This window comes from Shewanella sp. T24-MNA-CIBAN-0130 (assembly GCF_040310185.1).
GTDB classification, from domain to species: Bacteria; Pseudomonadota; Gammaproteobacteria; order Enterobacterales; family Shewanellaceae; genus Shewanella; species Shewanella psychromarinicola.
Window position 1 is genome coordinate 1 of record NZ_JBEOPP010000010.1, and the last position, 57,671, is coordinate 57,671.

General features: G+C 42.3%; 39 protein-coding genes and 1 tRNA gene (1 of these 40 running past the window's edge). 23 read left to right on the plus strand and 17 right to left on the minus strand.

Features of this window, described 5'->3' with window-relative positions:
• Positions 1–216: 216 nt before the first annotated feature.
• From AAEZ02_RS06105 to AAEZ02_RS06115, 3 genes are all read left to right on the plus strand, one after another.
• Positions 217–2,796 carry a glycogen/starch/alpha-glucan phosphorylase gene (locus AAEZ02_RS06105; RefSeq protein WP_124013068.1) on the plus strand — a complete coding sequence of 860 codons (2,580 nt, stop codon included), beginning with the start codon at positions 217–219 and terminating at the stop codon, positions 2,794–2,796.
• Positions 2,797–2,891: 95 nt separating this feature from the next.
• The gene (gene glgC / locus AAEZ02_RS06110; RefSeq protein ID WP_124013069.1) at positions 2,892–4,148 is read left to right on the plus strand and encodes a glucose-1-phosphate adenylyltransferase; all 1,257 of its coding nucleotides are present in this window, start codon (positions 2,892–2,894) and stop codon (positions 4,146–4,148) included.
• A gap of 15 nt (positions 4,149–4,163) precedes the next feature.
• Entirely contained in the window at positions 4,164–5,867 is a 1,704-nt protein-coding gene (locus AAEZ02_RS06115) for a glycogen synthase (protein ID WP_351122297.1), read from the plus strand.
• A gap of 384 nt (positions 5,868–6,251) precedes the next feature.
• On the opposite strand, the gene AAEZ02_RS06120 is transcribed toward AAEZ02_RS06115, so the two are convergent.
• The 4 genes from AAEZ02_RS06120 to pabB all read right to left on the minus strand — a co-directional run bounded on the left by AAEZ02_RS06120 (position 6,252) and on the right by pabB (position 13,761).
• Complete coding sequence (locus AAEZ02_RS06120) at positions 6,252–8,645, minus strand: TonB-dependent receptor plug domain-containing protein (RefSeq protein ID WP_124013071.1); 2,394 nt, start codon at positions 8,643–8,645, stop codon at positions 6,252–6,254.
• Positions 8,646–8,894: 249 nt separating this feature from the next.
• Positions 8,895–10,616, minus strand: coding sequence for a phospho-sugar mutase (locus tag AAEZ02_RS06125; RefSeq protein ID WP_124013072.1), 1,722 nt, complete (start codon positions 10,614–10,616; stop codon positions 8,895–8,897).
• A gap of 297 nt (positions 10,617–10,913) precedes the next feature.
• Positions 10,914–11,597 carry a glutathione S-transferase family protein gene (locus tag AAEZ02_RS06130; RefSeq protein ID WP_101031157.1) on the minus strand — a complete coding sequence of 228 codons (684 nt, stop codon included), beginning with the start codon at positions 11,595–11,597 and terminating at the stop codon, positions 10,914–10,916.
• Between the two features lie 736 nt (positions 11,598–12,333).
• On the minus strand, positions 12,334–13,761 hold the full coding sequence (pabB, locus tag AAEZ02_RS06135) for an aminodeoxychorismate synthase component I (protein WP_124013073.1): 1,428 nt from the start codon (positions 13,759–13,761) through the stop codon (positions 12,334–12,336).
• A gap of 115 nt (positions 13,762–13,876) precedes the next feature.
• Here pabB and AAEZ02_RS06140 point away from each other — a divergent pair, with 115 nt between their 5' ends.
• The 10 genes from AAEZ02_RS06140 to AAEZ02_RS06185 all read left to right on the plus strand — a co-directional run bounded on the left by AAEZ02_RS06140 (position 13,877) and on the right by AAEZ02_RS06185 (position 25,724).
• On the plus strand, positions 13,877–15,448 hold the full coding sequence (locus AAEZ02_RS06140) for a fumarate hydratase (RefSeq protein ID WP_372491424.1): 1,572 nt from the start codon (positions 13,877–13,879) through the stop codon (positions 15,446–15,448).
• Between the two features lie 211 nt (positions 15,449–15,659).
• Entirely contained in the window at positions 15,660–17,711 is a 2,052-nt protein-coding gene (locus tag AAEZ02_RS06145) for a dipeptidyl-peptidase 5 (RefSeq protein ID WP_124013074.1), read from the plus strand.
• Positions 17,712–18,444: 733 nt separating this feature from the next.
• Positions 18,445–19,068: a YchE family NAAT transporter gene (locus AAEZ02_RS06150; RefSeq protein WP_283107320.1), complete on the plus strand. Its 624-nt coding sequence runs from the start codon at positions 18,445–18,447 to the stop codon at positions 19,066–19,068.
• Between the two features lie 258 nt (positions 19,069–19,326).
• Positions 19,327–19,416: transfer RNA gene (locus tag AAEZ02_RS06155), tRNA-Ser, on the plus strand.
• A gap of 199 nt (positions 19,417–19,615) precedes the next feature.
• Positions 19,616–20,935 carry a DEAD/DEAH box helicase gene (locus AAEZ02_RS06160; RefSeq protein ID WP_124013075.1) on the plus strand — a complete coding sequence of 440 codons (1,320 nt, stop codon included), beginning with the start codon at positions 19,616–19,618 and terminating at the stop codon, positions 20,933–20,935.
• A 295-nt stretch (positions 20,936–21,230) separates the two neighbouring features.
• Complete coding sequence (locus AAEZ02_RS06165; RefSeq protein ID WP_124013076.1) at positions 21,231–23,030, plus strand: DUF885 domain-containing protein; 1,800 nt, start codon at positions 21,231–21,233, stop codon at positions 23,028–23,030.
• A gap of 158 nt (positions 23,031–23,188) precedes the next feature.
• Positions 23,189–23,851 carry a response regulator transcription factor gene (locus tag AAEZ02_RS06170; RefSeq protein WP_124013077.1) on the plus strand — a complete coding sequence of 221 codons (663 nt, stop codon included), beginning with the start codon at positions 23,189–23,191 and terminating at the stop codon, positions 23,849–23,851.
• A 97-nt stretch (positions 23,852–23,948) separates the two neighbouring features.
• Complete coding sequence (locus AAEZ02_RS06175; RefSeq protein ID WP_101031172.1) at positions 23,949–25,073, plus strand: M14 family metallopeptidase; 1,125 nt, start codon at positions 23,949–23,951, stop codon at positions 25,071–25,073.
• Positions 25,074–25,128: 55 nt separating this feature from the next.
• Positions 25,129–25,446: a zinc ribbon domain-containing protein gene (locus AAEZ02_RS06180; RefSeq protein ID WP_124013078.1), complete on the plus strand. Its 318-nt coding sequence runs from the start codon at positions 25,129–25,131 to the stop codon at positions 25,444–25,446.
• Positions 25,443–25,724: a YeaC family protein gene (locus AAEZ02_RS06185; RefSeq protein WP_101031176.1), complete on the plus strand. Its 282-nt coding sequence runs from the start codon at positions 25,443–25,445 to the stop codon at positions 25,722–25,724. Before AAEZ02_RS06180 ends, AAEZ02_RS06185 begins: the two co-directional genes overlap by 4 nt.
• 130 nt (positions 25,725–25,854) lie before the next feature.
• Here AAEZ02_RS06185 and ansA read toward each other — a convergent pair whose 3' ends face one another.
• Both ansA and sppA read right to left on the minus strand, forming a co-directional pair.
• Positions 25,855–26,868: an asparaginase gene (gene ansA / locus AAEZ02_RS06190; RefSeq protein ID WP_101031178.1), complete on the minus strand. Its 1,014-nt coding sequence runs from the start codon at positions 26,866–26,868 to the stop codon at positions 25,855–25,857.
• A 154-nt stretch (positions 26,869–27,022) separates the two neighbouring features.
• Positions 27,023–28,867, minus strand: coding sequence for a signal peptide peptidase SppA (gene sppA / locus AAEZ02_RS06195; protein ID WP_351122300.1), 1,845 nt, complete (start codon positions 28,865–28,867; stop codon positions 27,023–27,025).
• A gap of 163 nt (positions 28,868–29,030) precedes the next feature.
• Here sppA and AAEZ02_RS06200 point away from each other — a divergent pair, with 163 nt between their 5' ends.
• Complete coding sequence (locus AAEZ02_RS06200) at positions 29,031–31,046, plus strand: oxidoreductase (protein WP_101031181.1); 2,016 nt, start codon at positions 29,031–29,033, stop codon at positions 31,044–31,046.
• A gap of 260 nt (positions 31,047–31,306) precedes the next feature.
• Here AAEZ02_RS06200 and yghU read toward each other — a convergent pair whose 3' ends face one another.
• Entirely contained in the window at positions 31,307–32,164 is an 858-nt protein-coding gene (gene yghU, locus AAEZ02_RS06205) for a glutathione-dependent disulfide-bond oxidoreductase (RefSeq protein WP_124013080.1), read from the minus strand.
• A gap of 144 nt (positions 32,165–32,308) precedes the next feature.
• On the minus strand, positions 32,309–32,989 hold the full coding sequence (locus tag AAEZ02_RS06210) for a haloacid dehalogenase type II (RefSeq protein ID WP_233768511.1): 681 nt from the start codon (positions 32,987–32,989) through the stop codon (positions 32,309–32,311).
• 292 nt (positions 32,990–33,281) lie between these two features.
• On the opposite strand from AAEZ02_RS06210, the gene AAEZ02_RS06215 reads away from it, so the two are divergent.
• The gene (locus tag AAEZ02_RS06215; RefSeq protein ID WP_101031187.1) at positions 33,282–33,575 is read left to right on the plus strand and encodes a hypothetical protein; all 294 of its coding nucleotides are present in this window, start codon (positions 33,282–33,284) and stop codon (positions 33,573–33,575) included.
• A 220-nt stretch (positions 33,576–33,795) separates the two neighbouring features.
• Here AAEZ02_RS06215 and AAEZ02_RS06220 read toward each other — a convergent pair whose 3' ends face one another.
• Entirely contained in the window at positions 33,796–34,659 is an 864-nt protein-coding gene (locus tag AAEZ02_RS06220) for a PA4780 family RIO1-like protein kinase (protein ID WP_124013082.1), read from the minus strand.
• A gap of 584 nt (positions 34,660–35,243) precedes the next feature.
• Here AAEZ02_RS06220 and AAEZ02_RS06225 point away from each other — a divergent pair.
• From AAEZ02_RS06225 to AAEZ02_RS06235, 3 genes are all read left to right on the plus strand, one after another.
• On the plus strand, positions 35,244–36,392 hold the full coding sequence (locus tag AAEZ02_RS06225) for a BamA/TamA family outer membrane protein (RefSeq protein ID WP_124013083.1): 1,149 nt from the start codon (positions 35,244–35,246) through the stop codon (positions 36,390–36,392).
• A gap of 126 nt (positions 36,393–36,518) precedes the next feature.
• Complete coding sequence (locus AAEZ02_RS06230; protein WP_233768512.1) at positions 36,519–37,250, plus strand: hypothetical protein; 732 nt, start codon at positions 36,519–36,521, stop codon at positions 37,248–37,250.
• A 459-nt stretch (positions 37,251–37,709) separates the two neighbouring features.
• Entirely contained in the window at positions 37,710–38,006 is a 297-nt protein-coding gene (locus AAEZ02_RS06235) for a hypothetical protein (RefSeq protein ID WP_101031192.1), read from the plus strand.
• Positions 38,007–38,028: 22 nt separating this feature from the next.
• Here AAEZ02_RS06235 and yfaE read toward each other — a convergent pair whose 3' ends face one another.
• The 5 genes from yfaE to ubiG all read right to left on the minus strand — a co-directional run bounded on the left by yfaE (position 38,029) and on the right by ubiG (position 43,998).
• Complete coding sequence (gene yfaE, locus AAEZ02_RS06240) at positions 38,029–38,427, minus strand: class I ribonucleotide reductase maintenance protein YfaE (protein WP_351122303.1); 399 nt, start codon at positions 38,425–38,427, stop codon at positions 38,029–38,031.
• On the minus strand, positions 38,417–39,547 hold the full coding sequence (gene nrdB / locus AAEZ02_RS06245; RefSeq protein ID WP_101031196.1) for a class Ia ribonucleoside-diphosphate reductase subunit beta: 1,131 nt from the start codon (positions 39,545–39,547) through the stop codon (positions 38,417–38,419). Before nrdB ends, yfaE begins: the two co-directional genes overlap by 11 nt.
• 73 nt (positions 39,548–39,620) lie before the next feature.
• A complete protein-coding gene (gene nrdA / locus AAEZ02_RS06250; RefSeq protein ID WP_101031198.1) occupies positions 39,621–41,909 on the minus strand; it encodes a class 1a ribonucleoside-diphosphate reductase subunit alpha in 2,289 nt (762 codons plus the stop codon).
• A gap of 578 nt (positions 41,910–42,487) precedes the next feature.
• Positions 42,488–43,150 carry an HAD family hydrolase gene (locus AAEZ02_RS06255; protein ID WP_101031200.1) on the minus strand — a complete coding sequence of 221 codons (663 nt, stop codon included), beginning with the start codon at positions 43,148–43,150 and terminating at the stop codon, positions 42,488–42,490.
• Between the two features lie 125 nt (positions 43,151–43,275).
• Positions 43,276–43,998: a bifunctional 2-polyprenyl-6-hydroxyphenol methylase/3-demethylubiquinol 3-O-methyltransferase UbiG gene (gene ubiG, locus AAEZ02_RS06260; protein WP_124013085.1), complete on the minus strand. Its 723-nt coding sequence runs from the start codon at positions 43,996–43,998 to the stop codon at positions 43,276–43,278.
• 388 nt (positions 43,999–44,386) lie between these two features.
• Between ubiG and gyrA the strand changes: the two genes are divergently transcribed.
• Positions 44,387–47,116 (plus strand): DNA gyrase subunit A, encoded by a 2,730-nt coding sequence (gene gyrA / locus AAEZ02_RS06265; RefSeq protein WP_124013086.1) that lies wholly within the window; start codon positions 44,387–44,389, stop codon positions 47,114–47,116.
• 179 nt (positions 47,117–47,295) lie between these two features.
• Positions 47,296–48,393 carry a 3-phosphoserine/phosphohydroxythreonine transaminase gene (gene serC / locus AAEZ02_RS06270; protein ID WP_124013087.1) on the plus strand — a complete coding sequence of 366 codons (1,098 nt, stop codon included), beginning with the start codon at positions 47,296–47,298 and terminating at the stop codon, positions 48,391–48,393.
• Positions 48,394–48,515: 122 nt separating this feature from the next.
• Here serC and AAEZ02_RS06275 read toward each other — a convergent pair whose 3' ends face one another.
• The 3 genes from AAEZ02_RS06275 to AAEZ02_RS06285 all read right to left on the minus strand — a co-directional run bounded on the left by AAEZ02_RS06275 (position 48,516) and on the right by AAEZ02_RS06285 (position 53,241).
• Entirely contained in the window at positions 48,516–49,598 is a 1,083-nt protein-coding gene (locus tag AAEZ02_RS06275; protein ID WP_351122308.1) for a methyltransferase, read from the minus strand.
• Positions 49,599–49,985: 387 nt separating this feature from the next.
• Entirely contained in the window at positions 49,986–51,347 is a 1,362-nt protein-coding gene (locus tag AAEZ02_RS06280) for an aromatic amino acid transport family protein (RefSeq protein ID WP_124013089.1), read from the minus strand.
• A gap of 703 nt (positions 51,348–52,050) precedes the next feature.
• Positions 52,051–53,241, minus strand: coding sequence for an amino acid aminotransferase (locus AAEZ02_RS06285; RefSeq protein ID WP_124013090.1), 1,191 nt, complete (start codon positions 53,239–53,241; stop codon positions 52,051–52,053).
• A gap of 775 nt (positions 53,242–54,016) precedes the next feature.
• Here AAEZ02_RS06285 and aroA point away from each other — a divergent pair.
• The 3 genes from aroA to rpsA form a co-directional block, all read left to right on the plus strand.
• Entirely contained in the window at positions 54,017–55,297 is a 1,281-nt protein-coding gene (gene aroA / locus AAEZ02_RS06290; protein ID WP_101031214.1) for a 3-phosphoshikimate 1-carboxyvinyltransferase, read from the plus strand.
• Positions 55,298–55,468: 171 nt separating this feature from the next.
• On the plus strand, positions 55,469–56,158 hold the full coding sequence (gene cmk / locus AAEZ02_RS06295; RefSeq protein ID WP_101031216.1) for a (d)CMP kinase: 690 nt from the start codon (positions 55,469–55,471) through the stop codon (positions 56,156–56,158).
• A 114-nt stretch (positions 56,159–56,272) separates the two neighbouring features.
• Positions 56,273–57,671 carry the 5' portion of a 30S ribosomal protein S1 gene (gene rpsA / locus AAEZ02_RS06300; RefSeq protein ID WP_101031218.1) on the plus strand. The gene runs 269 nt beyond the window's last position, so 1,399 of the gene's 1,668 nt are visible here — the first part of the coding sequence; it begins with the start codon at positions 56,273–56,275; its stop codon lies off the right edge, out of view.

Here is a 57,671-nt window from a genome sequence, read left to right on the forward strand (position 1 = left end):
CGAAAGACAGTGAGCCTGTGGTTGATGCCAGACAGCACGTTAGCTTAATGAGTCGCAGTTTAATGTTATTTCATACTAAATTTGAATTCCCCAGGAGCAATTGATGACTACAGCGAAAGACAGTGAGCCTGTGGTTGATGCCAGACAGCACGTTAGCTTAATGAGTCGCAGTTTAATGTTATTTCATACTGAATTTGAATTTTCCAGGAGCAATTGATGACTACAGCGAAAGATAGTGCCAGTGTTAATAAAGCGTCTGCCGGTGCGAGTAGAAGCAAAGCCAACAGCAAGGCCAGCAGTAAGGCCAAAGCTGACGCTGAGACCTTATCTACTAAATTATCTAACGCCGCTGACATAACGGCCAGCTCACACGCCGAGCCTTGTGAACCTTGCGACAGTTTATCGGCATCGTTAGCCAGACATATTCGCTATGGGTTATGCCGAGATGAGCATGAAAAACATGAACTCTTTAATGCCGTGGCGCACAGCGTTAAAGAGCAAATGCTCGATAGCTGGCGTCAAACGCGGATAAAAGACAATCAATATCAACAAAAACAAGTGGCTTACTTATCGCTTGAGTTTTTGATGGGTCGAGCCTTAGGTAATGCATTATTGAGTTTAGACATTACCGCTGATGCACAGCAAGTACTGTCCGATTATGCCACCAACTTAGAAGATCTTGAACAAGTTGAGCAAGATGCAGGATTAGGCAATGGCGGACTTGGACGACTAGCAGCTTGCTTTTTAGACAGCTGTGCCAGTTTAGACTTACCGGTGACCGGTTATGGTATTCGTTACCAATACGGTATGTTTGCGCAAAAAATTGTCGACGGCTATCAAGTTGAACGTCCAGATCGTTGGTTACGTCATGGTAATCCATGGGAAGTTCGGATCGCCAACCGTATCGTTAGCGTGCCGTTTTTTGGTCATACCGAAACCTATCTTGATAAGCGGGGACATCGACACCATGTTTGGGCCGAGACCCAAAATGTATTAGCCGTCCCTTATGACATGCCGATCCCAGGGTTTAAAAATGGTCGAATTAACACGTTGAGATTATGGAAAGCCGAAGCCAATGATGAGTTTGACTTAGATGAGTTTAACGAAGGCGATTACGCCGAAGCGGTAGCGACCAAAAATTTGGCTGAACAAATTACTATGGTGTTGTACCCCAATGATGCGAGTGTTAATGGCAAAGAATTACGGTTGAGGCAACAATACTTTTTATCGTCAGCCAGTTTGCAAGATTTACTGGCTCGTTACGTTAGTCAATTTGGTGAGGATTTCAGCCAGTTTAATGAGCATAACGTGTTACAGCTTAACGATACTCACCCGAGCATTGCGGTCCCTGAGTTAATGCGGCTTTTGCTTGATCAATATGGCTTGAGTTGGGACGCAGCATGGGCTATCACCAGCCAATCGATGGCGTATACTAATCATACTTTACTGCCCGAAGCATTAGAGCGTTGGTCAGTGCCAATGATGAAAAATATGTTGCCACGGATTGTTGAAATAATCTTCGAAATTAATGCGCGCTATTTAGAACAAGTCGCCCACCATTGGCCGGGAGATATTCAAAAGCTGGCCAATATGTCGATTATTGAAGAAGGCCCAGAGCAGCATATTCGTATGGCCTATTTAGCGATTGTCGCCTGTTTTTCGGTTAATGGGGTGGCGGGTTTGCATACACAATTACTCAAAGAGGGGCTGTTTAAGGATTTTTACCAATTGTGGCCTCATAAATTTAATAACAAAACCAATGGTGTTACTCCTAGGCGTTGGCTTGCGTATTGTAATCCTAAATTATCCTCATTAATTTGCCGTCGTTTAGGCGATGAATGGATCAACGATTTATCTCGTCTGACGGCACTTAATGCTTTTACCAGTGATAAGGCGTTTGTTAAAGAGTGGGCGCAAATAAAGTTCGAAAATAAACAAGCATTAACGGCATTCGTTAAACAACAATGCGGTGTCGAATTTGACCCACTGATGATGTTTGATGTGCAAGTTAAGCGTATCCATGAGTACAAACGCCAGCTACTGAATATTTTACATGTTATCCATTTATACCGCCGTATCCTCAATGGGGACACACAAGATATGGTGCCTCGTTGTGTGTTGATTGGTGGTAAGGCGGCGCCAGGTTATGCCATGGCAAAACAAATCATTAAGTTGGCCAATAATGTTGCCCATATGGTTAACTCCGATCCTCTGGTGTCGCCATTGTTACGGATGGCTTTCTTACCCAACTACAATGTTAGTGCCATGGAAAAAATATGTCCGGGTACCGATTTATCTGAGCAAATATCGACTGCGGGTAAAGAAGCCTCAGGCACTGGCAACATGAAGTTTATGATGAATGGCGCCTTAACTATTGGCACGTTAGATGGCGCCAATATTGAGATGCTCGAAGAAGTCGGCTATGAGAATTTCTTCCTATTCGGCTTAGATGCTAAGCAAGTGACACAAGCTCGAATTGATTATCAACCTCAACATATTATCGAACATTCAAAAGCCCTTAACCGAGTGATGAGCATGCTAAAAAGTGGTCATTTTAATTTGGTCGAACCCGGTATTTTCGATGACATTATTGCCTCGGTTCTTGACTCCAATGATCAATGGATGACCGCCGCTGATTTTGACAGCTATTGCTTGGCACAAGAGCAGGTGGCAAAGACCTATCTTGATCAAGATAGTTGGCAAAAAATCAGTATCCGAAATACCGCTGCTAGCGGACGTTTCTCAAGCGACAACACAATAGCGGGCTACCGCGATGAAATCTGGATGAAAAAGTAATACAAGGATGGCGGTGTAATGCCGAAAACAAGGTAGGTCGTTGATCAGTTAGTATTTGTTGATGGCTATGTTTGATAACCAAATGGAGTCTACTTATGAGTAATGTTCGTTATATTAGTAATTTAACTCGTGATACCTATGCGCTTATCTTGGCGGGGGGGCGAGGTTCACGGTTGCATGAATTAACCGACCGGCGCGCTAAACCGGCGTTATATTTTGGCGGTAATTATCGCATTATCGATTTCCCACTATCGAACTGTATCAACTCAGGAATACGTAGAGTAGGAGTGGTGACACAATATAAGTCACATTCATTAATTCGACATGTGACTCGTGGCTGGGGTCATTTTAAAAAGGAGCTCGGGGAGTCGGTTGAAATTTTACCGGCATCACAGCGAACATCAGGGAACTGGTATCAGGGTACTGCAGATGCTGTATTTCAAAATATCGACATTATTCGTCATGAAAAGCCTAAGTACGTGATGATCCTATCGGGCGATCACATATACCGCATGGATTATGCAGGCTTGTTAGCCGCCCATGTTGAATCAGGTGCCGATATGACGGTGTGTTGTTTAGAAACCCCGATAGCTGAAGCCGCTGGTGCTTTTGGGGTGATGGAGGTCGATAGCACGAATAGGGTAATTGGGTTTGAAGAAAAGCCGGCTCATCCGAAACCGACGCACAATGATCCGGAAAAGTGTTTAGCCTCGATGGGCAATTATGTGTTTAATACTCAGTTTTTGTTCGACCAATTGAAAAAAGATGCCAACAACGAAAAATCAGACCGTGATTTTGGTAAAGATATTATCCCGGCGATCATTGAAAAACACAATGTGTTTGCGTTCCCTTTTTCCAGTGCCGTCCCTGATGAGCCAGCTTATTGGCGCGATGTAGGAACCTTAGATTCATTTTTTCAAGCGAATATGGAATTATTGGCACCGACACCGCCATTGAATTTGTATGATGCTAAATGGCCTATTTGGACTTATCAGGAGCAACTTCCTCCGGCTAAATTTGTATTTGATGATAAAGATAGGCGCGGTATGGCGGTAGATTCTATCGTCGCTGGTGGCTGTATTATCTCGGGCGCGAAAGTGAAACGCTGTGTGTTATTTAACGAAGTGCGTGTATGTTCTTATTCGTTTGTGAAAGACTCTGTGCTATTGCCCGATGTGGTGGTATTAAAGCATTGTAAAATCCAAAATGCCATTCTTGATAGAGGTTGTATTATCCCTGAAGGCATGGTGATTGGATATAATCACGATCATGACCGAGCGAGGGGCTTTAGGGTATCAGAAAAAGGTATTACCTTAGTGACACGTAAAATGTTGGGTTTACCTGTTGGTTAAGAATAAGGATCGTTAATGAGTTCAGTGAGTATAAAACGAGTACTGCTCGTGGCAGCAGAAAATGATGCACTGCACGGCGCCAAGGTTGGTGGCATGGCGGATGTTATCCGCGATTTACCGCCAGCGTTAGCACAATGCAGCGTGATAGCCGATGTTGCTATGCCTAATTACGGCTTTTTAGCCCAACAATATTGTGCTGCATATTTGGCTGATATTGAGGTTGATTTTGCCGGTGAACGTCATTCCGTTACCGTGTATCGGTTGCCAAGACCGCAACACAAAGACGCCATAGTGACTGTGGACCAAGATAAGTTTGACGACTCAATAGCGCAAATTTATCTATTTGATCATCCGCTGTTTAATCATCAAGGCCAAGTATACTGTAACGGTTCGGTCGACAGACCTTTTGCCGAAGATGCGACCAAATTTGCCCTGTTTTCCCTCTGTGTCGCCACCAGTTTAGTGCGGGAAATATTGCCGCGCATGGATGTATTACATCTGCACGACTGGCACAGCGCTATGGTGGCAATGCTTCGAGGTTGCGTGGTTGATTTTGCTGGATTGAAATCTTTGGCTTGCGTGTTTACCATCCACAATTTGGCTTTACAAGGGATCCGCCCCTTTAGTGGTGATGAGTCGTCGTTTGGCCATTGGTTTCCACAATACATTGACAAATTAGACCCTATTGCCAAAGAAAGCTTATTCGATCCTCGCTACAGCAATTGTATTAATCCGATGCGAATGGGTATTGTGCTGAGCGATAAAGTGCATTTAGTGTCTCCCACTTATGCGCAAGAGGTGTTAAAGCCTTCAGATCATCACAAAGGTTTTTTCGGTGGCGAAGGATTGGAAAATGATCTAGCGACTAAAGATCAGCAAGGCAATTTAGTCGGGATTATTAATGGCTGCGTCTATGATGAGGCCATTTCTGCCTTTGATGCACATAAAGCCAGCTATAAAGATTTATTGCTCCAAGCTGAAAATACCGTTATTCAATGGCAAGCGAAAGCCATTAACCTCAGTGTTATCGACGCAATGGCATTAGCGCGTATTGGTCAGTATAAACATGCGCTGTTGAGCGACTCATTGGCGCTAAAACCGGCTCAGATTAAGGATGAGACAGAGCGGTTTTTACTGACCTCTGTCGGCCGGTTAACGGAACAAAAAGTGTTGATTTTATTGCAGCCATTTAGCGATCCTCAAGGTCTTTCCTCAGCAAAAACGGTGTTGGACGCGATATTGCTATCGCTTAAAAAGCTGCAACCGGATGGTGTCTTCCTGATGATAGGCAGCGGCGATTTGCATATCGCTAAAATGATGCAAGCAACTGCCGCGCGTTATGATAACTTTCTGTTTTTACATGGTTATGATGAAGCGTTAGCAGAACAGCTTTATCAATGTGGCAGTTTATTTTTAATGCCCAGTTCATTTGAACCTTGCGGGATCAGTCAAATGCTCGCAATGCGGGTAGGACAACCTTGTTTAGTTCATGGTGTGGGTGGGCTTTACGATACGGTTGAAGATAATGTCAGTGGTTGGGTGTTTAATGGCGAAACGTTGGCCTCACAGGGTCAGGCCTTGGTTGAACGATTTAACCAAGTGGTCCAATTATTGGGTAGCGATACTTGGCAACAGGTGAAGCACAATGCCGCCAAACAACGATTTACCTGGGATGAGGTCGCCAAGGAGTATATTGAAAAATTATATGTGACTAATTGAAATGATTAGTCACCATCTAGGCTAACGAACTGGGTAATGTTATACCTGCGAGCTAATAGCATTATCATCTTTAATGCTATCGGTTAGCATTATTATTGACCCTATTATTAGGAACTATTATTAGCGTTATGTTGAGCGTTATTGTTAGCACTATGATGGTCGCTGTTATTGGTACTCATGTTATTTCTATCGATAGTAAAAACAGCAACATTAAGCCATGAAAAAAGCCAATCAAACTCGATTGGCTTTTTTGTATTTCATCGGCAACTTCAGGTTATGAATGACTGAACGCTTTATGTCGATAATCTTTGCGCTAAGTCATCATGACTATTTTAATACCGTTGTTGCCTTTAGAGATACAGTCCGATGTTACTGACTATGAGTCTAGTAGGTGTAGCGTAGATCTAAGTAATAATAACCACCATTAAACCCAAATGGGGTATTGGTGAGCGGGTATACAAATATCCCGTTAAAGTTATTGTCTTCAGGACGTTTTTCTGGATAAGTATCAAACAGATTTTGGGCCCCTAAGGTGACAGCCAGATTATCCGTTGCTTGATAACGCGTGCTCAGATCGGTAGTCCATCTGGCATCATATTGCACTTCACTGGATGAATAACCCACAGTATAGTCACTGAAATAGCTGAAACGTAAATTGGTGCTGAAGTCATCATAATGATGAGTAAAGCCGATATTAGCGGTATTTTTTGGATTCGCTTCCGTCATGCGAATGACTTCAATACGATCAAATAACTGATCTTCTAAGCCATTGAGGATTGACGGTAACCTAATCGACTCAATTTCAGTTTCTTTATAAGAGTAAGCAAGGTTTGCTTTCAAATCGCCATATTCGCCAAGATTAATACCTTGAGTGACAACTAAGTCAACGCCTTGGGTTTGAGTGTCGACAGCATTCATAAAAAATCGCGCGGAGTCCGCATTGGTGCCCTCAAGGATAGAGGCAATTACCGCTGAACTTTCTTTGTCGATATCGCCAGATAAAATAATCCGGTCATCGACATTGATTTGATAAGCATCCAAGGTCACAACAAAACCATTCTCGCTGGTGTAAACAATACCGGCACTGTAGGAATGTGATATTTCTGCTTTAAGATCGGGAATGCCCAGCTCAGCTTTTACCGGCGATAACTGGTTAAAGGTGCCTGACTCTCTTGGGACAAACTCGCCAGTGATCGGATCTGGATCAAAGAAGGTTGATACATTGGTAAAATAAAGCTGTTGCACACTGGGTGCGCGGAAACCGGTGTCAGTGGTTAAACGTAACGCCAGATTATCGGTTAACTCATAACGACCGGATAATTTCCAACTGGTGTTGCTACCAAAATCGGCATAATCTTCATAGCGAACCGCTGCAGCCCAATAAAAATAATCACTGAGTTGGTTTTCAAGTTCAATATACAGACCGAGATTGGTGCGACTCTCGTCAACTTCCGACTCTTTGGTAAAGCCACCAAATCCCTGACTGCCGCCAGACTTATCTTGGTAATCACCTTGAATATAGGATTCTTCTTGGCCAGCTTCAATTTGGTAACCACTTTCGCGCCATGTGACGCCCATGGCCACTAATAAGTCAGAGTCATTGACAAAGTCGTAATAGTTGGAGGCATCTAGATTGAGGTTCAACTCACTGGTCGACAGGGTGCCAGCATCAAAGCTTGTTGGGCTATCAGGGCCAAGCGAAGCATTAATGGTGTTTTCAACATTGTATTCAAAGCTGTTACTGCCATAACCTGCAGAAGTATCGATTTCCCATTGACCCAGTTCAAACTCATAACCGGTCACTAAAGAATAATCGATAATCTCTGGACTAATTTGCGGTAAAAATCCGTCTGGATAGACTTCGGTTACGTTACGTGAATCAAGCGCGCGACGATAAAAAGCGCCTGAAGTCGAACTGCGCTTAGTGATCCCGCCAAAGGCATAAAGCTTACCTTGGGTATCCAATCCTTGTTGCGCATTAAAAAACAAGCCGTAGTTATCAACGTCACTGTCGCCGACGTGATGATTTTTTCGATCGAATGTCGCTTCACGTGGATCTGGACTGCCATCCGCTAGAGTAGGGTATTGCTGCCGTGGATCGAGACCAGCACGGTTAGTTGAATTTTTCTGATGCGCTTCTAAAGAGACGTTCACAAAGCCGTCATCACTGAAACTAAACCCTTGGTTAATCCCTAATCGAACTTGCTCACCATCACCTTCATAGGTTTGGCCAACGTGGGCGGCAATACTGCCACCCTCGGCGCTGTCTTTAAGGACCACATTAATCACGCCAGCAATGGCATCTGAACCATAAAGCGCAGAAGCACCATCACGTAAAATTTCAATTCGCTTAATCGAGGTCATCGGAATGGCATTTAAGTCAACGTTTGATGCACCTTTACCTAACGTACCGCCTAAGTGAACCAATGCAGAACCATGGCGACGTTTGCCGTTAACCAAGACTAAGGTGTGATCGGGTGACATGCCGCGTAAGCTTGCTGGGCGAACCGCATCACTGCCATCGGTAATGGACGAAAACGGAAAGCTATAACTTGGCGCCGCAAACTGTAATGCCTTAGCGGTTTCAGTAATACCAGTGGCTTCGAGTTGTTCTGAGGTAATGATATCGACGGGTGTTGCACTGTCAGTTGCTGTGCGTAATGCGATCCGAGAGCCAATCACCTGAATGCGCTCTAGGTTTTGACTTTCCTCTGCAGCGATGGCTGCTGGAGTTGAAATACTGGCAACAATGGCCAAAGAAACGAGACTTTTGTACATTAGCAATCCTGTCATAACGTTATAATAAATTTTTGTAACATTATAGAACATTTTCGCAGACGTTTAGATGGCTTTAACATAGGGGGAGTTAGTCCAATCAGTCATATCTCATGACACTCTGGTCTAGTAAAATTGTTTAATAGATTCATCATGTTTACAATTCACCACAAACAAAAACAAACGCCTGTCTATAGTAACAGGCGTATAACAAACGAGTTGTTAATTGAGCTTAATAGTCTAATGAGTCAGTTAACTTGGCAAACTAGCTTGATGGGTTTTTATAAAGGCACTCATGGCTTTTTCAGCACGATCTTTTGCTGACGCCCAAGTGTCTGTTGGTGTCATTGTTTCCACCACTTCGTAATAACATTTAATTTTTGGTTCAGTGCCAGATGGCCGAACAATCACTCGTGCTCCTCCTTCTAAGGCATAAATCAATACATCGCTGCTGGGTAAATCAATGGTTTGTTGGCTGCCGTCGGCACTAGTACGCTGAAGACTTTTTAAATCATCGGTCGATACCACTGAATATTCACCAATGTTTATCGGTGGGTGCTCACGCAAATACGCGCCAATATTGGGTGTATCCGCCTTAAGTGCAATACTGACTTGTGCATTAAGGTGAAATCCGTGTTGGCGATAAATCTGTTCTAGTTTGTCCCAGATGGTTTGGCCATTGATGGCTAGCTCAGCCGTTAGCTGTGCGAAGGCAACTAAAGCCGATAAGCCGTCTTTATCCCAGACTAAATTACCTATGGTGTAGCCGAGCGCCTCTTCATAAGCGAATAAAAACTGCTTGTCAGCTTGGTGCATGGCAATACCGACGTTCATCAGCCATTTAAAGCCTGTCAGCGTGGTATAGCTTTGGGTGCCAAATTCAACGGCGATTTTAGACAACAGACTTGATGACACAATAGTGGTGCCGGTGAGTTGTTGATTTTTAGGTGCATGGTTGAGTAAATAATGGCCAAAGAGCACACCGACTTGATCGCCCGTCAGCATTTGGTATTGGCCAGGCTCAGTGCGAACGGCGACAGCAAAGCGATCGGCATCTGGGTCATTAGCGCAAGCGAGCACCGCATTGTGTTTCTTCGCTTCGGCAATCACTAAATCCATGGCGCCTTTTTCTTCTGGATTAGGGAAATTGACCGTAGGGAAATCACCATCAGGTTCACGTTGAGCCGCTACCGAATACACTTGGGTAAACCCGGCATCGTTTAACACGGCTTCAGCCATGTCGGCACCGACACCGTGCATTGCGGTGTAAGCCAAACTGACTTTATCTTGGCCATTTCGATGTTGCAGCTCTTTGGCATCAAAAATCCCTTGGCGATAAGCCTGGTAGAAATTGTCTTGCAACCAAGTAAGTGTTTGTTGTTTGATGGCATCCGCTAGCGCTAAAAACGGGATCGCTTGGGTTGCTGCGCGGGTAATTTGGGCGGCAATCCCTGTATCATGGGGTGGAATAATCTGCGCGCCATTTTCCCAATAGACTTTATAGCCATTGTACTGTGGCGGGTTATGGCTGGCTGTTACGACAATGCCTGCTGCAGCATTAAAATGCTTTACCCCAAAGGCAACTAAAGGCGTGGCGGCAACCTTATGGGTTAAGCGCACTTTGATGCCCATGGCCGTTAATACACTGGCCGCATCATGGGCAAACGTTAACGAATCATGGCGACCGTCGTAACCTATCACCACACCGCGCTCGGCGGCATTACTTATCTGCTCGAGTAAATAAGCGCCAAGACCCGCCGTGGTTTGGCGAATAACCAAGCGATTCATGGCCATTGGGCCAACACCGACTTCACCGCGAAGCCCGGCAGTGCCAAAGGCTAAACGGCCGGCGAAGCGTGCCGTTAGCTCAGTTTCATTGCCCGCATCAATCAGCGTTTGCAGTTGTGAGCGAGTGTGAGGATCGGGATCGTTGTTAAGCCATTGGTTGATTTGATGTTGAAGATGGGTGTTCATGAGTAACCTCATTGATAATCATTTGCAATAACAGTAGGAAAATACTGCTGCAAGGACAAGTGATTTCGTCGCTAAATGGATAAAAATAACAAGTTGTATTCATGACTTATACGCTTAGTCTACATGCCTAGTGAGTATTATGCTTTTGTAAACAGAGCGTTGTAGCACAATACCATCGACCTGATCGCGGGCTGACAACATAGATTATAGATCAATGATGAGTGTTACTAACAAAACAAGGCGTGTGAACACAAGCGGTAATCCACAAGCCATGTTTTAATCTTAGGTTATGCAAGCCTATTTCGCATCAACAGCATAGTTCTGGGGGAAGAATGAGCGTTTGGCTTGTTCATCGAATTCAGTTTTGAACTCAATATCCTTGCCCATATTTCTGGCACGCGCTATCGCAGGGCGGCTGTTGATAAGGTTAAACCAGCGTTGAACATTAGGGTAACTAGCCAGTGCATCTTCACCTAATACAAAATCAATACGATCAACCCAGCCCCAGGCAGCAATATCGGCAATGCTTAATTCATCAGCAACGATAAAGTCACGGTTGTTAAGATGTGCATCGAGTACCTCGTAATGACGTTGCGTTTCACGTCTATAACGGTTTGCTGCGTAATCAATTTTTTCAGGAGCATGATGGGTAAAATGGACACATTGGCCAGAATAAGGCCCTAAACCTGTGGCAATAAACATTAACCAAGACAGCAGCTCACCACGGTTTTCAGGCGATCCAGCTAATAGACCTGTTTTATCGGCAAGGTATAACAGTATTGCATTCGAATCGAACACTCTTACGCCATTGTCTTCAATGGCTGGGGTTTTGCTGTTGGGGTTTATGGCGCGATATTGCTCAGAGTGTTGCTCACCTTTTAAGGTATCCACAGGCACGAGTTCAAACTCAAGTCCTGTTTCTTCGAGGAACAGAGCAATTTTTATTGGGTTAGGGCCAGGGTGAAAGTAAAATTTAATCATATGAACTCCTTATTCAGTAAGAAGCTTATTTAAACAGAAATTGAACGAATGCTCAATAATTTTTAAGGGTTCAATCAAATATTCACTCATGTACTATGCAATCAAATTAAGTCCGCCTCAAGATGGAAGTTATTCAACAGCTTAAGCTAGGTATAAGTTAGGCTCGGCTGTCAGTATTAGATAAATCCACAGGCGTACACTAATACCGGATTGGTCGAGAACATTATCCACTTTGGGGTAAACATCTGTTATTCACCCGTTGTTATAAGTGCTGGCGTACTGGGTATCGGTGTTGTTGATTATTAAACTTACAAGTGCAGATACCCGTCATCACAGTGTTTATGTTGGTCAACATAGGTTGATACTATGTTTATGTTGTGCGCTCGTTGGTAAGGCTGTAACTCGGTTTCATCCGCCCAAGTCATTGCTAGTGCGCACCACTGAGTAACGTTTATTTCGCTAATTGAATTATCGCTATTGCTAATATCGTTGCAGATTAGCAGTAAAATGAGTTTGCTCTATTTAATTAATACTTAACCTCAACTTGTACTTAACCTCAATAGGGAATTATACAAAGGTTATCAAACAACCTTTTGTCTTGCCTACGACCTTGTATTGACTTGCCATAGACTCGCTATTAACAGGTGAAAACATCTTTGTTAGCAAATAAATGGCAAATTTGTGTTAAATAATCTGATATTAACTTACTTACCCCATCGCTTAACTTGAGCTGAGATCACTTAAATTGGTTCAGACTGGTCAGTAAAGGCAATATTTTACTGACTTTATCAAAACTTTCTTGATACTCGGCATCGCCATTTGAATCGGCAACAATGCCACCACCGGCCCAACAATAAAGTCGGTTGTTTTCGGTAACTAATGTGCGGATGGTAATACTGGTATCCATATTACCGTTTTGACTGATATAGCCGATGCTACCGCAATATAGGTTTCGTCTTGATGGCTCTAGTTCTTCAATGATTTCCATAGCGCGTATTTTTGGGGCACCAGTAATTGAGCCACCAGGGAAGGCGGCTTGAAGCAAATCAAACGCAGTTTTATGCTTTGCAAGTGTGGCCGTCACCGTGCTCACCAAATGGTGCACCGCTGGAAAGCTTTCAATGGCAAATAATTTTGGCACCTTAACCGAGCCTGGCGCGGCCACTTTACCGATATCATTTCGCAATAGATCGACAATCATCACGTTTTCAGCGCGATCTTTTTCAGACGATAGTAACGCTTGAGCCGCTTGTTGGTCCAAAAGCGGATCATGATGGCGAGGAAAGGTGCCTTTTATCGGTTTAGTTTCAATATGCTGGCCGTTAAGTTTGATAAAACGCTCCGGCGAAATAGACAGTATGCAATGATGTTCAAGGCGCATAAATGCTGAAAAAGGCGCTTGATTAGCTCGGGATAGAGCGCAATAGGCTTGCCATTCATCACCGTGATATTGAGCCTCAAATCGTTGGGTTAAATTGATTTGATAGCAATCACCACTGAGTAAATACTGCTGAATTCGAGAAAACTTATGTTGATATTGTGTACTGGTAAGTTGGTTAACCCACGGCGTTGTCAAATGAAAATGATGTGGATTAATCGCCTCTTCGAGGTCAGCTTGTATTTTTGATTGAATTAAATTCAACTCATACTCAAGTGCGTCTAAGCCATCATAATGGTAGGCATACCAAGACTTATCGGCATAATCATAAATGAGGACGAAGTCATAAAAGCCAATATTCATATCATTAAGGTGAATATCTTTAGTCGCAATATAGGGCAATTTTTCAATACTACGGCCAAGATCATAACCAAAAGCGCCCATGGCACCCACACTAAAAGTATGCTGACTGGCTTGAGCGGATGGATATAGACGAGCATGCAGCTGTGCTAAGGTATCAAAAGGGCTAGTATCATGATCGATATCAATATTGAGCGCGTTGATTGCTGGATGTTTGGCGGTAAATTGACATATACCGTCATTGCTGGTTAAGGTCGCGATAGGATTAAACCCAATAATATCGACTTGTGCATCTTGGTGCGCAGCGTTGGCTGAGTCGAGTATTATCGCCCATGGCTGGTCGCGAAAGAGTGAAAATAGCTGCTTAGTGTCTATTTCCCAAGCCAGTTTTTTCATAAAGAGTGCGTTTCTTGCCCGCGCAGACATCGATAGCCCTTATCTAAAATGTGATCTAGCCCGTAAAGGATGAAAAGAGTATCATATTGGTCTTAAATAAAAATAATAAACATGTTAGGCCGCAATGGCTGCTGGAGCACACCATATGTCGACGAATACAACATCTCATTCTACAATGTCTAGTCAGACTATTGTTATTAAACAAGCTGACTTTATTGAAAGTATTGCAGATTCATTACAATATATTTCTTATTACCATCCCAAAGACTTCGTTGATGCGATGAACAAGGCGTATGAGCGTGAAGAAAGCACCGCAGCTAAGGATGCGATTGCTCAAATTCTGATTAACTCGCGTATGTCTGCCGAAGGTAAACGCCCTTTGTGTCAAGACACGGGAATTGTCACTAGCTTTGTTAAAATTGGTATGTCGGTTCAGTGGGATAAAACCGACATGACAGTACAAGAGATGGTCGATGAAGGTGTCCGTCGTGCTTACTCTAATCCAGATAATCCTTTACGTGCATCAATAGTGTCAGATCCTGCTGGCGCGCGTAAAAATACCAAAGATAATACCCCGTCTGTTGTGCATATCGATATGGTCGCCGGTAATCAAGTTGAAGTGATGATAGCCGCTAAGGGCGGGGGGTCTGAAAATAAATCAAAAATGGCCATGCTTAATCCGTCTGATGACATTGCCGCATGGGTAGAAAAAACCTTACCCACTATGGGTGCTGGTTGGTGTCCTCCTGGCATGTTGGGCATAGGTATTGGTGGCACCGCTGAAAAAGCGGCGGTTATGGCTAAAGAATCTTTAATGGATCCCGTTGATATTCATGAATTAATGGAACGAGGCGCGGTAACCACAGAAGAAAAACTGCGTTTAGATATTTTTGAACGAGCAAATAATTTAGGCATAGGCGCGCAAGGTTTAGGCGGGTTAACCACAGTACTTGATGTTAAAATCAAATCATCACCGACTCATGCAGCCTCTAAACCTGTGGTGATGATCCCCAATTGCGCTGCAACCCGCCATGTTCATTTCCATTTAGACGGCACCGGCCCGGTTGATTTAGTGCCTCCATCATTGTCTGATTGGCCTGAAATTACGCGTGAAGCGGGTCAGAACACTCACCGGGTCAACTTAGACACGGTTACCCAGGCAGAAATTGAAACATGGAACAGCGGTGATACCTTATTATTAAACGGTAAAATGCTTACTGGTCGTGATGCCGCCCATAAACGTATTCAACTGTTACTTGATTCTGGTGAAGGCTTACCAGAAGGTGTCGATTTTACCGGTAAGTTTATTTATTACGTCGGTCCGGTTGATCCTGTCGGCGATGAAGTTGTTGGCCCAGCAGGCCCAACTACGGCAACCCGTATGGATAAGTTCACCGACATGATGTTAGACCAAACAGGCCTAATGGGCATGATTGGCAAGTCTGAGCGTGGTCCTGAAACCGTTGCTTCAATTAAGAAACACAAAGCCGTGTACTTAATGGCCGTTGGCGGCGCAGCTTATCTTGTATCTAAAGCAATTAAGAAATCTCGAGTGGTCGCATTTGAAGATCTTGGTATGGAAGCCATTTACGAGTTTGACGTACAAGACATGCCGGTGACGGTGGCCGTTGATACCAATGGTGTCAATGCGCATGAAACCGGACCGGCGATTTGGAAAATTAATATTGCTAACGCAAAGCAACATAATAAGCCATAAGCAACACTGAGTGTATGTTGATGCTGATGTTATTAGTCAGTGTGTCAATGTGATCAAACGCTCGGGTTTACAGCTCTTTACAAAAGGTCTGTTGCCTGAGCGTTTTGCTTTGGTTAATCTGCTATACACATCTTATGATTACGCGAAATTTGGTTAGTAGCTGACTCAACGCGAACTCATGTTTTATTTAAACAACTGAGACAAGATAATAATGAAAAAGTCTTCTGTATTATTCGCACTGGTTGCGGCAGGCATGGCAACATCAGTTTATGCGGCTGAGCCCGCAGCCTTTAATGTTCAGCAACTGGTTAATTTAAATAAGCTGCACTCAGCGGCGGTATCAAATGATGGTAAGACCATGGTGTACGGCGTAAAAGTGGTCGACGATAAAGGCGAGGGCAATTCAGACCTATACCTACTCGATTTAAGCGATAAAAAGGCCACGCCAAAACAACTCACATCAGCAGCTGGAACTGAGCACGATGTGAGTTTTTCGCCTGATGGAAAATCAATTTATTTCCTCGCCAGTCGCACTGGAACCAGTCAATTGTATCAACTGGCCCTTAATGGCGGTGAAGCGATGCCTGTTACTGAGTTACCGTTAGACATTAACGGTTATAAATTGTCAAACGATGGCAAGCAAGTTGTTATGACCCTGCGGGTATTCCCAGAGTGTAAAGACTTAACATGCTCAAAAGACAAATTTACCGCCGAAGCTGAAAGCAAAACCTCTGGCCGTTTATACAAGCAGCTAATGGTGCGTCATTGGGACACGTGGGAAGACCATGCACGTAATCATTTATTTGTCGCCGCACTTGATGGCAATAAAATTACCACAGCCACTAATGTGACTGAAGGGCGCGATACTGAAACGCCACCTAAGCCCTTTTCAGGTATGGAAGAAGTCACTTTCACTGCAGACGGCAAATATGTTGTTTACAGTGCTAAAGCGCCGAGCAAAGACCAAGCTTGGACGACTAACTACGATTTATGGCAAGTACCTGTTGCCGGCGGTGAAACTGTTAATTTAACAGCAGACAATAAGGCATGGGATGCCCAGCCAACGTTTTCTGCTGATGGCCGTTATCTTGCCTATTTGGCCATGACCATACCAGGCTATGAAGCCGATCGTAACCGGATTATGTTACGTGACAATGTGACTGGCCAAGAAAAAGAAGTGGCACCATTGTGGGATCGTAGTGCGAGTTCACTCAATTTCAGCGCTGACGGTCGTACACTTTACGTAACAGCTCAAGATGTTGGTCAAGTGACTATTTTTGAGGTTAACACTCAGTTTGGTGATGTGCGTCCGATTTATAATCAAGGCAGCAATAGCTTGGTTGCGGCGGTAAATGACAAGTTATTCTTTCAAAAGTCATCTTTGGTTGAACCCGCTGATTTATACAGTGTGACACTGGAAGGCGAGCATCTTACTCAGCTGACCCATGTCAACAAAGACAAACTGGCGCAGATTAAATTTGGCGATTATCAACAGTTCAACTTTAAAGGTTGGAACGATGAAACCGTTCACGGTTACTGGATAAAACCGGTTAACTATGAAGAAGGTAAACAATACCCGATTGCTTACCTGGTACATGGTGGCCCACAAGGATCATTTGGTAACAGTTTCAGCAGCCGCTGGAATGCACAATTATGGGCTGGTGCGGGTTATGGTGTGGTTATGGTCGACTTCCATGGCTCTACTGGATACGGTCAAGCGTTCACTGACTCCATTGGTAAAGATTGGGGCGGCAAACCCCTTGAAGATCTTAAAAAGGGCATGGCAGCCGTATCGGCGCAGCAACCTTGGCTAGATGCTAACAATGCTTGTGCGTTAGGTGGCTCTTACGGTGGTTATATGATGAACTGGTTCCAGGGGAAATGGAATGATGGCTTCAAGTGTTTAGTTGATCATGCTGGTTTGTTTGATATGCGTTCTATGTACTATGTCACTGAAGAGTTATGGTTCCCTGAATATGAATTTGGTGGTCCGTACGATCAAAACAAAGCATTATATGAAAAATTTAACCCAGTGAATTATGTTGAAAACTGGAAAACGCCGATGTTAGTCATCCACGGCGAAAAAGACTACCGTGTACCTTATGGTCAAGGTCTTGCTGCGTTCACCTTTATGCAACGCAAAGGCATTCCATCTGAGTTATTGGTTTTCCCAGATGAAAACCATTGGATCTTAAATCAAGATAACTTACAGCTATGGTACAAGAATGTTCTCGGTTGGATGGATCGTTGGACAGCCAAATAGTTCACCCAAGCGTTCAGGATCGTTTTTCTATTGATGAGCTAAGGCTCGCCTTGTGATAAACGTCTCCACCTTGATCCAATAAAGAGTTCGGTTAAAAAAAGAGATGTTGCCATTGGCAACATCTCTTTTTTTGTCTCTCACCTAATCAATTGCATCTTGAGTCATAACCCACGCGATGATTTTTACTTAATTGATGATATTAATGAGCAGATTTAAGCCGGTTTTGATGATTGAGTCGGCAGTGATGTTGACAACGAGATAGATGCCAATATGGATGTTATTGTTGGTAACGATAATGGCAACAATATCGGCGATAATAATGATGATGAGGCCGGCAATGATTTTGGCTTAAATTATTGGGGTCTTTATTGAGATGTATTATCAGCTTGATGTTAGTATTTTTCATCAAAAGAGGCCTTTTAACATTTGGTTTTTATGTGTGTTAAGCACATTTAATGCTATTTATAATTGATTAAAGCGGATTAAGTAATCGCTTTGCGGTAAAATTGCGCGTTATTATGGAATAAAATGACGGTTTGGCCATTGAGGTCGTTAATTAGAAGGACCGGGGTAAAATGAAGGTGCTAATATTCACATTAGTTTTTGTATAGGAAAACACGTCTTTAATGATAAAAAATTTCATTTGGGAAACCTCTGGGTTTCAGCTACATTAGCGCCCTCATAACCGAGCTTTAAATCAGGTAATAACAAGAGGGTGTAGTTAGTGGATTTTATGCTTTATATTAAGTTCTTTTTAGGACTGTTAGCCATCATTAACCCTGTTGGGTTATTGCCTGTATTTGTTAGCTTAACCAGCCATCAAACTGAAGTTGAGCGCCGACATACTAATCGGGTTGCCAACTTTGCAGTGGTAGTGATTTTATTAATCACTATGATAGCGGGTCAGCATATTCTTAGTATGTTCAGTATTTCATTGTCTGCATTTCGTATTGCAGGTGGTAGCTTGATTTGTATTATTGCGATGTCGATGTTGCAAGGTAAGATCAGTGAAGTGAAACGCAACCAAGAAGAAGACCGTGAGTCTTCGGGCATGGAGTCTGTTGCTGTCGTGCCATTAGCCTTGCCACTAATGGCCGGACCCGGTGCCATTAGTGCGGTGATTGTGTTTGCGGCAGAGCACAACAATACGATGAACTTCGTTGGCATGTTTTGCACCATTATTACCTTAGGGATTTTAAGCTGGGGTTTATTTCGCATGGCGCCAGTACTGTTTAAATTACTGGGCAAAACCGGAATTAACGTCATTACCCGTCTAATGGGCCTGCTAATGCTCTCTTTAGGCATTGAAGTCATCGCGGCTGGCGTTAAAGGACTTTTCCCTACCTTAGTGGGGTAGATAAGACATAATTTGCTGAGCATTTGTGCAAACACTTGATAGTGGGGTTTTTTAGCTTGACCCGCTATCAGCATTTGCGTAAAGTACGCCTCGATTAGCAACACAGCGGGTATTGTTGTTCAATACGAATTGAACCCAAACGTGCAAACAAGTGTGTTTATGTTGTAGAGTGCAGGCTATACGCACTCAACACGAAAAAAATTAATAACTGGCTTTTACCTGATCTTTTATGGTGTGGTTAAAAGTCAGTCAAAAATTGGTGAGCTGGCTGAGTGGCTGAAGGCGCACGCCTGGAAAGTGTGTTTAGGTTTATCCCTAACGAGAGTTCGAATCTCTCGCTCACCGCCATATTATGAAAAAAGACGTCTTCGGACGTCTTTTTTCATTTGTGTTTTGAGCTAATATGCAGATATCCATAATGGCGCCTCATTTCATCGTTGTCTGCCATGCCTTTATCTAGCCTATCTTTATATCACTAGGTGTTAGCGCTTGTTAGGCGCAGCCTCTATAATGCTTTATTCTTGTTCTACTACTGAGACCCACTTTCATGCCTTTTTCGACACTTGGATTACGCGACGCGATTGTCAATGCCCTACATGAAGTGGGATACAGTCAACCAACACCTATTCAACAACAAACTATTCCGGTTATTTTAACCGGTAAAAACCTACTTGCCGCTGCGCAAACGGGTACCGGTAAAACCGCAAGTTTTGTGTTGCCAATATTAGAGCGCTTAGCCGACAGTGAAATGCAGCGTAAAAAACGTATTCGGGCGTTAATTTTAACCCCAACCCGTGAACTCGCTGTGCAAATACAAGCCAATATTGTGCAGTACGCTAAGAATTTACCATTAACATCATTTGCCATTTACGGTGGTGTTGATGAAAAGCCGCAAAAACAAGCATTAATAGATGGCGTGGATATTTTGGTGGCAACACCTGGGCGTTTGCTCGACTTATATACACAACGAGCAGTGCACTTTGATGAAGTAGAAGTGTTGGTACTGGATGAAGCCGACAGAATGCTCGACATGGGTTTCATTGAAGACATTAATAAAGTCATTGATAAACTACCTTCTGAACGCCAGAGTTTATTATTTTCCGCTACCTTATCAAACCAAGTCCGTGCACTAGCTAAAACGGCGATTAAGCGTCCGGTAGAAATTTCGGTGATTGCCGATCGTGATTCAGCGCCTAAAATTGAACAATGGCTGACCACCGTTGATAAAGACAAAAAGTCAGCTTTATTGAGCCATTTAATTAACACCGAAGCGTGGAACCAAGCGCTGATATTTATTGAAACTAAGCAAGGTGCGGCTAAATTGGTCAGCCAACTTGAAAAGCGTGATATTAGCGCTGAATGTATTCACGGTGGTCGAAGCCAACCCGTCCGGGAGCAAATTTTAGCCGATTTTAAAACCGGTAAAATTAAATACCTTGTGGCTACCGGCATTGCGGCGCGTGGTATTGATATTGATGATTTATCGCGTGTAGTTAATTATGACTTACCTTATCCAGCAGACGATTATATTCATCGTATTGGTCGTACCGGTCGTGCGGGGGCAGCGGGTGAAGCGATTTCCTTTGTGTCTAATGATGATTTTAAAAACCTGTGCATGATTGAAAGTCGGTTAGGTCATTTAATTGAACGTAAAGAAATAGCCGGCTTTGCACCCTCTAAACCCATTCCTATTTCGGTATTGAATTTTGTGCCAAAGAGTCGTCAACATAAATCGACATCAGATACCGACAGACCCACACTCAGTTTAGGCAAGTCGAAAACGGCTTCATCGGACTTAAGAAAGACTAAAACCGCTAAAGCACCGATAACGCCTAAAGGTAACAAATCCAATCCATGGAATGTGTAAGTTGATCTGGTGATAGGTTAACTCAGTTATTATTTGATTTTTGATTAAAGCGGAATGTATATTCCGCTTTTTTGGGTGCATGCTTGAGACCTTTTTAGTTTGTTGTGGACACTGCCATGTGACGAATTCCGCTTTTTAGTCTGCACTTTTTGGGTAAATGCGCTAGATTATATGTCACAAAAGATGTCAAGTTGATGCAAAAAAGTGATGGACATGATTAACTATTTCACATCGTAATAGGATAAAATTTACTTGCCCATACGCACTTAAAATAATAACAATTTAAGGATAAAAAATGAACAAAGCCTTACTTCCTTTGGTGGTTTCTTTCGCCTTAGCCGGACTGATTGGCTGTACTGATAGCCAAACTCAACAAAGTGCTACACCCAATGCGGTTACTGCTGAGGCGAGCACAACAACCGTTGCGGAAAAGTTAACCTTTAATCAATATTCACAACAGTTTATCGATGAGTTGTGGGTATTATCACCTACATGGGCGCTATACAGAGGTAAGCATGTTAACGACGGCTACTTAGAGATCCCTAATAAAGCTGGCCGCGATAAAACCTTGGCTTTCGTTAAACACCAGCAAACGGCATTGGCTCAATTTGACCCACAATCATTATCAGCTAATGAGTTAATCGATTATAGGTTACTGACCAATTTAATGGAGTCGATGCAGTGGGACATTATTCGATTTAAAGGTTGGCAGTGGGATCCGTCTAATTACAATGTTGCAGGTGGGTTTGCGCAAATCATCAATGAGGATTTTGCGCCGTTAGATGAGCGCCTAATCTCTGTGATTGCCCGTCTTGAAAATGTTCCAGCCTATTATGACGCTGCACGAAACAATATTAACGACCCAACACTTGAACATACCCAATTAGCGATTATGCAAAACCAAGGGGCATTTTCGGTATTGTCAGACGCGTTAGTTCTGCAGGTCGCTGATTCGGGTTTAAGCACAGATCAAAAAGCCTTATTTAGCCAACGTTTTGATGCGGCAATCGTAGCCATTAAACAACATATTGAGTGGTTAACAGCACTTGAAGCTAAATTAGCAGAAAATGGCGCCCGAGATTTCCGCATTGGTGAAACCTTATACGAAGAAAAATTTGCTTTCGACATTCAGTCTGGAATGACAGCGAAACAGTTGTACAACAAAGCCGTGGCTGATAAAAATCATGTTCAACAAGAAATGGCGATAATCACCGATACCATTTGGTCAAAGTACATCGATACCCCTAAACCTGCCGATGAGAGACAAGCCATTCGTCAGTTAATTGATGTGTTATCCAGCAAACATGTTAAGCGTGAAAACTTTGTTGCCGAAGTTCGTAAGCAAATTCCACAACTTATTCAATTTGTGAATGATAAACAACTGGTGACACTCGACCCAAACAAGCCGTTAATTGTCCGTGAAACGCCTGAATATATGCGCGGCTTTGCTGGTGCTTCCATCAGTGCGCCTGGACCTTATGATCAAGGCGGTAATACGTATTACAATGTGTCACCCCTTGATGATATGAGCGATGAGTCTGCAGAAAGCTATTTACGCGAATATAATCATTGGATCCTTCAAGTACTCAATATCCATGAAGCGATCCCAGGACATTACACCCAACTGGTGTTTTCAAATCAGTCTCCTAGTTTAGTGAAAAGCCTATTCGGTAATGGTGCCATGATTGAAGGATGGGCTGTGTATACCGAACGCATGATGCTGGAAGAGGGCTATGGAAACTTTGAACCTGAAATGTGGTTGATGTATTACAAGTGGAATCTACGGGTTATTTGTAACACTATTTTAGATTATAATATTCAAGTCAACGGTATGGGTGAGCAAGAGGTGCTTGACTTGCTTGAGAATGAAGCTTTCCAACAACGTGCCGAAGCTGAAGGGAAATGGCGCCGTGCCACCTTAAGCCAAGTGCAATTGACGAGCTATTACGCGGGTTATCGAGAGATTTATGATTTCCGTGAGCAACGTAAAGCGAAGCAAGGTGAAGATTTTGATTTAAAGCAGTTTCATGAACAGTTTTTAAGTTACGGTAGTGCACCCGTTAAATTCATTAAGCAGTTGATGACAGATAAATAGAGCAATGATGTTTCGCTCATTATGGTGATAAATGTCTTAAGGCCTGAAGATTCAGGCCTTTTTTGTTAATGAAAAGAATTAGAAGGCAGATTAAATCTGGTTTAGAATAAATCGATATGCTAATCTTAATAATAATCGTTATCATTAAGTGGTTAAGCATGCACAATATTCTATTCATAGAACATACCCTTTGCGGTAAAAGTGACCTAGGTCGACAACTGAGTGAACAGGGTTATAGTGTTTACTGGGTTAATAATGCCTTTGATGCATTGATCCAAATGGAGACGCTTCAGCTTGAAGCCATACTAGTCGATTTTTCGGTCCCCAAAATGAATTCCTTTTGGCTGTTAGTTGCAAGACAAACCCAACCCCCCATTATTGCATTAGCAGACAGTAGCAGCGAACTGGAGCGTATTAAAGCGTTTGAGTTAGGCGCTGATGATTACCTTGCTAAACCGATTAACATCCGCGAATTACAACTACGTCTCAATGTGCTCCATCGACGGTCCCACCCGCAGATTAATGAGCCTGTTAATGATTATATTGGCTTTGATGATACGTGCTATACCATTAATTTTGCTGAAAAGTCGTTAGTGTTAACGCAAACGGAATACCGACTGTTCAAATATTTGTTTGAGCGCCAAGGTGATGTCATCAGCAAAGCAGAATTACAGCGAAGGGTGTTGCATAAGGAACTAGGACGATTTGACCGTAATGTAGATATGCATATCAGTAATACACGGCGCAAATTAGGCAAACGGAATTTACCCCGTGAACTGATTAATACTGTTCGCGGTCAAGGGTACTGCCTTAACTTTTAAAGGTTCCCACCAATTGCCGCATTTGATAAGCTAGGGCCTATAAAATCAGGCATTATTAAGCCGATAAAATAAGTGCAAGCACATAAAGGATAACCTAATGCGGATCACAGCAAACTTTGACGGCGGCAACATTGACGTCATTAACCTCGACCAACATGACGATATACAAGTCGCCATTCGTCCCGATTTCGGTGGTGAGTTTTATCAATGGTTTAACTTTCGTTTAGAAGGCGAAGTCGGCCAGACTTATACCGTGAATATTGTTAATGCAGGTAACGCATCTTACCCAAAAGGTTGGGAAGATTATCAAGCAGTTGCTAGCTATGATCGTCAGACTTGGTTCCGATTGCCGACTCAATATGCCGATGGCAAGTTAACCATCCAAGCTGAGCTAGATTGTGAAGCGATTCAAATTGCCTACTTTGCACCTTACAGCTACGAACGTCATTTAGATTTAATCAGTGAAGTCCAATTACATCCTGCAGTCAGTCTTGAGCACCTCGGCTTAACCCTCGATGGCCGCGACATGACCTTGCTTAAAATTGGTGATGCAAACCCAGAAAAAAAGAATATTTGGATTACTGCGCGTCAACACCCAGGTGAAACCATGGCTGAGTGGTTAGTCGAAGGATTGTTAAATCAACTACTCGATAGCGATTGTCCAACCTCGAAAGCTTTATTAGACCAAGCCAATTTCTATATTGTGCCGAATATGAACCCAGATGGGAGTGCTCGCGGTCATTTACGCACCAATGCGGTTGGCACCAACCTAAATCGTGAATGGCAAACACCCAGCTTAGAGAAAAGTCCTGAGGTGTATTATGTGGTCAATAAGATGCACCAAACAGGTGTTGATTTATTTTACGATGTTCACGGTGATGAAGGTCTACCTTTTGTGTTCCTTGCCGGTTGCGAAGGCGTACCAAACTACAATGATAAAATGGCCGCATTACAGCAGCAATTTCTCAGTGCATTGACCATTGCCAGTGCTGATTTCCAAACAGAGTTTGGTTACGATAAAGATGAGCCAGGTAAAGCGAATTTAACTGTGGGTTCTAACTGGGTAGCCAATACGTTCAGTTGTTTATCCAATACGTTAGAGATGCCATTTAAAGACAATGCCAATTTAGCCGATCCTTTTGTGGGCTGGTCTCCTGAGCGCTGCGTATATTTAGGTGAAGCGTCTTTAGTGGCTATGTTAGCAGTGGTTGATCAATTATAATCTCCACAGCAGCGGTTAATATTAGCTGTAAATGATCGAACAGGTAAAGTGAATTATGGCGTTAATTGCATGCCCCAAATGTCAAAAACGTATTTCGAGTAAGGCTAAGCAATGCCAGCATTGCAAAACTGACTTGAGTGGTAATACTGAGTCTTTAACCGTTATCAGTCACATTGAGCGGTCAAACAGCTTAATGACCCACAGTTTTATTTTTTTGACATTATTTATTGCGGGGGTTGTCGTGTGGTTTTGGGGAGGAGAGCCCGCACAAGGGGTAACTTCTTATATCGCGATTGCAAGCTTTGTAGTTGGCTTTTCGGGGTATCTTGTTACCCGGGTCAGAATTGTATTACATAAACGGAAATCAGTATGAATGATATCAATAAAGTCATTGATGAAATGCCTGAAGAAGTCTACCTGCGCATGTTGTCTGCAACCGAGCTAGGTAAGTGGGATGATGGCACGGTATTAACTGAGCAACAGCGTGAGTCGACTTTACAAGTGGTGATGTTATACCAAGCGCGTAAGCTTCAGCAAACTGAACATTTTACTATCGCAGCTGGTGGTAATATTAATGAGTTATCCAAATCAGAGCTGAAAAGACAGTTTAAAGGTGATCCCATTGCCGAGTTTAAAGCCGCTGATTTATAATCCCATGCTGATTAATCGATATTAATCAAATTAAAGCATAAAAAATGCGAGCTAATTAGCCCGCATTTTTATCTTTTGTTTAGCGATTACATCGTTTCGCAATTCACAACGTTAGCTATAAAAACGTTAACTAGTCAATCGTCAGTTCACCAATTAAATTTTGCTGCATACGTTGTTTGATTTGCGCTGAGGTTAATCCAATGGACAACAAATAATGCAGTTTTGCCAATGCCGCTTCAACCGTCATATCGGCACCGCCGATCACCCCTGCTTGCGCTAACGCATTGCCAGTAGCATAGCCGGCCATATTGACTTTGCCTTGGAAACACTGGGTTAAATTCACCAATACAATCCCGCGTTCGTCAGCTTGTTTAAGGGTTTCAAGTAATTTTTTATCTTGTGGTGCATTACCGACACCAAAAGTTAATAAGATCAGTGCTTTTACTGGTTGCTGTAAAATATTATTAAAAATATCAGTTGAGATACCAGGGTAAAGCGTGACCACACCCACGGGTTGAGGGCTGATAGTGACAACCTCTAAAGGAGCGCCCGTTGGCTTAGTGATTTTACCTGCTTTAAGATTAATTTTAATTCCCGCTTCAAGTAGCATCGGGAAGTTAGGTGATGCAAATGCATCAAAGCCATCGGCATGAGCCTTAGTTGAGCGATTACCGCGAAACAACTTGTTATTAAAGAACAAACATACTTCAGCTACAGGGTAATTCGCTGCTATATACAACGAATTGAGCAGATTGGTTTGACCGTCAGATCGTAATTGTGCAAGGGGGATCTGTGAACCCGTTACGATCACCGGTTTTGATAGACCTTGCAACATAAATGATAGCGCAGAAGCGGTATAAGCCATGGTGTCTGTACCATGTAAAATCACAAAACCATCGTACTTGTCATAGTTGGCTTGAATGTCGTTCGCAATCAATTGCCAATCAGGTGGTGCCATGTTGGACGAGTCAATCAAAGGGCTGTATTCATGAATGACAAAGTGGGGCATTTCATCATGATAAAACTCGGGCATTGACTGAACGCAATCAGTCAAGAATCCTGCCACTGGCGCAAATCCATTGGCTGTTTTTTGCATCCCAATAGTACCGCCTGTATAGGCTACGTAAATCGAACGATTTGTCATAAATATAGGACTCTTATTAAACAACTATTGTAGATTATGTAAATTATACGAGTTTATTTACCGATCCCCAATAAAAAAGCCTGCTAAGCAGGCTTTTTTTGAATAATCTTCATATTGCGTTCATATAATTGATTACTAATTGATTGCTAATTGATTAGTAATTACAGTTTTCGCAATACATATAGACATGATTAGGGTCATCAAACATTGATAATGTTTCAAATGCGCCGGCCCAATGTTTAATAAATTGCTCGACGACACTGGTTTGACGGACACTATCAGGCACGTAAGCGGCACTCGCCCCCATAATTTGCTGCATAATTTGCTGTTCAGCGCTAAGCTCTTGCTCGATCACTTTAACGTCGAACTTGTCCATTTTAGCTAAATCAGCCGCTTTAGCTAACGCCAGCTCCATGTCTCCGAGCTCATCAACTAGTCCTAGCGTTAATGCACGTTTTCCCGTCCATACTCGGCCTTGAGCAATGTTGTCTACTTGCTCTAGCGTCATATGACGCTCTTTAGCCACCAGAGAAATAAACTCATGATAACCCCGTTCGATATGACGTTGTATTACGGTAGCCACTTTTGGGCTTAATTCACGAACCGGCGATAATCCAGCCCAATCAGATGTTGCAACACCATCAGAGGTGACACCAATATGATTAAGTGCTTGCTCAAATGTGGCAAACATACCAAAAATACCAATTGAACCTGTAAGGGTTGTCGGTGTTGCGACAATATAGTCGGCACTGGCTGATATCCAATACCCGCCTGATGCAGCAAGGCTACCCATGCTAACCACAACAGGTTTACCTGCCGCTTTTAGCGCTAACACTTCTTGACGGATTTGCTCTGATGCAAATGCACTACCACCAGGGCTATCAACCCTAAGTACCACAGCTTTTACTTTATCGTCAAAGCGTGCTCGCATAAGGAGTTTGGAGGTGCTTTCGCCACCAATTTGTCCAGCAGGTTGTTTACCGTTAAGGATAGTGCCTTTTGCAACAATAATGGCAATGGAATCATTTTTAACAAACTTAGGTGTCGGTGCGGTTAACGAACGGTAATTATTATAACTAATTTGTTTAAAGTTTTTACCTTCCTTATCACTGCCAACCCGTTCTATCATGGCAACACGGAACGCATCAGCAGAAACAAGCTCGTCAACCCATTTCATGTTTACCGCCATTTGGGCACTATCACCTTGCGCTTTATCCAGCTCAGCGAGGTACTCATCTGTGCCTAACACTAATTGATCTGGGCCTATTTGACGGTTGCTGGCAACAATAGTTGAGTAGCTTTGCCAAATATCGTTTAACAATACTTTACTGGCTACTTTATCTGCATCGGACATATCGTCACGAATAAAAGGTTCTACGGCAGATTTAAACGTACCCACTCGAAATACGTGAGTGGTGATTTTCAGTTTTTCCAGTGCAGATTTGTAATATAAGCGGTAACGACTCAAGCCATCTAGCGACACCATACCTTGGTTATTAAGGTAAATTTTATCTGCAAAACTGGCTAAAAAATATTGGTTTTGATCATAACCATTAGCCATGGCAATAACCGATTTATTGGCGGCTTTAAATTGCTTTAATGCGTTACCAATGGCGGTCATTTTACTGATCCCGGCATCTTGAAGATTTCCTAAATCTAATACGATACTGTTGATTCGGGCATCTTCAGTGGCGTTATTAATAGTATAAAGTAGATCCGCTAATAAAATTTCACCTTCTGGATCATTAGCTTGCCCTTGGCTAAATGCCATTTCAATGGGATCTACATAATGTTTTTGATCCACTATGATCCCAGACAAATTCAACACTAAGGCTGATTGATCTTCGATGATAATGTCATCTTCACTGTTGAGTATCGCGACGGCTATTACGGCCAACAAACCAAAAAATATAACGTTGATGATTAACTTACGGATACCATTTACTGTATTCCATAACAGTAAAAACATCCTTTTTAAAAACGAGGGTTTAGCGGACATTTGCCACTCCTTTATCAGTCTAATGTCATCATCCTAACTGAAAATCAATATAAATGTGAAATTGAATTGTAAAGGTTTTTATCAAACAATCGTTTAAATGATTGAGCAAAATTTACTGTCGGGGTATGCTGGATTAAATCACTTGTTTAAAAAGGATGTTTGAATGTCGTTTCCACACTTATTAGAACCTTTAGATCTCGGCTTTACACAGCTGAAAAACCGCGTGTTGATGGGCTCAATGCACACGGGGTTAGAAGAAGAAAAAGGCGGATTTGAGAAACTGGCAGCGTTTTATAAAGAACGTGCTCAAGGTGGCGTAGGCTTAATTGTCACTGGTGGTATTGCGCCTAATTTACGTGGACGTTTAGCACCACACGCCTGTCAATTAAGCTTTTCTTGGCAAGTGGGTAAACATAAAATTGTTACCGATGCTGTGCATGAGGCTGGCGGGAAAATTTGTATGCAAATATTGCATGCTGGCCGTTATAGCTATCATCCTTTTAGCTTAGCACCGAGCAAAGTAAAATCGCCGATCACGCCGTTTACCCCTTCAGCTATGTCTGCTCGTCAAGTACGTTCTACTGTTAAAGATTATGCAACCAGCGCCGCTTTAGCTAAAAAAGCTGGCTATGATGGCGTTGAAGTGATGGGGTCAGAAGGGTATTTGATCAACCAATTTATCAGTTCTCGCACCAATAAACGCACCGATGAATGGGGCGGAAGTTATGAGAACCGGGTTAAATTCCCAATTGAAATAGTTAACGCTATTCGTCAGAAGGTCGGCAGTGATTTTATTATTGTGTTCCGCTTATCGATGCTCGACTTAGTCGACAATGGCTCAACGTGGGACGAAGTGGTTCAGCTAGCCAAATCGCTTGAACAAGCGGGTGTTAGTATTATTAATACCGGTATTGGTTGGCATGAAGCGCGTGTACCAACGATTTCGACTAATGTGCCCCGTGGTGCATTTTCTTGGGTGACTGAAAAACTCAAAGCTGAAGTAAAGGTACCATTAATTGCCACAAACCGGATTAATACTCCAGAAATAGGCGAGGCGATTATTGCATCTGGTCAAGCTGATATGGTGTCGATGGCGCGTCCATTTTTAGCTGATGCTGACTTTGTCAATAAAGCGGCAGCTAATACGCCAGAATTGATTAACACTTGCATTGGGTGTAACCAGGCGTGTTTGGACCATACTTTTTCGATGAAACGGGCAACCTGCTTAGTGAATCCTCGAGCCTGCTATGAAACCGAAATTAATTTTACCCCCACAGCCAATAAGAAACGAATCGCTGTGATGGGTGCGGGCCCTGCAGGGATGGCTTTCTCTGTCTATGCAGCATCTCGTGGTCATGAAGTGGTACTGTTTGAAGCCAAATCTGAAGTCGGCGGTCAGTTTAACTTAGCGCGTAAAATCCCGGGTAAAGAAGAGTTTAACGAAACCATTCGTTATTTTGTCAATCAAATTAAGCTGCATAATGTTGAGTTACGCTTAAACACCAAATTAGATGCAGCGGTATTAGCGACTGAAAAATTTGATGAAATTGTCATTGCCTCTGGTGTGGTGCCACGAGCTTTGACATTACCGGGTTTCGATAACCCTAAAGTGGTCGATTATCAACAAGTATTAACTGGCCAAGTTGAAATTGGTAAAAAAGTGGCGTTAATTGGTGCTGGCGGCATAGGTTTTGATATAGCGCATTTTTTATGTGAATTAGAATCGAGTACCTTGCAACCTGATAAATGGTTAAAACAATGGGGCATTGATAAAACCTATCAGCATGCTGGCGGATTAACTGAAAAAGCCGATCATGTCCCTGGCCGTGAAGTGTATTTATTGCAACGTAAAACAACTAAAATGGGTAAAGGATTAGGTAAAACAACCGGTTGGATCCATCGCAATGTGTTAAAACAGCATCAAGTTCATATGAAAACAGGCGTCAACTACGAAAAATTCGACGAGCAAGGGCTACACATTACCATCGGCGAACAATCTGAAATTCTGGCTGTCGATAATGTGGTGTTGTGTGCAGGACAAATGTCTAACCTCAGTCTGGTTGATGAAATGAAAGCCAGTGGGTTACCTGTTCATTTAATTGGTGGGGTAGATGTTGCTGCTGAATTAGATGCTAAACGCGCAATACGCCAAGGCGCAGAGCTTGCGATGAGTATTTAAACCAGATTGGATGTGCCGTTAGAATGGCGTAATCCATTTCAGAATACGATAGCATAAACTAAAAAGCCTTCTGTTATTCAGAAGGCTTTTTTAATGTTTACATTGGCAAAGTCTAATGGCGACTAGCCTACTGACAATGACAATGACAATACTAATCTGAGCAACTGATGAGTGATCTTGTTACATCATTTGACTATCGACATGATTGAAATATTGATCACTATTTTGATAAATCCGCAGTCGCTTAGTCGCATCAATGCTTAAGGTTTTAAGGCCAATACTGCATCAATGTCTGCTGCACTGTGGCGTTCAGGTAACATTTCCCATGGTTCGCCCCATGTTGTGTTAACCATTTTGCCACGTTGCACTGCTGGGCGCGCTAATATCTCACTGGCCCAGCGCATGACATTCTTGTAGCTGGCGACGTCTAAAAACTCGGCGGCGCTGTATAAATTACCCAAGACTAAATTGCCGTACCACGGCCAAATAGCGATATCTGCAATGCTATATTCTTCACCAGCAATAAAGGTGTTTTTTGCCAGTTGCTTATCCAACACATCTAATTGGCGCTTAACTTCCATGGCAAAACGGTTTATAGGGTATTCCTGTTTTTCATCGGCATAAGCGTAAAAGTGACCAAACCCGCCACCGAGGAAAGGGGCCGAGCCTTGCGCCCAGAATAACCAGTTAAATGTTTGGGTTCTTGCTTTGCCATCTTTAGGCAGGAACTGGTCAAATTTCTCTGCTAAATGAACCAGAATTGAAGCAGATTCAAATACGTTAAGGTCTTCATCAGCTGATTTATCTAATAAGGCAGGAATTTTTGAGTTTGGATTTACATCAACAAACCCAGACGAAAACTGATCACTTTCGCCGATATTAATGAGATAAGCATCGTATTCCGCTTCTTTAATACCTAAAGCAAGCAGTTCTTCTAAAAGAATAGTCACTTTTTGTCCGTTTGGTGTGCCAAGGGAATAAAGCTGTAAAGAATGCTTACCTATTGGTAGTACTTTATTCGATCTTGCACCCGATTCTGGGCTATTGATGTTTGCCCACTTGTTACCACCATTGGTATTATTTACCCAAACGTTAGGTGGGGTGTATTCATTACTCATAAAATTTCCTCGTGGCAACCTGTCTAAGGTTACTGATACAAAGTTAAAATGCGCTTAGCACAAGATTGTTAGTGTAGCGTGTCTAGATTGATTGTATTAGCATCAACTCTTATGAGTTATGCTTTTATTTTTTAATGCAGCATCTCAGTTATTTATTGCATCGAGCTGTTCACTTAATTCAATTAAATTGGTTACGGTTAAGTCAGGTTCGATGCCCCAGGGATCAAATACTTTTTTACTGTCGCGTTGGATCCAAGCCGTTTTTAGTCCTGCCGCTTTTGCACCGATAACATCCCATGGATTACTGGACACCATCCAACAATGATGTGGTTCGGATTGTGTGCGAGTCATTAAATAATGGTAAACGGCAGGGTCAGGTTTAAAGGTGTGTATGTCGTCAACGCTGATGACGTCATGTAATTGAGGTAATACACCTGAATTTTGCATTAACGTACGAACCGCGACTTCAGGGCCATTTGAAAATGCGGCCAGGGTATGGCCTTGATTACGCAGTAGTGCGAGTCCAGGAATAACGTCTTCAAAGGCGGTTAGTTGACTAAATTTTGCCAGTAATTCCTGTTGCGCACGGGCAGATAGTGTGACATTGAAAACCGACAAGCAATATTGCAATGCCTGATGGGTACAGACACCGAAATCTTCATATTGCTGCATTAAGCCGCGGCGAAATGCATATTCGACTTTTTTATCGTGCCAGAGTTGACCAAATTCTTGTGCCTTATCGCCAATCAATTCCTGCAGATGTTGACCCATATCCACCGGATCCACTAATGTGCCATAAACATCAAATCCAATCATTTTATGCATATTCAGTGCTCCATTTGTGTGTTGAGTTAAGCGATCAAGCTCAGTGAATTTGATATACTAGTCGATAATATACACATCTCAGGCGGGTTAGCCCGCTCACAATGTGCTGCATTCCCTAAACTATAAACTAACTATATCATTCGTTCAATGGCTATCTTGAACGAACGTTCCAAATAGTTGAATTGTTAATGACCTTTGCTTTACTTTGCTGTACAGGCGTGGAATGAGAAACTTTAATGTTGAGTTAATACATTGTATTATATTGATTAAAAATTATGAAAGGTGATGTAGAATGGAATGTCCTAGTTGTCAGGCTGTATTTGCTCGAAAAGCACTTAAACAAGTACGAAAAGGCAAGCATGGTGTTGAAACACAATGCCCTAAATGTGAACAATGGCTAATGTTTGAACCTAAAATGATGATGACCAAAAATGTTGGCTTAGCCATTTTGTTGATCTTCAGTGTGGCTAACTTCTTTCTCGACAACAGTGACTATCGCTTAGTATGCTCATTTTTAGGTCTTGCGGGTGCCTGTATTGCCTTTTATGGGGTGTTTAAAAGTAAGCTAGTACCAGCGAAAGAGTGATCAATATATTTCACTATGGCCGTTATTATTCGAATGTCATCATTTATCCCATCGCTATCCCGAGTTAAGATTAAATAATGACTGACCTTGGGATAACGTTGGCCTTGATATGGTGTTTCAAACGGGTAATAAAAAGCCTGAGCTTTAGTTAAGTCAGGCTTGGTATTGTTAACGAGCCACCAGCATTATCTGATGAGACTATCGTGAGTAAACGCTTAGGTTAATACTCGTCGCTTTGTGCTTCGTTCAAGCGCTCGCGCCTTTCTTGGGCTTCTTCAAATGCGGCGTTAATTTCTTCTAAAACAGAGTCAACATCGGCTGCGGTTGTATCATCTTCAAACTCACCGGTTAATGGCGTCTCAGGTGTTAATTCACCTTGTTCATACAAAGCCCACATTTCTTTAGCATATTTGGTTATGGCTAATTCTGGAGCAAATTGTGAATAGTAGTCGGTCATATTATTCACATCACGGAATAACATAGCTTTGGCATTATTGTTTGCCGATGCATCAACTGCTTGGGGCAGATCAATGATCACCGGCCCATTCTTGTCGACCAGCACATTGAATTCGGATAAATCCCCATGGACAATGCCTGCACATAACATCCGCACAACATAGCCCATCATGATGCGATGTTGGGTTTGTGCTTGCTCTGCACTCATCTGGGTAATGTCATTTAATCGAGGGGCAACATCACCGTGGACGTTGGTGATCAACTCCATCAATAACACCCCATCAAAGCAACCATAAGGCACTGGTACTCTAATTTTAGCGGCGGCGCATTTGTATAACGCGTCCACTTCGGCATTTTGCCATGCTTTTTCTTGCTCTTCACGGCCGTATTTAGAGCCTTTTTCCATGGCTCGTCCACGACGACTATTTTTAGTTTTTCGACCTTCTTGATATTGTGCTGCTTTTTTAAAACTGCGTTTAGTGGCTTCCTTATACACTTTGGCGCAGCGGATCTCATCGCCACATAGGATCATATAGACGGTAGCTTCTTTGCCACTCATGAGTTGGCTTATCACTTCATCGACGAGACCATCGTCAACCAGTGGTTGTAATCTTATAGGCGTTTTCATAACGACTTTATACCTTAGTTGCGCGCTGGATGATATATCTAAGGGCATAATTTTTACTTGCTGATAGGTCACAGATTAAATGAGGCTTATTTGCACTAAATTTGAGCCTATACACTCTTGTCTAATGGATTAAAATGTTGTAACAAGTCACCTAAATATAGATAATTTTGATTTTTTTACCAAGTGAGACGGATCTGTTGGATATTGATCTATCGTCAATATTGGGTGCTAAATGTGGTATATTCTTTCGCATTCTTTAGCATAGTGGTATCAACGGATAAAGAAGGTTGCTGTAGATTGCATGTCCAGGCTAACGCTAGGTGTGGCGGTCAGCGTTAAATTTAATATCTGATAACCTTGTTCTTCAGTAAGGGTTAAGTTTTTATTCAGTAAGTATTCAGTGGTGGATAGGATAATCTTTGATGAATTGATTGTTATTAAAAATGTGTTTTTTGAAATTATTTTCATCGGCAACAACCCTTTATACTCAACGCTGTGGGCTTAACTGACAGCACAATAATTCAAAAGTTTGCCATAGAAATCATCGTGCGAGCTTAATTCTTCAATATTTTAATAGAGTTTTTATGAAACGGACCTTACTTCTAGCACTATTTGTTTTTTCTAATACCGCCCTTGCAGTTGAACCTTTATTTGACACCCCCCAAGACATGGAACCAACATGGATTGATAACATTTTGTCAGTTTTTGGGGCAGATGGTGAGTTCGATGACACTAAAGTCATTGATATGAGCTATTTACCAACGGCTTATTACACCCCAGAGAAAAAGTTTGGCGTGGGGTTATTAATGGTGGGGTTATATAAAACCGATAATGCGACGAGTGCAGAACAACCCTCATCACTGGTATTGAATTCATTTGCTTCTATAAATCAATCCTATGGCGTTCAAGTTGAAAATATGACTTTTTTAAACCAAGGCAAGCAGCGGTTGTTGCTTGACTTAGAACTGCATAATGAAGCGGCAGTTTATTATGGAGTAGGGATTGAACAAGGCGATCAAGATCTCAATCATCATGAGTTTAATGAACAATTGTATAGCTTTAAGCCTCGCTGGATGACCGAAATTGCCAGCCACTATTTTATTGGCGTGGGTGCTGACTTTATTTACACAAGTGCAGACAGTTTAGAATTAGTCGCAACAGAGGCACCTGTGGATTCAAATACCATTCTGCCCGATAATTTTAGTTCTGGCATTGTCGTCACCAGTATTTATGATTCAAGAGATTACCGTTTAAACGCGACAGAAGGGTGGTTATTTCAGGTTGATGCGGGATTATATCAAAATGATCAATTCGATTCGTTTTCTACTTATAATATTGAATTAGCGAACTATATAGACTTAGGTTCAACACCGGGTTTAGTCGCTTGGCAAGTTCAAGGGCATCTTACCAGTGGTGACGTACCTTGGAACTTATTACCCGATTTGGGTGGCTCTAATGCGATGCGGGGTTACATTAGAGGTCGCTACCGAGATGAGCAAATGATGATGGGGCAAGTTGAATATCGCTTACCAGTGTTCCAACGTTATGGCATGGTATTTTGGGGCGCTGTTGGTAGTGTCGCACCTAAAGTCAGTGAGCTAACCGATATGTTATTAACGGCCTACGGCACTGGATTTCGATTTAGAATTAAAGATAATATTAATTTACGTTTTGATGTCGGGGTGGGTGAAAATGAAACTAACTTCTACTTAAATGTGAATGAAGTTTTTTAAGCTAACACTATTTTTAAGGTAAGAGCAAAAAGTGAAAAGCTTTCTCTGATGATGACATTAATGGCGCAAATAAAACTTATGCTGACAAGATTTCGCAATCTCAGCATGTCGACCAAAGCTTGTGTAATGGCCACTAGAATACTGATAATAGTCGGTCTTTCAAGTGGTTTACTGCACAGTAATAGCGTATTGGCGAGTGACGTTGAGCAAAAATGTCAGCGCAGCTTTGATTATTCTATTTATCTCAGTGGATTACATATGGGAGAAATGACTCGGACTGAGAACTGGCAGGGTAAATCTGCCGTTATCACCTCAAAAAGTAAAGCCAGCATTTTAGGTATTGGCACTCAATATCAACAGCGTACCGAGTTATCGTGGTCAACTGATCGCAACGAATGGTTAACCGATAATTTTCATCAACAGGTAACTGGTTTTCGCTCTCGAGACATGCGAGTGACTTTTGACAACCATGGCCTTAAATCTCGTGTTGATATTGATGGGGACATCGATAATTATGCATCAAAGACCATACCATTAAGAGATGTGGATACTTTGGCGATTCAAATACGTGAAAACGTGCTTCGAGGTCGACAGCAATTTGCGCTAATAAGGCAAGCCTCTGATGCGATTGAACCCTATCAGTTCTACGTTAAAGACAAATTAACCGCTACCATAGCGCCCTGGGGAGAAATACAGCTTATACCGGTTGAGCAAACAGGAGCGGAAGAGGTGACTTATTTTTTTGCGCCGAGCATGAATTATCAACTGGTAAAAGCCCATTATCACGGCATGATCCTGCAAGGTATTATTGAGCTGGATAGTTATGACGATTCTTGCGATACAATGACAAACAGTTAATCTTGAACTCGGGATATAAACGGTTATCAAATAGGTTAAATAGGTCAAATATTGTCATATTGGCTTATTTATCCCATCGTTTATCCCATCGTTTATCGCGAGTTGAGATTAGTTAACAAGCGTTAGATTGTCGTTGATGACGGGAGAGTCAATTTGATTAATTCGTTAGGATTGATCCGTTAGCGATTAATGCGTCAGGGATTAAGAGTGGTTCATGGTCGCTATGGATTGATAGCGTGAATTAGGTATTAGTCATTTAACCCATTCAATAATGGTCTTCTTTTCTGCACTATCCCTCTGACGCTAACCGTGTTCCTTTTCCCCTATGATGGATGGCATTTCTGTCACTAAGCATCCAGAAGCGCCTCGTCTATCTTAGACGATTTTAGCTGGTGAATATGGCCCCAATTTTTTATTGAGTCGATATAATCTGTTGCAAATATTTTCATTGGAGTGAATATGGCAAACGTGATTAACAAAGCCATTTTAAGCAGCCGTATGTTGTCGATAAATTGGGTGACCTATCATACTCATCATCAAGTGATGACCCATACCGATCCGGTGCAACAAGGTCGTTATTACAAACTGAACCTCGTAATAGTCCAACCTAAAGTGGGTGGGGTGTTTAGCTGTGCTAAATGCATAGTGAATTTATGGGGGCGGGTGTATTTATTTCGTCCTGATAAGTATGAGCATAACGTCACTAAGATTGAGTCTGGTAAACGGGTGTTGTTAAGCTTTGCCCTGAATATATAACGGGTGTTGAAGGGCTGATAGATTAACGGTCAAGAGCCCGTTTGGGATTAATCTGTAATTGTTGGGTTAATGCTGTTGTGAGTGTATGGCTGTCATTTACCGGAGCGTATTGTCGCTTAGCAACGACTTCGACTCCCTCAGTAGAGAGTTTGAGGTTTAAATCGCCATTAGGCACACAACAGCAGGGTAGGCACTCGTCGGATTTGAGTTCTGCAAGAGGCTCTGATAGGTAGTTTACTTCACCAGATATTACGGTGGTTTTACATGCGCCACAAAATCCGTTACGACATTCTGAAAACACGTTTACTTTTTTCGACTCAAGCGCTTCTAGTAAGCTTGAATGTTGGCCGTCAAATAAAATAATCGGCTGTCCTTTCAAGCTTACAATTGGCGATTTTTTGAAAAGTTTTTTATAGGTCAAAATCTAAAAACTCATCGCTATTTACAGAAGAATCGATTTGGCCAACAAGATAAGATGACACCTCTACTTCCTGTGGGGCCACTTGTACTGCATCACTTTCTAACCAATTTTTCATCCAGGGTAGTGGGTTAGACCGTTCTTCATAAGGCTGAGGCAAATGTACTGATTTCATTCTTTGGTTAGTAATAAATTCAACGTACTGACATAGGATCGGTTCATTTAGGCCGATCATTGATCCGTCTTTAAATAAGTATTTAGCCCACTCTTTTTCTTGTTCTGCTGCTTTGACGAACAAGTCATAAGCTTGTTGCTTACACTCAATAGCAATCTCTGCCATTTCAGGGTCGTCTTTGCCGCCTTGCATCAAGGCGATAATATGTTGTGTCCCATTGAGATGTAACGCTTCATCACGGGCAATTAAGCGGATGATTTTGGCATTACCTTCCATAACACGACGTTCAGCAAAGGCAAATGAACAGGCAAAGCTGACATAGAAGCGGATAGCTTCTAAGGCGTTAACCGACATCATGCATAAATACAGTGATTTTTTCAGGATACGTGAATTAACGGTGATTTCTTCGCCGTCGATAACATGAGTACCTTCACCTAACAGGTTATTAATCTGGGTCAGTTTAATCAGATCATCGTAATAAGCGGCAATGTCACCGGCACGTTTCAATATTTCGTCATTTTGCACGATATCGTCAAACACCACGGATGGGTCATTGACAATATTACGAATAATATGAGTGTAAGAGCGTGAGTGAATCGTTTCAGAAAACGACCATGTTTCAATCCACGTCTCTAATTCTGGTAGCGATACCAATGGCAAAAATGCCACATTTGGTGAGCGGCCTTGAATAGAGTCAAGCAAGGTTTGGTATTTCAGGTTTGACAGGAAAATGTGCTTTTCGTGTTCAGGTAAATCACCGAAATCAATTTTGTCACGGCTGACATCAACTTCTTCTGGACGCCAGAAAAAACTTAATTGCTTTTCAATCAGTTTTTCAAAGACTTCATATTTTTGTTGATCGTAGCGTGCCACATTAACTGATTGCCCAAAAAACATAGGTTCTTTGGTTGCATCGTTAGGTGTTTGACAAAATGTAGAGTAAGCCATTATTTAGGTGTCCTGAAAACGCATTTTTCAAAAAGCGGGGATTATCCCCCGCTAAATAGAGATAAAGTGATGATTAGATTTTACACGCACCGCCGGCGCAGTCATCGTCTTCTTCTTCGACAGCAATAATGTCGTCAAACTGATCCGAAGCACCATCGCGTGTATTATGATAATACAATGTTTTAATGCCCAGTTTGTACACACTTAACAAGTCTTTTAGCAAGGTCTGCATTGGCACACGACCGCCTTCAAAACGGCTTGGGTCATAATTAGTGTTGGCAGAAATAGCTTGGTCAATAAACTTCTGCATTAAACCAACAAGTTGGATGTAACCATCGTTGTTTGGCATATTCCACAGCAGTTCGTACTTGTCTTTAAGCAGCTCAAAGTCTGGAACGACTTGCTTTAACTGGCCATCTTTACTGGCTTTCACGCTGATTAAGCCACGTGGTGGTTCGATACCATTGGTCGCGTTTGAAATTTGCGATGAGGTTTCTGACGGCATTAATGCTGACAAGGTTGAGTTACGTAAACCGTACTGTTTTATGTCGCTACGTAAACCTTCCCAATCCATGTGTAATGGTTCGTCACAAATCTTGTCTAAATCACGTTTATAGGTATCGATGGGTAAAATACCCTTCGAGTAGGTGGTCTCGTGAAATAACGGACAGGCACCTTTTTCTTTAGCTAAGTTCATTGACGCTTTCAGTAAATAGAACTGGATAGCTTCAAAGGTCTTATGGGTCAGGTTGTTTGCTGAACCGTCGGAATACTTTTTACCGTTTTTAGCTAAGTAGTTAGCAAAGTTAATCACACCAATACCAAGCGTACGGCGATTCATCGAGCTCGTTTGAGCCGCTTTTATTGGGTAATCTTGGTAATCAAGTAAGTTATCTAACGCACGTACCGCTAAATCAGCTAACGGCTCAAGTTCAGATAAGTCGGTAATCGCGCCTAAGTTAAGCGCTGATAAGGTACATAAGGCGATTTCACCGTCCGGATCGTCAATGTTAGTTAACGGCTTAGTCGGTAAGGCAATTTCTAAACACAAATTAGATTGCTTAATCGGCGCCACTTTAGAGTCAAATGGGCTGTGGGTATTACAGTGATCGACGTTTTGAATATAGATACGACCTGTAGAGGCTCGTTCCTGCATCATCAATGAAAACAGCTCAACGGCTTTAATCTGTTTTTTACGGATACTGCTGTCTTGTTCGTACTGCAAGTATAAACGTTCAAATTCTACTTGGTCTTCAAAGAAGGCATCATAAAGACCCGGTACATCTGATGGGCTGAACAAGCTAATGTTTTCGCCTTTGATTAAGCGTTGGTACATTAATTTGTTTAACTGTACGCCGTAGTCAAGATGACGTACACGGTTGTCGTCAACACCCCGGTTGTTTTTCAGCACTAATAGCGATTCAACTTCGAGATGCCATAACGGATAGAACAGCGTTGCTGCACCACCGCGTACGCCGCCTTGAGAACAAGACTTCACCGCTGTTTGGAAATACTTATAAAATGGTAAACAACCCGTGTGGAATGCTTCACCGCCGCGTATAGGGCTGCCTAATGCACGAATACGACCGGCATTAATACCAATACCAGCACGTTGGCTGACATATTTAACGATTGACGATGCCGTAGCATTGATTGAATCCAAGCTGTCATCACACTCAATCAATACACATGAGCTGAACTGACGAGTAGGCGTTCGTACACCGGCCATGATTGGCGTTGGCAGAGAAATCTTAAACAAAGACGTCGCGTCATAGAAATCTTTAATGTACTTCAAGCGGATTTCTTTTGGGTAACGCGCAAACAAACATGCGGCCACTAAAATATATAAAAACTGCGCGCTCTCATACATCTCATGGGTCACACGGTTTTGAACCAGGTATTTACCTTCAAGTTGCTTTACCGCGGCATAAGAGAAGTTCATGTCACGCCAGTGATCAATATAGCTATCAAGAATGTCTAATTCTTCACGGCTATAGTCAGCCATGATATGCATATCATATTTACCCATTTCGACTAACTTGGTGACATGGTCATATAATTTAGGCGGCTCAAATTGACCAAAAGCCTTTTTACGTAAATGGAATACGGCTAAACGCGCGGCCAAAAATTGGTAATCTGGGGATTCCGGAGAGATCAAATCAGCTGCGGCTTTTATAATCGTTTCATGAATGGCTTCTGTTGGAATGCCGTCGAAAAACTGCAGGTGAGATCGAAGTTCTACTTCAGATACTGAGACGTTTTTTAATCCATTGGCTGCCCAAGTGATCACGCGATGAATTTTATCTAAATCGATCGATTCACGTTCGCCGCTGCGCTTGGTGACTGTCATATTGCTATTCATTGAAGAGAGGCCTTGGTTCTATATCTAATCGTGTGATCTGTTGTTGGATACCATGTAACTTGATTCGATCTGAATCAGTTACAAAACAATTCCATGTTAAACAATCAAGCTGAATGTACTCACAACATGGTAGTAAAATACCAGTACATTCACTTATCGACTACGTCCTTGTAATGCAGGTGCGTAGTGTTTTGATTGCCAGTCACACACAAGATATGGTGTTATTTAAAATCTTAGATACAAGATAGTGAGGTTTGGGGATTTTTGCAAGCCACAATTTAATTAACTTCTTGTGGATAACTTGAGGATAAACGGTAGGGTTAGTGACAACTAACCCTAGAGCCCAAATTTATAAAGTGTTTTTGATAAATGATATTTTTTAAACCATCAAATAAGAAAGATTTGATCGCTAAAATAAACAGCGATCAAAAAATATTGCTGGTTTATAGGTTGATCTTTGGTTGATTTTGATCGTGTGACCAGAGATGATCAGCATGCTAATCATTTATTCAAAAATATTGATTATTTACCCCAAAATGGTGCCAATTAACCGGTGACTCAAATACAACAAAATCGCCTTATTCAGTGAAAAATTGTTTCAGTGATGCACCGTGTTCAAATTGTCTGCCAGCAGGCCATGTGTCAGGTTTGTCAGTAGCGGACAAATATCCCCACAAGGCAACGCCGCCCAACATACTCGCATTGTGGGCCGCAACTAAATCTCGTTCGGCATCTCCGAGGTATAAAATACTTTGAGGGGCAATGGCGATTTGTTGTGCGGCTAAAAACATCGGTGCGGTATGAGGTTTTGAATAACGGGTACTATCACCACTGATCATGGTTTTAAGTTTATCGGTTAAGCCCAGCTTTGCAACTAATGGCCGGGCAAATCGAGCCGGCTTATTGGTGACCACACCGTAAGGAATGGCTTGTGAATCTAACAGCGATAAGAGTTCGGGTAAGTCGTCAAACAAGCGGCTGTGATCGCCATTTATCTGGGCATAATAGCGAAGTAGTGCTTGCTGAATAGCAATTTGTACTCGTTCCTCGGCGTGCGGAATAGCCGTTTTAACTAAATATAAACTGCCGTGTGACGCCGCATGGCGCATCGTTTCAAGCGTTTGGACATTAAAACCGGCTTCGTCCAAACTGAGATTTAATGCCTGGACTAAATCAGGGGCTGTGTCGGCTAAAGTACCGTCTAAATCAAATAGTACCCCTTTTATATCTTGCTTATGCAAAGGCTAGCTCCTAACAAGAGTCAATAATAATGGAATCATGTATGCACCTTTATAGCGTTATTGGCAGGAAGTAACGCTACTCTGGTTCACTTACATTAAAACGTTGAAAAGAGTCACCAGGATGATTAATCAATTTTTTGGGTGGCTATCATATAATTAACATCAACACTGTTAGTGTACTTAAACACTCCTGACAACGGGTTGTACGTAATCCCTAATGCATCCTTGCACAATAAGTCGGTATTATCGACTAATGCCATTAGTTCAGATGGACGAATAAACTTACTGTGGTCGTGGGTACCAACCGGGAGCATTTTCAATAAATATTCAGCACCAATAATGGTCTGCAGGTATGACATCATATTGCGGTTAATGGTGGAGATAAACACAAAGCCATTGGGTTTAACCATGTCACAACATGCTTGGATAACCGATTGCGGATCGGGTACATGTTCGAGCATTTCCATGCAAGTCACCACATCGTAATACTCGCGGTGGCTATCGCTGTGTGCTTCGGCAGTTGTTTTAAGATAATTAACTGACACGCCAGACTCTAATGCGTGCAGTTTTGCCACTTCAAGCGGCTCAGTACCCATATCAATACCATCAACGTGGGCACCCAGGTGCGCCATGCTTTCGGATAAAATGCCGCCACCACAACCGACATCTAAGACTTTCTTATCGAAAATGCCGTCAGCGGTTTGGTCAATGTAGTTTAAACGCAGTGGATTAAGTAAGTGTAATGGCTTGAACTCACCATTGAGATCCCACCATGTTTGCGCCATGGCTTCAAATTTTGCGATCTCTAGCGGATCTACATTGGGTGTCGATTGTTCAGCATGTGACATAACTTAACCTAAGTGTTTAATGAAAGTATGGTCGCTATTATAGCGATAACCTTGGTGAATAGTAGTCAACAATGGCTTTCTCCGGTCATGCTTGCTCATAAAACATCCATTTAAGTGCGATGGATTATCATTTTGTGCGCTTAAGTGCTTAAAGCATCAGCAAGTGGCGTTTTATTCTTGCTAAAATTTAGCCATATATTAGCCAACGAATAAACTAAATTATCTGAAAATGTTAGCTTTTTTGTAATTATTAATAGTGATAGAGCATTTGGCAGGTCTTAGTTCTGGCGACATTAAATATCTGTGTTAGAATGCCAAATCACGTTTTTAAGCTAGATAATAATATCTAAGTTTTATTGTCAGCTCACTTTAGGGGAACGCGCAGTTTATGACTGATCTGGCATCATCTATTTCGCCAATTAACATCGAAGACGAACTTAAGAATTCTTACCTTGATTACGCAATGAGCGTAATTGTAGGTCGTGCATTACCTGACGTCCGTGACGGTTTAAAACCCGTTCACCGTCGGGTATTGTTCGCCATGAGCGAATTAAAAAACGATTGGAACAAACCATATAAAAAATCCGCTCGTGTCGTTGGTGACGTAATTGGTAAGTATCACCCCCATGGTGATACCGCTGTATACGATACAATTGTACGTATGGCGCAACCGTTCTCGCTACGCTACACATTAGTAGACGGACAAGGAAACTTTGGTTCGGTCGATGGTGACTCTGCTGCGGCGATGCGTTATACCGAAATTCGTATGCAAAAGTTGGCGCATTCATTATTAGCGGACCTTGAAAAAGAAACCGTGGATTTTGTGCCTAACTATGACGGCACAGAGATGATCCCTGCGGTATTACCAACACGCGTACCAAACCTATTAATCAATGGTTCATCTGGTATTGCAGTCGGTATGGCCACTAACATTCCACCTCACAACTTAACAGAAGTAGTGAAAGGCTGTTTGGCGTTAATCGACGATCCAAGTTTATCGATTGAACAGTTAATGGAATACATCCCAGGTCCAGATTTTCCAACGGCAGCATCAATTAACGGTCGCAAAGGCATTATTGATGCTTACAACACCGGCCGTGGCCGCGCTATCATGCGCTCTAAAGCTGACATTGAAACGGAAGAGAATGGTCGTGAACGTATTATTGTTCATGAAATTCCATATCAAGTTAACAAAGCCCGTTTGATTGAAAAAATTGCCGAGCTTGTAAAAGATAAGAAATTAGAAGGTATCAGTGGCCTACGCGATGAGTCTGATAAAGACGGTATGCGTATTGTTATTGAAATCAAACGCGGTGAAGTGGGTGAGGTTGTACTAAACAACTTATATTCTCAAACACAAATGCAGTGTTCTTTTGGAATCAACATGGTGGCATTGACGAACGGTCAGCCTAAGTTGTTTAACCTTAAAGAAATGCTTGAGTGTTTTATTCTTCACCGTCGTGAAGTGGTTACGCGCCGTACCGTATTTGAACTGCGTAAAGCCCGCGACCGTGCTCATATTCTTGAAGCACTCGCCATTGCACTGGCTAACATCGATCCGATTATTGCGTTAATTAAAGCCTCTCCTACACCGGCTGAAGCCAAAGCTAAATTAGTGGCACAAGGTTGGGTGTTAGGTAATGTACAAGGCATGCTTGAAAAAGCGGGCGATGATGCTGCGCGTCCAGAATGGTTAGAACCACAGTATGGCATCCGTGATGGTCAGTACTATTTAACCGAGCAACAAGCACAAGCGATTCTTGAATTACGTCTGCACCGTTTAACCGGTCTAGAACATGACAAGATTCTAGCTGAATATGAAGAGCTTTTAGTTCTGATTGCGGGTTTGTTATTCATTCTTCGTACTCCATCGCGTTTGATGGAAGTGATTAAAGAAGAATTAGAAGAAATTCTTGAGCAATACGGTGATGAACGTCGCACCATTATCAACGCTAATGAAATTGATATGAGTCTTGAAGACTTAATCAATGAAGAAGACGTTGTCGTGACCTTATCTCACTTAGGTTATGCAAAATACCAAGTCTTGTCTGACTACCAAGCACAGCGTCGTGGTGGTAAAGGCAAAGCGGCAACTAAAGTAAAAGATGAAGACTTTGTTGAAAAGTTATTGGTGGCAAACACCCATGACACGATTCTCTGCTTCTCTGACTTTGGTAAAATGTATTGGTTAAAAGTGTATCAATTACCATTAGCGAGTCGTACTGCTCGTGGACGTCCTATTGTTAACTTATTACCACTCTCTGACGGTGAGCACATTACGGCAATTCTGCCGGTACGTGAATATGCTGATGATAAATTTATCATCATGGCAACAGCGCATGGCACGGTTAAGAAAACAGCATTAACAGCTTACAGCAACCCACGTTCAAACGGGATTATTGCTGTAAACCTAAAAGACGGTGATCAATTAATTGGCGTCGATATTACTGACGGCAGTAACGACATTATGTTGTTCTCTAATGTAGGTAAAGTGGTTCGCTTTAATGAGAAAGCGCGTGATTCTGAAACCGGTGAAGTGAAGATTGATGCTGAAACGGGCGAAGAAATCATTGCGCTACGCCCAATGGGCCGTACTGCAACCGGTGTTCGTGGTATTAAGCTTGATGCGGGCCAAAAAGTGGTATCGTTAATAGTGCCTAAAGTTGACGGTGCGATTTTAACCATAACTGAAAACGGTTACGGTAAACGTACCGAGTTGGATGAATACCCAGCGAAGAGTCGCGGCACTAAAGGTGTGGTATCGATTAAGGTCAGCGAACGTAATGGTGAAGTAGTCGGTGCCGTTCAAGTTGGCACTTTTGACGAAATCATGTTGATCAGTAATAAAGGCACCTTAGTGCGAACGCCTGCTGAAGGCGTATCAATTATTGGTCGTAACACTCAAGGTGTGACTATCATCCGTACAGCTGAAGACGAGAAAGTTGTTGGTTTACAGCGTATTGAAGAGATTCAAACTGAAGAGTTGTTAGACGAAGAAGGCAATGTTATTCCAGTAAGCGATGTTATCGATGCTGAAGTGACCGATGCTGAATCAACTGATGATGTTGAATCAACTGATCCAGACGATGCCAAAAGCGGAGCAGACGAACAAGAGTAATTTATTACCCTTGTTGTCAATTTCTCCTCGAACGGGCGCCTTAATGGCGCCCGTTTTATATTACGGAATAAATTTCATCAAAATAGGTAAATAAAGGCCTATTCATCACCCCGTAAAATCCTTATTATTACGGTTAACTTGTTATTGTCTATATTGATTATTTGTCAAAGGAGTTGTTTGTGAGCGCAATTTATAATTTCTGTGCTGGACCGGCCATGTTACCTCAAGCTGTGATGCAAAAAGCACAACAGGAATTAATTGATTGGAATGGGCTAGGTGTCTCCGTGATGGAAATCAGTCATCGCAGTAAAGAGTTTATTGCACTGACCGAGCAAGCAGAGGTCACACTTCGCAAGTTGATGAACATCCCTAAAAACTATCATGTGTTATTTATGCATGGTGGTGGCCGCGGCCAATTTTCTAACGTAGTGAATAACTTCTTGGGTGATAACGGTCGGGCGCTTTATTTAGTCAGTGGTCAATGGTCGTCGTCAGCGGTGACAGAAGCGCAAAAACTGGTGGGTGAGCAACATATTGACAGCATCAATATTGTTGAACAGATCAATGGTCTTAACCAGGTGACATTACCCGACTTAAGCACAATCAAGAAAGACTATCGTTATGTGCATTATTGCTCAAACGAAACCGTTGATGGCATCGAAATTTTTGAAGAGTTAACGAGCCCTTGGCCCATCGTTGCTGATTTATCATCAACCATCATGTCCCATGAAATTGATGTCAGCAAATACGGACTCATTTATGCTGGCGCGCAAAAGAACATTGGCCCATCAGGCTTGTCGATTGTGATCGTCCGTGACGATATGCTTAAACTTCCAAGCCTACCGCAGTCATCAATAATGGATTATCGCGTGGCGGTTGAATATGGCTCAATGTTTAATACCCCACCAACGTTTGCTTGGTATTTAGCCTCTGAAGTGTTTGCCTGGTTAGCGGCTAATGGTGGTGTGAGTGCGATGGCTCAATTGAACCAACAAAAAGCGGCGTTACTGTATCATTGTATCGACAATAATCCGTTTTATAAAAACGGCGTCGCACTTAATAACCGCTCACGTATGAACGTGACCTTCCAATTAGTGAATGATGCGCTAAACAGTGAGTTTTTAGTTCAAGCAGAGCAGGTAGGATTAATGGCATTAAAAGGTCATCGTAACGTAGGCGGTATGCGTGCCAGTATTTATAACGCCATGCCGCTAGCCGGTGTAAAAGCCCTGGTTGACTTTATGAATAACTTTGCAGTAAAGCACCATCAAGCCTAACTAACCTTAACCAAAGTTAATCAAGGTTCAGCAATAAAAAAGCGAATGCCGACCAGCATTCGCTTTTTTATGTGGAGAATAAATGACGTGTTGATTAGATGTATAGCAACTTCAGTTAAACACTATTGATAAGTAGGCTTGAGTTTGCAGCGCAGTAAAGTATGACCCAGGCCGATGTTGTCGATGTCTTGATCAACATACAGTCCAGCTTCAATGATCATGTTAAGCATATCTTTACTGTGGTACATCCGACTATTTCCATTGGCAATAGCAGTAAAATACAAAGACGTTGCGTTAACACAATAGGCACCAGCTTCATGGGGTTGCCTGTCCCAATATGTCTCTAAAATACAAAGTTCACTATCAGGTTTAATCGCTGCCACAGTGCGCTTAAGAATAATGCTTATTTGTTGTTTAGAAAAACAATCTAAAAATTGACTCATCCAATATAAATCACCCTCTTGGCAAAAAGGCTTTTCGCTATCGAGTAAATCTGTTTCAAAGGGATGAACGCGATCTGCAACCAACTGTGTTTGTGCATTTTTCATTGCCACAATAAGTTGCCCCGGTAAATCCATAATAGTGACGTGGACGTTTTTATTATAATGGGTGCAGGCAAATGCCCATTTACCGGTATTGCCACCCACATCAACAATATGCGCCGGCTGTGACTTAAATATTAATGGTAATAGGCTGTCAAAAGCATGATCTGAATAGTAATGATCAAACTCAAACCAGCTTTTTTTAGTTTGTTCTGGTAGTTGGCTTAAGCCCGGGTAAATAGTGTCCCAATCGCCAAAGTGTTTAAGCCCTATTGCTTTGCCTTGCTTAAGTGAATCTTCAAGCTCAAACAAGCCTTGATAACAAACATCATGGATGAAGTTTAGGTTTTTTGCGGCCATATCATCATGGAGTAAAAAATAGCCAGTTTTATCGAGGCGGTAATGATTATCTTTACACCAAAAAATGCCCATGCTTAATCCCATATCAAGCAAGACATGAATGGCATATTCAGACAACTCGGAATCTTGGGTAAGCTGAACTAGGCTAATACCTTTCTCACCAACCTCATCAACTTTGGTGAGTAAATCAAATTGACTTAAGCAACGTGCGACTTGAAAACTGACCGGTGCAAACGCTATTTTTTGTGCTTCAAACTTAGCATCAAAAGCAGATATTTTTTTGGGAGATTGATAAAAAGACATTAGTGGTGTTAACTCAACGAAGGCGGTGATATTAATTCAATTCTATCAAAGTAATGTGAATAAGGTTTTGAGCTACTTCTAGTTTTTGTTTTGTGACAAGTTCACAACCGTAATAATGATTTATCGAGCCCCCTCAAGGTTAAAGGTTAACATTGAGAGTTCCGCAAAACAGACTTCATCTATGCTAAACGTTTCCACTGGATAGGTTTTTTTTGCATTCACAACATCAAACGTTATAGACCTTTTCTACTGCTGACTCGGTACTTTTATGGGTAAAACCTTCCCTTATGAAAAAAACAGCGGTGGTTAATTCGCTCAAATAAAAGGGAAGGTATGATGGACTTAGCCCACTTAGCCCACTTAGCTCATTTATCTCACCATTCTCATTTAGCTCAGTAAGCCGAACACAATGGCGGTCATTGACAATAAACCCGTAATGACGACGAAGATGTTGCTCACTCGTCCTCGGTAGGCTTTCAGAGCCGGCACCTTATGTATTGCATACATTGGCATAATATACAAAATAGCAGCAATAACGGGGCCACCAAGCGCCTCGATCATGCCAAGTATACTTGGGTTGATAATCGCCACGGCCCAAGTAGTAATAAACATAAATCCTAAGATAAATTTATCCAATTTGTGACTGTTTTCTGGCTTGCCGCTATTGGGTAATTGCTTAGTAATAATGCCTTTTAAGCCTTCGGTAGCCCCCATATAGTGGCCGAAGAAAGATGAAATAATGGCGATGAAAGCAATCACAGGTGCAACATAGCTGATAAAACCACTTTCATGAACGTTGGCAAGATAAGACAGGATCGGTAGGTTATCGGCTTTTGCTTCTAACAATTGCACCGGTGTTAAGGACAATACACAGGAGAATACGAACAACATCACGAATCCCACTAGCATGATGGTAGTATTGCGTAGTATGACATCGGCCTTGTGGGAGGCATTGGCGCCGTGTTCTTTTTTGAGCGAAACCGAGAACTGGGAGATAGCAGGCGAGTGGTTAAAGGCAAACACAAGCACTGGAATAGTTAACCAGACGGTACCAAGAAAATTAGTGGCCGAAGGCACAACCATAAGAGCATCAAACTTCCAGTCTGGTATTAAATACAATGACATGAAAGCGAGGATCGCGACTAGGGGATAGACTAATATCCGCGTTACAGAGAGCATAAACTTTTCACCTGCGACCATCACAGACATCATGCATAAGATCAGCATGCCCGAAAGTAGCCAGCGCGGAATAGCACTTATTTTATCGATAATTTGCACCCCAGCATCTGTTAATGCTGGCGCACCGTTCTGCAACATTCTTGGGACTTCGGTAAACACGCCTAATTGATTAATAATGAAACTGTCGACGGTATTAGTGATCCCAACGCCGTAGATTAACACAATGGGATAAATGGCTAAAAAATACAGTAAGGTAATGGCTTTACCCGCCCCAATACCAAAATGTTCTTCTACTACCTGGGTGATGTCACTATCAGCAATGGTGGATGAACATAGAAAGCGGGATAGACCACGGTGAGCAAGATAGGTCATAGGGCCAATCATTAGCACCATTAAGACCAATGGCCAAAAGCCACCCATCCCCGCATTAATAGGTAAAAATAAAATTCCGGCACCGACGGCCGTGCCAAACAAGCTCAACATCCAGGTTGTATCCTGACGTGACCAGCCTGTATCTGAAACAACGACAGACTCGGGGATCTCTTGTGCACTTATGGCTTCATTTTGCATAGCTGATTCACCTTGACAACATGTTAAATTCTGCGTCAGGGTACATATTCCTATGGGATATTAGGTATTTACACAGGCATAATATAATAATGTTTAAATATTGGGAGCTATATCCCGATGAGGGAACATTAAATACGACAAGCAGCTTCAATTCATCTACAACCATCACCTACAGATTTAACCGTGCCGTCACCTAAGCACTGCATCGAAAAATATTCATAGTGATTATGATCGGCATTTGGAAGTCATTCATCTCAACTCGGGATAATAAACGTTTATCAAAAAGCCCTTTATTTGGCGATTGAAGTTATCTTGATTTACTATAGGCCAGCGATTGACGCCGCTATGAATACGAGAATACGCCTTGTGAGCAACATAATTGGCAAGCTTGATATTGATGATTTGAAAAGCTATTGATACCTATCAGTTAATCCTATCTCTTATGCCAAGTTGAGATTAACTAATGGATGATGAGTTAACTATAACGAAAGGTTTGTAAACGCTGCCTACGCTGCCTACATTCGATAACATAAATTGCCTATGTTTGGATTTATTTGTCATCAGCTGAACGGGTTAACATCTAGGTCAGTAAGCGATCCTTGGCAAGTCTATTTGAGTAAACTGAGCAACAAAAAGGTCGCAATAAGCGACCTTTTTATTGATTTTTTCTACTTATACTAACGCTTATCAAAATGGGTTTTTGTTATAATACTGCCGCAATAGATTTAGCTAAATAATCAACATTGGTTTGGCTAATACCGGCAATACTGATCCGGCTTGAGCCGACCATGTACACACTGTATTGCTGTTTAAGTATGGCCACTTGTTCAGGGTTAACCCCTAAGAATGAAAACATGCCTTTTTGACGGGCGATAAAACTAAAGTCGCGGTCAACACCATTGGCGGCTAATTGTTCAACCAACATAGTTCGGTTGCCGTTAATACGGTCGCGCATCACTTTGAGCTCAGCTAACCATTGCTGTTTAAGCGCTGGCGAGCCTAAGATGGTTTCAACAATCGCCGCGCCATGGGCAGGGGGCATTGAGTAAATACAGCGAATAACATATAACATTACCGACAGTGCTACGTTAGCCGTTGTACTGTCTTTAGCGACAATGGAACAGGCGCCAATACGCTCACGGTACAAACCAAAGTTTTTTGAGCAAGAGCTGCATAAAATCATGCTTTCTACTGCCGCAGCCATTTGGCGCACGCCGTAGGCATCTTCATCTACGCCGTCACCAAAGCCCTGGTAAGCCATGTCAATTAATGGCGTAAAACCTTGCTTAACCGTAACCTTAACCACTTCATCCCATTGATCGGTGCTTAAATCCATGCCGCTTGGGTTATGACAACATGCATGAAATAACACCACGTCATCTTTATCTATGGTGTTTAACTTCGCTAGCATTTGATCAAATTTAAGTGTTTTGTTGTCGTAGTCATAGTATGGATAGGTTTTAACTGTAATGCCTGCGGCTTCAAATAAACCCGTGTGGTTGGCCCATGTTGGGTCGCTTACCCATAACACTGCGTTAGGATTACAACGCTTAATAAAGTCAGCTGCCACGCGCAGGGCACCAGTTCCGCCTGGCGTTGATACCGTGCGAACGCGATCGGCCAGTAATACACTGTGGCTGGCACCAAAGGCTAATTCGCCCATGAGTTGATTAAATGGTGCTGAGCCTGTTGGTCCTATGTACACTTTTGTTGTTTCGGTGTCTAAACGGATTTTTTCGGCAACTTTTACGCAATCTAAAATAGGTGTGTGGCCAACAGGGTCTTTATAAACACCCACACCTAAATCGACTTTATTGGGATGCTTGTCTGCGCGATATTGTGTCAATAGGCCTAAAATCGGATCGGCTGGCATCGCGGTTAATGAATTAAACATGGATTGACCTTCTTATTTTAAAGTTACACGCATTAGAGCGAAACAAGATACAGGAACTTGGCTTTAGCATAACGTGAATTATACCAATAAAGAACTGCTAAATCAGCCTTATTAGGTCTTACATTGCTAAGCCCTAATTAATCTGGGCAACTAAATCAGACCGTCATTAATGGTCTGAACTGTGCAGATTTGTCGAGAAAAACCTAACTAAAGTTAAAAAATTTCAACTTGAGCATAAAAGTCACCTAAAACATAAAATAACGGTTGAATCCTTGGCGACAATCAGTAACGTAAGCACTATGAAACATTATGAAGTCGATTACTGAGGTTGTTGAGCTGTCGAAGCACCTTTACTCCAATAGATGTTGCAGCGTTTGAGGCCATTTTCTATAAGGCGGAGTTTATGACGTGTTGTTCTAGAGGTGTAACGCTAACGCAGTAAAAAGAAGCCACTTACACAGCCCAAGTTCGGCTAAACGGGCTTGCTTATTTGTAAGCGAGAAGTTTGTAAGCGAGAAGTTTGTTGCAAGGTATTAGCGTAGAATGACTAAGCATCACACCTTACGCCGCATTCTTATATACGCGCTAACCCGTTTATCCCGAACGAATTGGTCTGCCAAAGATTAAATTGATCCTACCAAACTGTATCGAAACATTGCCTTTTACATCAGCCTAAGTTCACGAGGTGATGTAAGGCTTATTTTATCCGGTGAAGCCTTTTACTCATCTGTCGGTCTGTAGACGTTCAATGAGTGCAACACAAAGAAGAGTATTAATGAAACAACTGCGTCTTGACCATATTACCCGCATGAATGGCGAAATTAACATTCCTGGCTCAAAAAGTATTTCAAATCGTGCCTTGCTATTAGCCACGTTGGCCAAAGGCACGACTACGCTAACGAACTTACTCGATTCTGATGATATCCGTTATATGTTGGCGTCGTTAAAACAACTTGGGGTAAATTATCGTCTATCGAATAACAATACCGTTTGTGAGCTCGAGGGAATGGGATCGCCACTGAATAGTGAACAAGCTCAAAGCCTGTTTCTTGGTAATGCAGGCACTGCCATGCGTCCGTTGTGTGCGGCATTAACCTTAGGTCATGGCGAATTTACCTTAACCGGTGAGCCTCGAATGGAAGAACGTCCTATTGGTGATTTAGTTGATGCGTTACGTCAACTTGGCGCCGATGTGACTTATCTTAAAAACGATGGTTTTCCGCCATTAACCATCAAGGCTAAAGGATTAAACGGCGGTGATGTTGAGATTGCGGGTAACTTATCAAGTCAATTCTTAACTGCGCTACTGATGGTGGCACCACTGACCAAAGACAGTGTGAACATTACTATTAAAGGTGAGCTTGTTTCTAAGCCTTATATTGATATTACTATTTCGTTGATGGCCAAGTTTGGTGTCAAGGTGATTAATCATGATTACGCCCGTTTTGAAATTCCATCAGGACAACAATACGTGTCGCCTGGCAAAGTCTTAGTTGAAGGCGATGCCTCATCGGCGTCTTACTTTTTAGCTGCTGGCGCGATCCAAGGTGGTGAAGTTAAAGTAACTGGCGTTGGCCGTTTAAGTATTCAGGGTGATGTTAAGTTTGCCGATGTATTAGCTGAAATGGGCGCAGACATAGAGTGGGGCGATGATTACATTATTGTCCGTCAATCGACCTTAACGGGTATCGACATGGACATGAACCACATTCCTGATGCGGCGATGACCATTGCAACCGCAGCCTTGTTTGCTAAAGGCGTTACCTCTATTCGCAACATTTATAACTGGCGCATTAAAGAAACTGATCGTTTAGCCGCCATGGCAACTGAGTTACGTAAAGTGGGTGCAACGGTTGATGAAGGTCATGATTATATTACCATTACGCCGCCAGCTGTATTAAATACCGCTGCGATTGATACCTATAACGATCATCGTATGGCGATGTGTTTTTCAATATTGGCCTTTGCCGATTGTGGTATCACCATTAACGATCCAGACTGCACATCAAAAACATTCCCGGATTATTTTGCACAATTTGCACAACTGGCAAAATAACACCACATCGACAGATTAAAACACGGCCTTTAACACCATTAAAGGTCGATCTTGGTTTTAATAACCGAAAATTCATCAGTAATTAACATTTATTTGTTATACAATTCGCGCGCTTATTTTGATGAACCCTCGTATGTTTTCAGGGAAGATAGATTATTTTCGGAGCAAATTATGTCAGAACGATCTCCAGTGATCACAGTTGATGGCCCTAGCGGTGCAGGGAAAGGGACAATATGTCAATTATTGGCACAGCATTTAGGATGGCATTTATTAGACAGTGGTGCGATTTATCGTGTTTTAGCCTTAGCCGCTATTCATCATGATGTTGAGCTAGAAAACGAAGAAGCACTGACCTTATTGGCTGCACACCTTGATGTCCAATTTTTAACGGGCAGCCAGACTGATGCCATTAAAGTGGTCCTCGAAGGCGAAGACGTTACCACGACCATTCGCTCACCAGAATGCTCAAATGCTGCCTCTAAAGTGGCGGCATTACCGCGTGTACGTGAGGCATTATTACGTCGCCAACGGGCATTTTGTGCCGCTCCAGGCTTAGTTGCCGACGGACGCGACATGGGTACCGTGGTCTTTTCTAAAGCACCAGTAAAAATATTTTTAACTGCGTCTGCTGAAGAACGGGCGCAAAGACGCTATAATCAGTTGCAGGACAAAGGCTTCGATGTTAAAATCGACCGCCTTTTAGCTGAAATTATCGAGCGAGACGACCGTGATACCAATCGCGCCGCTGCGCCTTTAGTCCCAGCTAATGATGCACTTGTTATTGATACAAGCGGCATAGGCATAGAAGATGTATTGAAGCAAGTGCTTGAATACGTTAGACAAAAAATTACTGTCACGTAACCGAATCCTCGTTTATTGTGCAGTAGGTGTTTGTGTTAAGGATGACACGAATAATATTACTAGACTCCACATCTAGGATGGATGGTGGTTTTATATAATGAAGTAACCTAAAACATGACTGAATCTTTTGCTGATCTATTTGAACAATCCCTTGAAACTTTAGAGTTCCGTCCAGGTTCTATCGTTCGTGGTACAGTTGTTGCCATTGAAAACGGTATGGTACTTGTTGACGCCGGCCTTAAGTCTGAAAGTCCAATCAATGCTGACGAATTCAAAAACGCACAAGGCGTTTTAGAAATTCAAGTTGGTGATGAAGTTGACGTAGCCCTTGACTCTGTTGAAGATGGCTTTGGTGAGACTCAATTGTCTCGCGAAAAAGCTAAGCGTCATGAAGCTTGGATCGTTCTAGAAAAAGCGTACGAAGATGCTGAAACTGTAATCGGTATCATCAATGGTAAAGTTAAAGGTGGTTTCACTGTTGAATTAAACGGTATCCGTGCCTTCTTACCAGGTTCTCTAGTTGACGTGCGCCCAGTTCGCGACACCGCTCACTTAGAGTACAAAGAATTAGAATTCAAAGTTATCAAGCTTGATCAGAAGCGCAACAACGTTGTTGTTTCTCGTCGTGCAGTTATCGAATCTGAAAGCAGTGCTGAACGTGATACTCTTCTTGAGAATCTACAAGAAGGTCAAGCTGTTAAAGGTATCGTTAAAAACCTTACTGACTACGGTGCATTCGTAGACTTGGGTGGTGTTGACGGTCTTTTACATATCACAGATATGGCTTGGAAACGTGTTAAGCACCCATCTGAAATCGTTAATGTTGGTGACGAAATCAACGTTAAAGTACTTAAATATGACCGTGAGCGTACTCGCGTATCATTAGGTCTTAAGCAACTTGGCGAAGATCCATGGTTAGAAATCAGCAAGCGCTACCCAGAAAGCACACGTCTTACTGGTCGCGTAACTAACTTAACTGACTACGGTTGCTTCGTAGAAATCGAAGAAGGCGTTGAAGGTTTAGTTCACGTTTCTGAAATGGATTGGACTAACAAGAACATTCACCCATCTAAAGTTGTTAACTTAGGTGATGAAGTTGAAGTGTTAGTACTAGACATTGACGAAGAGCGTCGTCGTATTTCTCTAGGCCTGAAACAGTGTAAAGTTAACCCATGGGATGACTTCGCAACTCGTTACAACAAAGGCGACAAAGTATCTGGTAAGATCAAGTCAATCACTGACTTCGGTATCTTTATCGGTCTTGACGGTGGAATCGATGGTCTTGTTCACTTATCTGATATTTCTTGGAACGGTACTGGCGAAGATGCAGTATCTGAATACAAGAAAGGCGACGAAATCCATGCAGTGGTTCTTTCAGTAGACCCAGAGCGTGAGCGCATCAGCTTAGGTGTTAAGCAAACTGAAGATGATCCATTCAACGCATACTTAGCTGACAAGAAGAAAGGCACCGTAGTTCACGGTACTGTTTCTGCTGTTGACGCAAAAGGTGTTA

What these genes read in the sequence shown, in the direction of transcription:
- AAEZ02_RS06165 (WP_124013076.1), top strand. Translation starts at nt 21,231, where the DNA reads ATGAACAAAGCCTTACTTCCTTTGGTGGTTTCTTTCGCCTTAGCCGGA.
- yghU (WP_124013080.1), bottom strand. Translation starts at nt 32,164, where the DNA reads ATGAGTAATGAATACACCCCACCTAACGTTTGGGTAAATAATACCAAT.
- sppA (WP_351122300.1), bottom strand. Translation starts at nt 28,867, where the DNA reads ATGTCCGCTAAACCCTCGTTTTTAAAAAGGATGTTTTTACTGTTATGG.
- AAEZ02_RS06225 (WP_124013083.1), top strand. Translation starts at nt 35,244, where the DNA reads ATGAAACGGACCTTACTTCTAGCACTATTTGTTTTTTCTAATACCGCC.
- AAEZ02_RS06235 (WP_101031192.1), top strand. Translation starts at nt 37,710, where the DNA reads ATGGCAAACGTGATTAACAAAGCCATTTTAAGCAGCCGTATGTTGTCG.
- AAEZ02_RS06170 (WP_124013077.1), top strand. Translation starts at nt 23,189, where the DNA reads ATGCACAATATTCTATTCATAGAACATACCCTTTGCGGTAAAAGTGAC.
- AAEZ02_RS06285 (WP_124013090.1), bottom strand. Translation starts at nt 53,241, where the DNA reads ATGTTTAATTCATTAACCGCGATGCCAGCCGATCCGATTTTAGGCCTA.
- AAEZ02_RS06150 (WP_283107320.1), top strand. Translation starts at nt 18,445, where the DNA reads ATGCTTTATATTAAGTTCTTTTTAGGACTGTTAGCCATCATTAACCCT.
- AAEZ02_RS06105 (WP_124013068.1), top strand. Translation starts at nt 217, where the DNA reads ATGACTACAGCGAAAGATAGTGCCAGTGTTAATAAAGCGTCTGCCGGT.
- AAEZ02_RS06210 (WP_233768511.1), bottom strand. Translation starts at nt 32,989, where the DNA reads ATGCATAAAATGATTGGATTTGATGTTTATGGCACATTAGTGGATCCG.
- nrdA (WP_101031198.1), bottom strand. Translation starts at nt 41,909, where the DNA reads ATGAATAGCAATATGACAGTCACCAAGCGCAGCGGCGAACGTGAATCG.
- AAEZ02_RS06125 (WP_124013072.1), bottom strand. Translation starts at nt 10,616, where the DNA reads ATGAACACCCATCTTCAACATCAAATCAACCAATGGCTTAACAACGAT.
- aroA (WP_101031214.1), top strand. Translation starts at nt 54,017, where the DNA reads ATGAAACAACTGCGTCTTGACCATATTACCCGCATGAATGGCGAAATT.
- AAEZ02_RS06200 (WP_101031181.1), top strand. Translation starts at nt 29,031, where the DNA reads ATGTCGTTTCCACACTTATTAGAACCTTTAGATCTCGGCTTTACACAG.
- AAEZ02_RS06120 (WP_124013071.1), bottom strand. Translation starts at nt 8,645, where the DNA reads ATGTACAAAAGTCTCGTTTCTTTGGCCATTGTTGCCAGTATTTCAACT.
- AAEZ02_RS06130 (WP_101031157.1), bottom strand. Translation starts at nt 11,597, where the DNA reads ATGATTAAATTTTACTTTCACCCTGGCCCTAACCCAATAAAAATTGCT.
- ubiG (WP_124013085.1), bottom strand. Translation starts at nt 43,998, where the DNA reads ATGTCACATGCTGAACAATCGACACCCAATGTAGATCCGCTAGAGATC.
- nrdB (WP_101031196.1), bottom strand. Translation starts at nt 39,547, where the DNA reads ATGGCTTACTCTACATTTTGTCAAACACCTAACGATGCAACCAAAGAA.
- AAEZ02_RS06220 (WP_124013082.1), bottom strand. Translation starts at nt 34,659, where the DNA reads ATGAAAACGCCTATAAGATTACAACCACTGGTTGACGATGGTCTCGTC.
- AAEZ02_RS06215 (WP_101031187.1), top strand. Translation starts at nt 33,282, where the DNA reads ATGGAATGTCCTAGTTGTCAGGCTGTATTTGCTCGAAAAGCACTTAAA.
- AAEZ02_RS06185 (WP_101031176.1), top strand. Translation starts at nt 25,443, where the DNA reads ATGAATGATATCAATAAAGTCATTGATGAAATGCCTGAAGAAGTCTAC.
- ansA (WP_101031178.1), bottom strand. Translation starts at nt 26,868, where the DNA reads ATGACAAATCGTTCGATTTACGTAGCCTATACAGGCGGTACTATTGGG.
- pabB (WP_124013073.1), bottom strand. Translation starts at nt 13,761, where the DNA reads ATGTCTGCGCGGGCAAGAAACGCACTCTTTATGAAAAAACTGGCTTGG.
- glgC (WP_124013069.1), top strand. Translation starts at nt 2,892, where the DNA reads ATGAGTAATGTTCGTTATATTAGTAATTTAACTCGTGATACCTATGCG.
- AAEZ02_RS06175 (WP_101031172.1), top strand. Translation starts at nt 23,949, where the DNA reads ATGCGGATCACAGCAAACTTTGACGGCGGCAACATTGACGTCATTAAC.
- gyrA (WP_124013086.1), top strand. Translation starts at nt 44,387, where the DNA reads ATGACTGATCTGGCATCATCTATTTCGCCAATTAACATCGAAGACGAA.
- cmk (WP_101031216.1), top strand. Translation starts at nt 55,469, where the DNA reads ATGTCAGAACGATCTCCAGTGATCACAGTTGATGGCCCTAGCGGTGCA.
- AAEZ02_RS06280 (WP_124013089.1), bottom strand. Translation starts at nt 51,347, where the DNA reads ATGCAAAATGAAGCCATAAGTGCACAAGAGATCCCCGAGTCTGTCGTT.
- AAEZ02_RS06160 (WP_124013075.1), top strand. Translation starts at nt 19,616, where the DNA reads ATGCCTTTTTCGACACTTGGATTACGCGACGCGATTGTCAATGCCCTA.
- AAEZ02_RS06145 (WP_124013074.1), top strand. Translation starts at nt 15,660, where the DNA reads ATGAAAAAGTCTTCTGTATTATTCGCACTGGTTGCGGCAGGCATGGCA.
- AAEZ02_RS06115 (WP_351122297.1), top strand. Translation starts at nt 4,164, where the DNA reads ATGAGTTCAGTGAGTATAAAACGAGTACTGCTCGTGGCAGCAGAAAAT.
- AAEZ02_RS06180 (WP_124013078.1), top strand. Translation starts at nt 25,129, where the DNA reads ATGGCGTTAATTGCATGCCCCAAATGTCAAAAACGTATTTCGAGTAAG.
- AAEZ02_RS06140 (WP_372491424.1), top strand. Translation starts at nt 13,877, where the DNA reads ATGTCGACGAATACAACATCTCATTCTACAATGTCTAGTCAGACTATT.
- AAEZ02_RS06230 (WP_233768512.1), top strand. Translation starts at nt 36,519, where the DNA reads ATGGCCACTAGAATACTGATAATAGTCGGTCTTTCAAGTGGTTTACTG.
- AAEZ02_RS06275 (WP_351122308.1), bottom strand. Translation starts at nt 49,598, where the DNA reads ATGTCTTTTTATCAATCTCCCAAAAAAATATCTGCTTTTGATGCTAAG.